The organism is Micromonospora sp. KLBMP9576 (assembly GCF_050941805.1).
Lineage (GTDB): Bacteria > Actinomycetota > Actinomycetes > Mycobacteriales > Micromonosporaceae > Micromonospora.
The window spans coordinates 4063213-4120883 of the sequence record NZ_CP194567.1 but is presented as its reverse complement, the minus strand read 5'-3'; the positions used below and the strand labels follow the sequence as shown (position 1 = coordinate 4120883).

Genomic DNA, 57671 nt, shown 5'->3' with positions numbered 1-57671 from the left:
GCTGGTCGCAGACCGGGACGAGCCGGTCGAGGAAGTAGGCGTGCAGGGTCTGGAAGGCGGCGTCGTTGGACTGTAGTGCTGCGGCGAGGCCGTGCTTGGTGACCAGGAAGTCGACGAACAGGTCGATCCACTGCGTCAGGGCGGCGTGCGGTGTGTCGCTGTCGGCCAGTAGGGCCGGTCCCGCGTCGGCGCATGCCTCGATCTGGTGGCGGTAGACGGCGACGATGAGGTCGGCTCGGGTGGGGAAGTGGCGGTAGATCGTGCCTACGCCGACCCCCGCCCTGACGGCGATGTCCCGCACGGGGACGTCGACGCCGGAGGTGATGAACGCCGCGGCAGCGGCGTCGAGCAGGGCCTTTTCGTTGCGCCGGGCGTCGGCCCGCTTGCGCGGGACCGGTTGCTCCGAGCCGCTGTCGATACCGGCCACGTCGCGTTACCTCCGTCACTCCGTTTGGCATTCGGAACGCTGTTCCGTATGGTGTTTATCGGAACAGCGTTCCGAATGCTCAGCATACTTACCGGCCGGGCTGTCACCAAACCGGGCACCGCCGGACGTCTGAAGGGGAAACAGTCATGCAGTACCGCACCTTGGGTCGCACCGGTGTGCAGGTCAGCACCCTCGCACTTGGCGCAATGAACTTCGGCAAGATCGGCAACACCACCCAGGAGGAGGTCACCGCCATCGTCGACGGCGCGCTCGAGGCGGGGATCAACCTCGTCGACACCGCCGACGCCTACAGCGGCGGCCAGTCCGAGGAGATGGTCGGCAGGGCCATCGCCGGCCGTCGGGACGACGTCGTCCTGGCCACCAAGGCGACCCTGCCGATGGGCGACGAGCGCAACCAGCGGGGTGGCTCGCGCCGCTGGCTGGTGACCGCACTCGAGAACAGCCTGCGCCGCCTCGGCGTCGACCACGTCGACCTCTACCAGATGCACCGGTGGGATCCGACGACCAGCGACGGTGAGACGCTGTCGGCGCTGACGGACCTGCAGCGCGCGGGCAAGATCCGCTACTTCGGCTCCTCGACGTTCCCGGCCTACCGCATCGTGCAGGCGCAGTGGGCCGCCCGCGAGGGACGTCTGAGCCGTTACGTGACCGAGCAGCCGAACTACTCGATTCTGCAGCGTGGCATTGAGACCCACGTGCTGCCCGCGACGCAGGAGTACGGCATGGGCGTGCTCGCCTGGAGCCCGCTGGCGTCGGGCTGGCTGTCCGGGGCGATCCGCGCCGGCCAGAGAATCAGCACGAACCGCTCGGGCTTCATGCGGCAGCGCTTCGACGTCAGCATCCCCGCCAACCGTGCCAAGCTCGACGCCGTCGAGCAACTCGCCACAGTCGCCGACGAGGCTGGCCTCAGCATCATTCAGCTCGCGCTCGGCTTCGTCACCGCACACCCGGGCGTGACCAGCGCGATCATCGGCCCCCGCACGATGGACCACCTCGGCTCGCAGCTCGCCGCCGTGGACACGGTGCTCTCGGCCGACGTGCTGGACGCGATCGACGCGATCGTGGCTCCCGGCGTCGATCTCGCCGCCCACGAGAAGAACGACACCCCGCCCGCTCTGCTCGAGCCGGCGCTGCGCCGCCGCTGACCACTCGGCACGGCAGTGACCACTCGGCCCGGCAGTGACCAGGCGGCAGACGGACGTGCGCCCGCGCGACCGCCTGCTGCCTGACACGCCGCACAGGAAACCCCGGCCAAGCAAGCGTTCGCCCAGCTCCGGGCTCATGGGCTGCCCCGATCCAGGGTCAGCAACACCGGTCCACCGAGATGGAAATGATCAGCTCCCGCCAGGACGCACCTGACGAGGATCCGACTCGTCCTCTCGACTTCGATGACTAGTTGGTGGGGCCTCCCTGAAGCGCAGGAGCAGCTGATCCGGCAGTGGCGCCGTGTCATCCGAGCACGCGCGCAGCAGGCTGGGTGCCATGGTCAAGCCACCTCCGCCGGTGTACGCCCCCGAGGTCGTCGCGGCGAGCATCGTCTACGCGGCCACCCATCCTCGCCGGGAGATCCCCGTCGGCGGGGCCGCCGTCGGGTTCCTCCTCGGTCAACGCCTGTCTCCCGCGCTCACCGACGCCCTGCTGTCCATCCGCCGCCTGGGCGTGGCCACCCTGCGCGCCGACCGGCCGGACAACGGCACCGACAACGTCGACACGCCGATCGACGAACCGGGGCAGGTCCACGGCAACCATCCCGGTCGGGTCCTGCGGCACAGCCTCCTCACCCGACTGATCGGTCGCCGCCCCCGCCCAGGGGAACTCCTCACCGCCGCCCTGTCCCGACGGCGGCGGGCCCGTGCCACCGAACACCCTGTGGCTCACCCGGCCACCACTCCCTGAGCCGTGGCCCGTCATGGCCCGGACCTCACGATCGGAGGCGGGCGCGCTGCGCCAGCCCGGCACACCTGCCGGGCTGGCGCCTCCTGTCTCAGTCGGGGAGCATGCGGCGTAGCACGCGGCTTCCTTCCACGGCCGGTGTTCTAGCTCTCTCATCGGCTGCCCACCGCGGCTTGGTGTGGCTCTCATCTGGCATACGTCCTGCCAGCCAACGAGGCGCGGAGAGGCCAAGAGGGGTCTGCCCAGCTCGAAGTAGCGCTGCCCTCCTCACCGGATTCAGCTCGGTTCTGAACGAGGAGGGTCGGCGGGCTACAGGTTGTTGATTCGGGCCAGTAGGTCCGCCTCGGTCAGGTTTTCCAGGACCGCGTCCTGCTTGCGGGCCAGGGCCGCCAGCAGCTTCTCCTTCTCCAGCTTCTTGGCCGCCGCCGCCTTCGCCGCCTGGTCCTCCGTGAGGCGGACGGCGATGAGGTGCTTGACGACCTCCAGCTTGGCCTCCAAGGTTGCCTTGGCCGGATTGGCCTCGGTGGCCACGAACGACTCGGTGTCGACGGCCTTGAGCTCGGCGTTGACCGCCTTGGCCACATCATCGAGGCTGAAGCCGGACCTGGCGGTGAGCGGAAGCTCCCACAGCTGTTCGGTGGTCAGCAGTCCCTTGGCCGACGGATAGCGGAACTTCTCCCGTGTGGCCTTTTCGAAAATGGTCACGGTAGCCTCTCTGGAATATCTGGGTAGGGAATCAGAACTGGATGCTGATGAGGCGGCGCCGGCCGCCGGTCGTGGTCACCTTGGCGACCACTGAGCTGCGGACCGTGGAGCTGAAGCCGACGCCGGAAAGCTGATCCGGAGACGGCTCGCACTTGGTGCGGTCGCCGAGAACCTCGAACACCTTGCGGTGCGGTTGCAGGTCGCTGCGGAGGAACTCGTTGTAGATCCCCCGCGTCGGCTGGTCGTTCACGCACCCCTTCAGGATGAAGAAGTAGTGCCGGTTGCCGACCTCGTTGTCGTCGAAGTAGTTCGGCGAGTACATGATGGTGGACACCGGTACGAACTGTTCGGTGGTGATGCCCCACAATTCCTTGCCCGCACTGCCCGGCTGCACGTCCTTACCCGGCCGGAAAGCGGTGATCACCCCGCCGGCAACCGTCATCCGGCCCACCTCGACGGTCTCCTTGTGGCCGACCGCGCGCTCGTGGCTGTAATGCTCGATCTTCCCGTTGCTCTCGGTCTCTATCACGAAGCCGACCTGGGTGCTGTCCCGCTTTCGGTACTGGTTCACCTCGATCCGGTACTCACCGTCGGGGACACGGTCGGTCCAGGTGACGTTCTCCACCGGCTCACGGGAGAGCGTCCCGCCGGCGTTCATGTCGACGTCCAGCTTGTTGCGCTTCTCCTGGTACCAGATGTGGTCACCGTTGGGTTCGTACACGTGCAGGTCCAGGTCGTCGTGGTTGAACCAGGACAGGCTCACCCGCAGCTTGCCGGTGACGTTGCCGCCGGCCCGCTTGACCTTCTCCCTGATCGAGTCGGTGACGTTGCCGCCGTACGACCAGCCGAAATCGTTGTCCCACTTGAACAACCGCGGAGCAGCCGGGCACCGGCCGGTGGTGAGGCTGACGAAGTGCGGCTCGTAGGTGTTGGCGACCCACAGGTCGATGGTGGCGGCGCCGGGCAGGATGTCCTTCATGAAGGAGACCACGGGAATCTCCTCCGCCTTGGCGTCGCGAAGGAGTGCACCTGACGACCGGGTGGTGGCCGCCTGCATGAGCAGCCCTTCGATGCCGTCCTTCATCCGTGCCTGGGTGTCGTTGTCGACCCACAGCACATTGGTGACCGACACGTCGGACAGCCTGGCGAACCGTCGCTGCAACGACTCCTCGATACCCAGCTCGGCAATGGTCCTCATGGCGGCCTTGACCATGCCCGGGGTGATCAACGCTGTGGGGCGCTGGTAATTCTGCGGCGCCACCTTCGCCTCGAACGACCGGACCGCCTGCTCCAGGTCGATGCCCGCGGAGAGATCCTGGACGAGGGTGCCGATCACGGTGTTGCGGAACCGGGCCGCCGGGTTCATGGCGTTGGCGAAGACGAAGGCACGTCGGTCGGTCGCCTGGGTCCACCGGTTCTGCAGCGAGCGGAACTCGGTCACCGCCCGGCGATGCTCCGCGCCACGGTAGAGGGCGTTGTCGTCGACGAGGTCGACGACGGTGTCCAGAGCGTGCCGGGCCAGCTCGGCCAGGCCACGCTGGAAGACCTGCACCGCGGCGTCGAAGTTGCCCTGTGCCGCGCCAACGTCCTCGATGTGATGCCGCTTCTCCACCCGGCCGTGCAGGTGGTGCCACACCTCGACCTGGTCGTCGCGCAGTGTTCGGGTGGTCTCCGTCCCGTACTGCGCCTGACTGGACCGGAAGACGGTGGACAACGGCAACGAAAGAACGAACTCGTCCAGAGCGGCGGCGACGACGGAGAAGACCGGGTCGGATGCCGACACCCCGGACCAGACGGTACGGACCCGCCCGTCGTGGATCTCGACGACGTTGCCGAAGTGCTTGATGAAACCGCGGCAGGTCGAGCAGTCGTACTCGGATCGCTCACGAAACCGCGGATTGGTGCCGGCCGGAAAGGAATCGAGAAAGGTGAGCCAGAGTGAGTCCCGGTCGAGACCGTCGCCGACGACGTACAGCTCGCCCTTTGACATCGCGGACAGACGTATAGTCACATCCGTCACGAACTGCTGGAAACCGCCCACTGCGTCATCCTCCTTGATCACCGGAGATCCTACGAAGTGCCTGCAATCGGAGAAACGCATTTCCGGGTGTCCGCACGGTCACGGACGGGCGCCGGTGGGCCGGCGGCCAGTCGACCGGAGCGCGTACGGCGGTGGGGCGCCGGGTCGGCGGTCAGCAGTTTCCGCCAGTTTGGCCGGTGCCGCCGTTGAATACATCTCGACTCACGCACTGCGATCACGCTTGCTGCCGCTGCGGCCCTTCGCGACATGGGTTCGTCCAGCGCGAGTGTGCGCGTGGAGAGTTCCCTACCTACACCTCGGCCGCTTCACGCCGTCAGACGAGGTGGCCGATCTGCGCGGCGTTCCCGGTGAACACCGGGCGGAGGGCGATACCCCTCGGGCCGGCTGCCGGAAGACGCGCCAGGGAGGAGTCAGCCGGCGTTGGCCGGGGTTGAGGACGAGGCCGCACCCGCCCGGACCGCGGTGATGCCGTCGGTGGCGATCGCCATGCCGTGGCGGGCCATGTATGTGTTGCCGTAGAACGGCGCCAGCCACAGCATCAGCCCGATGAGCACAAAGAACTGGATGGTGGTCACCATCGGGACCACATCTACCGGCAGGGTGTACGCGAAAATCACTTGAATAACCGCTTCGAGGACAAATCCTGCACCCAGATGACCGTCGTCGCACGCATCACGTGCCTGACCTCGGGTACCTCACGCCAATTGCGCTCCCAGGCGGCGATCGCCGCGTCGCTCGTCTGGAAGGTCAGGATGCCCTCCAGGGCGATCGTGCGGCCGCGTAGCGACCAGAGCAGCCAGAGGCCGATGATGCCGGTGTAGACGCCGCCCTTGGCGAGCAGCCACCGCGGGCTGCCGGTGATGAGCGACGCCAGCGCGCCGGCCACCAGCAGGCTGAGCGTGAACAGCGAGATCTTGTCGATCCTGCGCTGCCGGATCACCGTCCAGAGGGTCTTGACCAGGGCCGGCGCGCCGCCGACGAGCAGGGCAATCACCGGGTCGACGCCGACGGCACGGAGCAGGTAATAGAGGCCGACCGGCAGGACGAAGCCGGTGACCACACCCAGGATCATTTCGCGGCGTGAATGCGTCGGCCGGGCCGGCGGCTCGACCGCAGGAGGCGCCTGCGACCGCAGCGCGCCCTCGGTGCCCGTCCGCAGACGGGCACCGAGGGGCAGGTATCGCGACGGTGATGGATAGCCGCCTGCGATCAGTGCGCTACCGCCGGGCCGCGGCGGCCCGCTGGCGTGCCGATTCGTACAGCACGACAGTCGCGGCGGTCGCCGCGTTCAGGGAGCTGGCGGACCCGGACATGGGGATCCGCACGAGTTGGTCGCATGCCTCGCGCCACCCGGAGCTGAGGCCGGTGGTCTCGTTGCCGATCAACGTCAGGGTGGGTTGTGTGAAGTCGTACTCGGCGGCGTCCAGGATGCCGCGCTCGTCTGTCCCCATGATGCCGATGCCGATGCCGTCGGCGCGGACGTCGGCGACCCAGGATAGAACGGCCTGGTGGGAGGGCACCCGGACCACGGGCAAGGCGAACAGCGAGCCGGTGCTCGCCCGGACCGCCTTCGGGTCGTACACGTCGGCGGCGTGGCCGGTGACGATGACGCCGCCGGCGCCGAAGGCGTCCGCCGACCGAACGAGGGTCCCGATGTTGCCGGGGCTGGTGGGCCGATCGAACACGACGGTGAGCATGGTCGGACCGACCGGGATACGGCGCAGGTCGTCCTCCGGCAGCGCGACCACGGCCAGCAGCTCCGGAACCGTGTCTGCCTTACCCCCCAGTTCGTGCATCAGCTCAGGCGAGACGGCGAACTTCTCGGCCCGGACTGTGCCCAGGGCCTCGCGTGCCCAGCCGGACAGCTGAGCGCTCGTGTCGTAGAGCAGCTCCCGGATCTGCCAGCCGTGTTCGACGGCCATGGTGATCGGGCGCACGCCCTGCACCAGGAACTCACCGCGTCGCTGCCGCTTGGTCCGATTGTCGAGGAGAGCTTTCCACTGCTGGAACCGCGCATTGCGGCCACTCACTCGCAGAACCACTGCCAACCCCGCCTCCGTCGTACGTAGCCCGCCCATGCCCTGCCTGCCACACTTCACCAGCCGCCGGCTCCCGAGGTTTCCGCCAGGGCCTTCGGCCAGGCGCTCAGGAACCGACGTGGCTTGTCATCCCGGTGCCGCGGTCGGTGCCGTCTCCGCCCGGACCGGGGGCGTGCGGTCCGAGACCCTGACGGATCGCGATCTCTACGGGTGAGTATGCGCCGTCGGCCCGCTCCAGTTCGTACGGCGCGGCTGGCATCAGCGGCGGTTGGGCCATGAAGCGTGGCCGCGTTCCGTGGTGCGGTTGCGCCGCGTGCACCAGGAATGGGTGGCACAGGAAGACGTCGCCCGGAGATCCGGTGGCGAGGGCGAGCGGCCGGTGCTCGGACGCCGCCACCAGGTCGGGCGCAAGGGCCAGCCCGCTCGCTCCCTCCTCCCCGTACTTCTCCAGCACCTTCGGCACGTCGAGGTGTGAGCCGACCCGGATGCGGGTCGGGGCGTCCTTCTCGCCGACCTCACTGAACAGGAACAGCATCAGCAGTGCCCGGCCCCGGGAGCGCAGATTGGTGAAATACCAGCTCTCGCCCTCCGGCAGGTAGCTGCCCTCGATGTGCCAGCCCGCGTCGTCCGGCTCCTCTTCGTGCGGGAAGCGCAGCGGGAACGTGCCCAGCGAGTAGCGCGGCTCCCAGCGGCCCGCACCGACGAGCAGGTCGTACGCGTGATGGAGGAACGGGGAGTTGGGAGCGGCGGCGAACGGCCCCTGCGCCATGCCGGGCACCCAGTGCACGGGCTGCGTCCACGTCGCCGGATCGTCCGGGTCGCAGCCCGTCTCCCGCCACAGCAGCCGCGCGCAGTCGGCTGCCACGCGCGGCGCGACGGCGCCCTCCAGCTTCACGAAGCCGTCGCGAAGAAAGCGGGATACCAGGGTCGTGTCATCCATGCTTCCATCGTGCGGCGGCGCCAGCCTCGATCACCCGACATTTTCCGCGCCGCTTCTGTCGGGTGCTGCCCGGTGCGCTGCGACCAGGGTCGAGGTCGGCCGGCGGCTTGATGATCTCGACACTCCGTCTGACCGTCGAAGGGAGCGAACACGTGGACAACCGCATCGTCGACCATCCCGAGTTCCGGCTCGTGGGGCACGCGGCCCGCGTCCGACTGGTCCATCAAGGCATCAACCCGCACATCCAGCGGCACGTCACCGCACTGCCGACGGAGGAGCACCTGCGCCTGAAGGCCCTCGGCAACACTGAGCCGAGCGGCCTGCTCGCGGTCAGCGACGACCTTGACCCCGACTACGCCGAGGGCAGCGAGCTGACCTACCTTCACGGGGTCGCCGTGTCCCCGGGTACGCCGGTCCCCGCCGGCCTCGACATCATCGAAGTTCCGGCCGGCAGATGGGTGGTCATCCGGGCCACGGGTCCGCATCCGCAGACCCTGCAGCAGGCCTGGGCCACGGCCGCCGCCGCGTGGTTCCCGTCCAACCCGTGGCGTCTGCGGCCAGGTCCGGAGATCGTCGCGGCGCTTGAACGTACGACCGACTTCAGCACCGCGACGTGTGAACTCTGGCTGCCCGTGGAACCGGCGTAACGATCTGGCGAGCATCCAGACAGCATCAGGGCGACCTCAGCCCGAACGAGTACGAGGCCGCCTGGCACCGCCGCCAGACGGCACCGACCGAGCCACCTACGGCCACCCCTGCGTCAGCCGACAGCAGGTAGCCACCGCTCCATCGAAGCGGGGGCAACTCAGGTACAGCATCGACTGGCGCATGGGCTACGGCGAGTGGCACCTGATGGTCTGGCGGCACTGGTGGGAGTCCGTCCCATGGACGAGGCCGCAAGGATCGCCTACTTCCAAGCCGACGAACCACCCCACGAGTGGCTGGACTGGGCCGCGGACCAGGTCTGGCCGGATGAGTTCGTTGAGGCGGGCGTACGCCGCCTCGCCGGATACGGGATCGGTGCGCGTCCGCTGCTGTTTCTCGACGTGGACGGAACGATCCTGCCGTTCGCCGGCGCCGCTGCGCAGTTGGACGACGAAGCCAACCCGCTGCTGGCCGGGCTCAGCCCCGCACACGGCCGCCGCCTGGCCCTGTTGTCTTGCGACCTCGTCTGGGCCACGACCTGGATGGCCGACGCGAACGAGGTGCTCGCGCCACGGCTCGGCCTGCCTCAGCTCCCCGTCGTCGACTGGCCGGACGAAGACGACGACTACGGTCGGCTGCACTGGAAGACACGCCACCACGTCGAGTGGGCCGCGGGGCGCCGGTTCGTCTGGGTCGACGACGAGATCACCGACGCAGACCGGACATGGGTGGCGGACAACTACACCTCGCCCGCGCTCCTGCATCGTGTCGACCCACGCCGTGGCCTCACCGACGCGGACTACAGCGCCATCGCGGAATGGCTGATGAAGGATGGCTCTATGACCATCGGCAACGGCGGCTCGGTCAACTCGTCGGAGGTCCGGCAGACGAGGTGCGGGTCGTGCCCTCGATGGACCGCGTGTAGCGGGGCCGGGCTGTCACTCGGCGCCCACAGCGGTGATGAGCACCAGGATGGAAGCCACAATCTCGATGATGCCGACGTGCTTCGGTGCCATCCGGTATCGGGGAAGCAGGGCCGAGCGAATCAGCAAGAGCACAAAAACGGCCCCGGTCGGGATGCTGAGGAAGGCCGCGATACCAAGCGCGAGGACGTGGTAGATCACCGATGCCCACTGGTACGGGGCCTTTCCGCGCTCACGGATCATGGTCTTGACGTAGAGGACCGTTCCGGCGAAGTACAGCAGGACAGCGGTGAACGCTGACGTGACGTGGCTGACGCTGACGCCGGCGATGGTCGCCGCGACGAAGACCATGAGGCAGCTCTGGACGACGGAGGCCAGGTCGTTGAGCAACGCACGGTCTTGGCGCCGCCGCGCGTAGAGGACGTTGAGGGCCAGCAGTAGCGCGTAGGCGGGGGCGTAGACCAGGAGTGCTGGTCGGATGACCACGACGAGCAGACCAAGTGCGGCGGTGGTCGGCCCGTACAGCAGCAGTTGCGGCTTGAAGCGGGACAGCCGACGGGTCTTGATGGCCTGCAAGACGTAGTAGGACAGCAGGTAGCCGGCGATCCAAACACCGAGCAGTGGCAGGTGCGTCCAGCGGAATCCCGTGACCAGGACCGCCGCGGACCAGGGGACGAGGAGCATGGCCCAGGCGCCGTGCTGCGGTGGAACGAACTGTCGTACCGTCTTGCGGCGGGTCGGCGGCCTGCGGGCGTCGGCAGTGATGTTCTCGGTTCTCATCCGGCGGTTCACCTGACCTGGATGGTGCCGCGGGCGCCGCGTTCGGCGTCGACCATGACGTGGCTGACGAACGGGTAGTGGCCTGGTGCGGGCAGGACCGTCTCGACGAATCCGCCGGCTGCCGGCGTGAGATCGAGCACCTGCGCGGCCCCGGGATCGGTGGGGCGTAGGTGCCATCGGCCTTCCCGGTAGAGGGTGTCGAAGTGGGCGCCGACGATGTGGAACGCGCTGGTGCGGTTGGGGCCGGCATTGAGCACCCAGATGCGCACGCGCTGGCCGGGGCGGGCGGTGAGCGGGCGGTGGGCGTACTGGGCGACATAGCCGTTGAACGCGACGGCGTCGGGTCTTTCGGCCTGCATCTTGGCGAGGTCGCCGGGTTCGCCGTCGGGGCCGAGATACAGCTCGGACTGGACGAGGACGTATTCGCGGTCCACGGCGGGCAGGTCGGGTGGGTCGATGATGACGGCGCCGTACATGCCGTTGCCGATGTGGTGCAGCATGGGCATGGTCGAGCAGTGGTACATCCAGATGCCGGCCTTGGCGGCAGTGAATTTGTAGGTGAGCCGTTGTCCGGGGTCGATCGGTCGCATGGGTTCGTCGGGGGCGAGTGCGCCGGCGTGGAAGTCGACGCCGTGATCGATGCTGCCGTCGTTGATGAGGGTGATCTCGAAGGTGTCGCCGACGCGCCCGCGCAGCACCGGGCCGGGGGTTGTGCCGTTGAAGGTCCACATCTTCTGTCGTACGCCGGGGGCGACTTCGCGCTGTACCTCCTGCACCCGCAGGTCGAGGCGGTGCAGCCGGCCGGTGGGCCGTACCGGTGCGGTCGCGTCGTGGGCGACGAAGCCGGCCGCCGGTGTGGCCATCGCGTCGATGGTCGGGGCGGTCGTTACCGGCGCGGCCGGGTGATCGTGACCGGCGGCCCCGGCCTGACCCGCGGCTGCCGCCTGCCCGGCGGTGCCAGTGACGGTGATGGTCAGCCGCATGCCGGCCTGGCGGTGGCCGGGTAGTGAGCACCAGCCCTCGACGGTGCCGTCGATGACGTCGACGTCCAGGCGGGCGGTCTCGCCGCTCGCCAGGATGGGGGATTTCGGGCCGGTGGCCAGCACGAGGTCGTGGCGGCGCCGGTCCTTGTTGGTCAGCTCGATGGTCAGCCGGTCGCCGACGGGGACGGTGATGCTGCTCGGGTGGTAGCGCATGCCGTCGGCGGTGACCTTCACGGTGGTGGTGTGCCCGTTCCATGCGACGCCGGACGTCCCGGAGGCGATCGCGGGCTGGGAGGTGGTGATGCGTTGGGCTGCCGCCCCGAGCAGCACGGCGACCAGGACGAGCGCGAGGCCGGCCGCGATGCCGCCCAGCGGGCGGGCCGGGGCGGTGGTCGGCGGGGACGGGAGGGGTGGTGATGTCACGGTCGTCTCCGAGCGAGCAGGATGCGGACGGCGGGGATGAGGAACTGCACCAGTGCGGCGAGGATCAGCAGTGAGACGGTGATCCGCACGTACGGCGGCGCGGGTAGGACGAAGACGGCCAGCGCGGCGTTGGCCATGGCCACCCTTTGGGCCCAGTGCCGGTCCAGTCGCTCGGTGCGTTCCCGCACGACGGCCGGGCCGCCGCCCAGGGCCATCGGCAGAAGGTACGCCATCGCCCCGAGCAGGGTCTGCGCGACGAAGCCGACCAGCAGCGGGACCAGCACGACGCTGAAGCGGTCGGCCGCCGCGGTCGCGCCGGGAGTGGACAGCAACGTCCATGCGTCGACGCCGAGGGCGATGAGCAGCCAGCCGCCGGCGGCGGCGATGGACCAGCCGGGAAACGAGGCCGGTGTCTTGCGGCGGGCGGTCTGCACGGCCGGGCGGACGATGAGCACGACGGCGGCGGCGACCAGTGCCAGCCCGCCGGCGGCCAGCGGCGGCCACCAGGCCAGCACTGCGATGCCGAGCACCGCGAGCCCAGCAACCGCGACCGGCAGCGCGCGGCGAGCGGCGGCGGTGGCGCCGTCGGCCATCCGGGTGCGCAGGATCGTGGGCCACAGGGTGAGCAGCGTGCCGAGCACGGTCAGCGTCACCCAGCCGAGCAGGTTGACGTGGGCGTGGAACAGCAGCAGCCGCGGCCGGCTGTGGTCGTCGGCGACGAGCATCCAGGCGCCGACCGGGACACCGATCAACAACGCCACCGCCGCGGCGACGTAATAGTGCACGGTGATCGTGAACCGGGCCGGTAGCGCCGCTCTCAGCCGGGCCGCCAGCCATGCCAGGTGTGCGGCGATCGCGGCGAACACCAGCCCGGCTCCGACGACGCCCAACCACGGCCGGTCGGTCGTGCCGCCGGCGAGAACACCGACGACGCCCACGTTGAGCAGCCCGAGCCGGAGGGCCTCGCCGCGCCGGCCGACCGGCGGCGGCGCGCGCAGCACCGCGGCGGTGAAATGGGCGCTCCAGACGACGATGGCGTTGGTGACGGCGCCGAGCAGCAGCAGGTGGATGGCCAACCACCGCCAGGTCGGCAGGAACGGGTGGACCAGTGCGACGGCGACCAGCGCCGCCAGGTATGCCAGCGGCAGCATGCCGGCGCGGCGGTGCCAACGGGCTCGACCGGTGCGCCGGGCACCGCTGTCGGACGGCTGCACGCCGCTGCCGACGGTGGCCTTCATGACCCGGCCACCACGGCGGCCGGTCGACCCGGCCCGCCGGCCCGCCTCATTGCCGTCAGGGTCCGCTGCCACCGTGACACGGTGACAGCGCACGCGGCGAAGGCGAGCACCGCGACGACGTTGCCGATGCCGGCCCAGCGCCATACGTGCCGCAGGCCAGCCGCGTCGCCCAGGCCGATGCGTACCAGCAGCGACGCGTGCAGCAGGGCCAGTGGGGCGTACATCAGCCGGTGGTAGGGCAGTGGCCGGCGCAGAACGGCGGGCAGGATCACCGGGGCGTGCACGAAGATCATGGACATGGTGAAGCCGAGGAAGACCGCGTGCAGCGTGGCGTCATAGCGGGGACCGTCCATGGTGGGACCGGCGCCTGCCCACAGCAGGCCGGCCAGCGCCAGCCATCCGTAGCCGGCCAGCAGACCTGCGGCGATGTAGCGGGGTAGGCCTTTCGCTCGTACGGTGTGCCGGGCGACGTCGAAAACGGCCAGCCAGGCCGTGACCGCGAGCAGTCCGGCGCCGAACAGGTGCGCCCCGATCGCGGGCCACAGGGTGGTGGCGGTGGCGCCCACCAGAATGGCGGCCAGAGCGGCCAGGAACCACCGCTCGGCGTGCCGGTCGCGCAACGCGACGTGTGCGAGTTCGAGGCGTTCGCCGGCGATGGTGGCCACCACGAACGCCGCCATCCACGGCACGATCTCCGCGACCGAATACCCGGCGAGCCACAGCAGCGTCGCCGCGTACCAGCCGAACGCACCGCAGATCTGGGCGAGCAACGCGATGCTGGGCTGGCGATGCCACAAGGCCCGGTAGATGCCGAGCAGCACCACCGACGCCGCCATGAGCAGCGTCATGCTGGCCAGGTTTGCCCCGGTCGTCACCAGTACCAGTCCGCCGGCACCGGAACACGCTGGGGCCAGTAGCGCCCAACGGGCACCGAGCGCGACGGCGCGTTCCAGGGCGATCAGGGTGCCGACGAAGCCGAACACCATCAGCGGCCCGTGCACCTGCTCCACCGCCCCTGCTGGCGCCGGCACCGCGGCGCCCAGCAGCAGCAAGCCGGTGTATAGACCAACCAACAGCGCGAGGGCTGCGGCGGCCAGGGCGGGCACCCGCCACCGGACCGGTACCCCCGCCGAGCGGCTCACGACGGCCTTCGCGCCGCTGGGCGTACCGGTGCCGGCAGGCGCACGACGCACGCTGCCGGCGCTCCGAAGGGCTCCAGCACCACGGAGTCATCCGATATGCCGTCGCGCTCGAGGATTCCGCGCACAACGCCGAGATGGAGCCCGCACATGGCGTCAGGATTCTGGCCCACGAGTTCCAGGAACGGACAGGTGTGCAGGTGCACCTGCACAGCGCCCGTGGTGTCGGGCGGCTGGCGGCGAGGGCTGAAGCCGAGCCCGTCCAGCACGGTGATCACCGAATCGACCGGGTTGCCGCGATCGGTACCGGCCGTCGCGAGATGCCGGCCCCATCCCTGGCCCACCTGCGCCGCGGCTTCGCGGACGTCGCCACCGCCGCCGGACAGATGTTGCAGCAATGCGGCAGCCAGAGCCCGGTACGGCGCCGGCGCCGGGTCTGCCGCCGCTGCCCGGTACCGCCACGCGGGCCGGCCGGGCTGCCCGCCGCTGGCCCGTGCCTTCACCAGGAGCGCGGCTGCGGTGAGCCGGTCCAGGTGGGCGCGGGTGGTGGACAGGTGCTGCCCGGTCCGGGCCGCGACCTCGGCTGCCGTGACGCCGGTCCCGGCCGCCCGCACCAGCCGCAGGATCGTCACCCGGCTGCTCGAACCCAGCGCCCGGTGACGTGGCGTGTCGATCGTCTCGCCGCTGGGGCCCGTCCGCGGTGTTTCCATGGTGGTTGACGTTATAACGCCAATCGGCGTCAAAACCCCTGGGAGGGTTCCATGTCACAGTCCGGCTTGCGCGGGGCAGGTGGTGGGGGAACGGCTGCAGGAGGGCCCGGATGCCCGGCAGGTCCGCCTGCGACGGCAGCCCAGGGCCGTAAGTCCCGCACCAGCGTCCAGCACCCGGCGGCCGGCGGGATGGTGATTCAGCCGGTTCGGGACTTTGGTCCCGGTGGTGGGGGACCACGGCACCTGAACTTGGTAGGCACGCCGGGGGCAATCTTGCGGAGTGCCGAGCCACCGCCTGGCACCGATGGCTCGCCGGCCGTCGCCGAGCGACGCAGGAGAGCGCCGTGTCAGCACACCGCACACCCGACGCCCCAGGGGCCCCCGCGACGGACCAGGTTCCCGGCGCCGCGCCGCTCCTGGCGACTCGCCGCTTCCTGACCCGCGAGACGGTCGGTGACCACGGCCGCACCCTGCACCAGGTGGACGGCAACAGCTGGGAGTCGTTCTACCGGGATCGGTGGCGCTACGACCGGGTGGTCCGCTCGACCCACGGGGTGAACTGCACCGGGTCCTGTTCCTGGAACGTGTTCGTCAAGGACGGCCTGATCACCTGGGAGCACCAGGCGACCGACTACCCGACGACCGGTCCCGACTCACCGGACTACGAGCCGCGGGGCTGCCCGCGTGGTGCGTCCTTCTCCTGGTACGAGTACTCGCCGTCGCGGGTGCGGCACCCGTACGTGCGCGGTGTGCTGGCTGAGATGTTCCGGGAGGCGCGGCAGCGGCTGGACGACCCGGTGCTCGCGTGGGCCGAGATCGTCGAGACGCCGCTGAAGGCGCAGGCGTACAAGGCGCAGCGTGGCCGCGGCGGTTTCGTGCGGGCGAGCTGGGACGAGGCGATCGAGATGATGGCGGCCGCACACGTCTACACCACCAAGACGTACGGCCCGGACCGGGTCGTCGGGTTCTCGCCGATCCCGGCGATGTCGATGGCCTCGTTCGCGGCCGGCACCCGCTATCACGCGCTGCTCGGCGGCACTCTGCTGAGCTTCTACGACTGGTACGCCGACCTGCCGATCGCGTCCCCGCAGATCTGGGGCGACCAGACCGACGTGCCCGAGGCCGGCGACTGGTGGAACGCCACCTATCTGATGATGTGGGGCTCGAACATCCCGGTGACCCGCACCCCGGACGCGCACTTCCTGGCGGAGGCCCGCTACAAGGGCACGAAGGTCGTCGCGGTCAGCCCCGACTACGCCGACAACGTCAAGTTCGCCGACGACTGGCTGGCGCCGCACCCGGGCACCGACGGTGCGTTGGCGATGGCGATGGGCCATGTCGTGCTGGCCGAGTTCTTCCGCGACCGGCAGGTGCCCTACTTCGCGGAGTACGTCCGCAAGTTCACCGACCTGCCGTTCCTGGTCACGTTGCGCAACGCCGGCGACGCATGGGTGGCCGACCGGTTCCTCACCGCCGCGGACCTCGGCGAGAACGACGGCGAGCACAAGACGGTCCTGATCGACGAGCGGACCGGCGAGCCGGTGGTGCCGAACGGGTCGCTGGGTTTCCGCTACGGCGAACCCGGAAGCTGGAACCTCGACCTCGGTGACGTCGTCCCCGCGGTCGGCCTCGACACCGCCGGGGAGACTGTCGAGATCGACCTGGCCCGCTTCGACGTGGGTGAGACCGAGGGTGGCACCACGATCCGCCGCGGCGTGCCGATCCGCTGGATCGCCGGTCAGGCTGTCACCACCGTTTTCGACCTGCTGATGGCTCAGTACGGCGTGCGCCGCGGGGACCTGCCGGGCCAGTGGCCGACCGGCTACGACGACGCCGAGTCGCCGAACACCCCGGCCTGGCAGGAGCGCATCACCGGTGTGCCGGCCACCCTCGCAGCCCGCATCGGCCGGGAGTTCGCCCGCAACGCCGAACGTAGCCGGGGCCGCTCGATGATCGTGCTGGGTGCCGGCGCGAACCAGTGGTTCCACTCCGACATGACCTACCGGGCGTTCATCTCGCTGGTCACGCTGACCGGCTGCCAGGGCGTCAACGGCGGCGGCTGGGCGCACTACGTCGGACAGGAGAAGGCCCGCCCGCTCACCGGTCAGCAGCACATGTCGTTCGCGTTCGACTGGCAGCGGCCGATGCGGCATCAGGCGAGCACCCCGTTCTGGTACCTGCACACCGATCAGTGGCGCTACGAGCGGATCCCGGCCGACGAACTGTCGTCGCCGCTGGGCACCGGCCGGTTCGCCGGCATGGCCTTCGCCGACACGGTCGCCGCCGCGCAGCGGATGGGCTGGAGCCCGGGGCACCCCTTCTTCAATCGCAACCCCCTGGACCTGACCGACGAGGCTGCCGCGGCCGGCGTCCCGGTGGCCGAGCACATCGTGGCCTCACTCAAGGACGGGACGCTCAAGCCGGTCGCTGAGGACCCGGACGATCCGGCGAACTTCCCGCGCTGCCTGACCCTGTGGCGGGCGAACCTGCTCGGCTCCTCGGGCAAGGGCAACGAGTACTTCATGCGCCACCTGCTCGGCGTCGAAGGCACCGCCACCGCCGACGAGTGCGACCCGGACCACCGGCCGCGCGACGTGGCCTGGCGCGACGACGCGCCGATCGGCAAGCTCGACCTGCTCACCACGTTGGACTTCCGGATGACCAACACCGGCCTGCACTCCGATCTGGTTCTGCCGGCCGCGACCTGGTACGAGAAGGACGACATCTCCACCACCGACATGCACCCCTTCGTGCACGCCTTCAGCCCGGCGGTGGAGCCGCCCGGCGACGTGCACACCGACTACGACACGTTTCTCGAACTGGCCGACAAGGTCAGCGAGCTCGCCGCCGACCACCTCGGTGTCCGCCACGACGTGCTGGCCGCACCGCTGCAGCACGACACCCCGGACGAGCTGGCGACGCCCAGCGGCCGGGTACGGGACTGGAAGTTCGGCGAGTGTGAGCCGGTGCCGGGTCGCACCATGCCGAAGCTGGTGGAGATCGAGCGGGACTACACGCTCATCGGCAAGAAGATGCGCACGGTGGGCCCGCTGCTGGACAAGATCGGCACCACGACGAAGGCGATCACCGTCGACGTCAACGCGGAGATCGAGTACCTGCGCCACCAGAACGGTGTCATCGACGGCCGGCCATCGCTGGAGACCGCCGACCGGATGTGCGAGGCGATCCTCGCGCTGTCCGGCACCACCAACGGGCGGGTCGCCGCGGCAGGCTTCGCCGACCTCGAGAAGCGAACCGGGCAACAGTTCACGGACCTGATCGCCGGTCACGAGGACGACCGGATCACGTACTCGCAGACGCAGGACGCGCCGCAGCCGGTGTTCACCAGCCCGGAGTGGTCCGGCTCCGAGAAGGGCGGCCGCCGCTACTCGCCGTTCACGATCAACGTGGAGCGGCTCAAGCCGTGGCACACCATCACCGGGCGGCAGCACTTCTTCATCGAGCACGACTGGGTGGCCGAGTTGGGCGAGCAGCTGCCGGGCTTCCGGCCGCCGCTGAACATGGCCCGACACTTCGGCAAGCCGGGAGAGGCGGTCGACGGGGGAGTGACGGTACGGTTCCTGACCCCGCACGCGAAGTGGTCGATCCACTCGATGTACCACGACAACGAGCTGATGCTCGCACTGTCCCGGGGCGGACCGGTGATCTGGATTAGCGTCCAGGACGCCGCCAAGATCGGCGTCCGCGACAACGACTGGATCGAGGCGCACAACCGCAACGGCGTCGTCGTCGCCCGCGCCGTGGTCAGCCACCGCATGCCCGAGGGCACCGTCTTCCAGTACCACTCACCCGAGCGCACGGTGAACGTGCCGAAGGCGGAGCGGAGCAAGCGGCGCGGCGGCTACCACAACTCGATGACCCGGCTACTGATCAAGCCCACCCATCTGGCCGGTGGGCACGCCCAGCTCACGTACGCCTTCAACTACTACGGCCCGATCGGCAGCCAGCGCGACGAGATCACCGTGATCCGTCGTCGCACGCAGGAAGTGGAGTACTGATGCGGATCCGCGCGCAGGTCGCCATGGTCATGAACCTCGACAAGTGCATCGGTTGCCACACCTGCTCGGTGACGTGCAAGCAGACCTGGACCAACCGGGAAGGCACCGAGTACGTCTGGTTCAACAATGTCGAGACCAAACCCGGCATCGGCTACCCGAAACACTACGAGGACCAGGACCGCTGGCACGGCGGCTGGATCCTGGACGCCAAAGGCCGGCTCACGTTGCGCTCCGGCGGCCGGATCAAGCGGCTCAGCCGGATCTTCGCCAACCCGGACCTGCCGAGCATCGACGACTACTACGAGCCGGCCACCTTCGACAAGGACGTCCTGGTGAACGCCCCGGGCGGTCTGAAGGACACCCCGGTCCAGCGGCCCTACTCGGCGCTGACCGGTGAGCCGATGGCCGTGACCTGGGGTGCCAACTGGGAGGACTCGCTGGGCGGAGCGCACGAGCGCGCCGACGGCGATCCGAACCTGGGCAAGATGCCCGCCGCGGCCGCCGAGAAGGTCAAGTTCGAGTTCGAGAAGACCTTCATGTTCCACCTGCCGCGCATCTGCGAGCACTGCCTCAACCCCGCCTGCGTGTCGGCCTGCCCGTCCGGGGCCATGTACAAGCGCGAGGAGGACGGCATCGTCCTGGTCGACCAGGACAAGTGCCGCGGCTGGCGGATGTGCGTGTCGGCCTGCCCCTACAAGAAGGTCTACGTCAACCACGCCACCGGCAAGGCCGAGAAATGCACGTTCTGCTTTCCGCGCATCGAGGCCGGCCAACCGACCATCTGCTCCGAGACCTGCGTCGGTCGCCTGCGCTACCTGGGCATCGTCCTGTACGACGAGGACGCCGTCCTTGCCGCCGCCTCGGTCACCGACGAGCACGACCTGCTCGACGCCCAGCGCGCTGTCTTCCTCGACCCGCACGATCCGGTTGTCGAGCGGGCCGCCCGCGACGCCGGCCTGCCGGACGAGTGGATCGAGGCGGCCAAACTCTCCCCGATCCGCAAGCTGATCACCGAGTACCGGATCGCGCTGCCGCTGCACCCGGAATACCGCACGCTGCCCATGGTCTGGTACGTGCCGCCGCTGTCACCGGTCCTGGACGCGGTCGGCGCGGCCGGACGTGACGACTCCGACGCGGACGACGTCTTCCACACCATCCGTGAGCTGCGCATCCCGGTCGAATACCTGGCCGAATTGTTCACCGCGGGCGACGCCGACGCGGTCGCCGGGGTGCTGATGAAGCTCGCCGGCATGCGCTCCTACATGCGGACCCGCACCCTCGACGGCACCGTCGCCCAAGACCTGCTGGACAGCCTCGGCATGACCGCCGAGCAGGTCGAAGCCATGTACCGGCTGCTGGCGATCGCCAAGTACGAGGAGCGGTACGTCATCCCGGCCGCACACGCCAAGGACGCCGCCGCGCTGGAGGCACAGGCCGCCGGGCACGACGGATGCGCCCTGGACTCCGAAGGCGGACCCGGCATGACCGACGACTTCCACCTGACCGAGGGCGAACGCACCGGGCTCTTCCGCCGCACCGACGGCCGGCGAGGACTGGCCCTCAACCCGCTGCGCGGCCGCTCATGACCACCACTACGCCGGCCGACCGGGCCCGGATCTTCCAGTTGACGTCCCTGCTGCTCACCTACCCCGACAGCGAGCTGCTGAACGCGGGCGGGCAGTTGCGCGCAGCCGCCGCCGGCATCGAACACCCGACGGCGCGGGGTCAGATCACCGAGTTTCTGGACCGGCTGCTGGCCAGGACAGCGATCGAAGCCCAGCGCGAGTACGTGCAGACCTTCGACCTGCGTCGCCGCTCCGGCCTCTACCTCACCTACTACCTGCACGGCGACACCCGCAAGCGCGGGATGGCGCTGCTCGTGCTCAAACAGCGCTACCGCGCACACGGGCTGCGGCTCACTGACGGCGAACTGCCCGACCTGCTGCCGGTGGTCCTCGAGTTCGCCGCCACGGTCGGACCGGGCGCCGGAGAAGCGCCGTTGCGCCAACACCGTCAGGGTCTCGAACTGCTCCGCGCGGCCCTGACCGAATCGGGCACGCCCTACCGGTTGCTGCTCGACGCCGTCTGCTCGTCGCTGCCCGAACTCACCGACGACGACCGGGCCGCCATCACCGCCCTGGCCTTCGACGGGCCGCCGGTGGAGACCGTCGGCCTGGACAGCATCGGCGCAGGGCCCGACCTGCACGACACCCACCTCGCCCCGTACCCCGCCTGTTCCGCCGCGGAGGCCTCCCGATGAAAACCCTGCTCTGGGTCGCACTGCCCTACGCGTGCCTCGCCGTGTTCGTCGTCGGGCACGTCTGGCGCTGGCGGCACGACCAGTTCGGCTGGACCACCCACACCAGCCAACTGCTGGAGAACCGGTTGCTGCGCCTCGGCTCGCCGCTGTTCCACCTCGGCGCGCTCGGCGTCATCGGCGGCCACGTCATGGGCCTGCTCATCCCCGCGTCGTTCACCGGGTGGCTCGGTGTGTCCGAACACGTCTACCACCTGGTCGCGGTCACCGGCGGTACGGTCACCGGTGTCATGCTGGTCGCTGGCCTTGCGTTGCTGATCGCCCGCCGCCTCGTCAACGGCCGCATCCGACGCGTCACCACGACCATGGACAAGGTCCTGTACGCCTGCCTGACCGCCATGGTGGTGCTCGGCATGACGGCCACGGTAAGCAACCTGCTCGGCGGCGGATACGACTACCGCGAAACCATCGCCGTCTGGTTCCGCGGCGTCTTCTGGTTCCAGCCCCGCACCGAGCTGATGACCTCCGCCCCGCTGGTCTACCAGCTGCACGCCATCGGCGGCTTCCTCTTCCTCGCCCTGTGGCCGTTCACCAGGCTGGTGCACGTCTGGTCCGCGCCGTTGGCGTACCTCTGGCGGCCCTACGTCGTCTACCGCGCCCGCCGCAACCCCACGCCGGCACCGCAGCCCGCGCCGGCCGTGGTCCGCGACGCCGACCGGCCGCCGGCATCCTCGTCGTCCAGACGGTAGCGAACGGTTCCATCCGGGCGCAGCGACCGGCACCGCCGACTAGTGTGTAGGGGTTGATCACACCGGAGGCGACATGGACAACGGCTACCTGCCCGGCATCTACCAGCAGTTCCTCGACCGGTTCCCGGACGTGGCCGACGCCCAGGGCAACCTGGCCCGCACGATCCGGGAGAGCAACCCGTTCGACGACAAGACCGACCGGTTGATCAAACTCGCGATGGCCGTCGGCGCCGAGGCCGAGGGCGCGGTCCGCTCCAACGTCCGCAAGGCGTTGCAGCATGACGCCACCCTCGACGAAATCCGCGCGGTCGCCCTGGCCGCCATCACCACCTGTGGATTCCCCACCGCCATCGCCGCTCTGCGCTGGATCGAGGAAGTCGCCGAGGCCGCATGACAGCGCCCGGACAACCCATAGCTCCGTAAGGTCACTGAGACCCCGGCCACTCCAGTGGCACGTCCAGCGGCCGCGTGACATGGCCGCCCGCCGCGCCGGCCTGGCCGCCGCGGTATCCCCGACGGCTTCGACGGGATCGTCTCCGCCCTCAACCTGACGACCTTCGTGGTTTCAGCCACCCGGCACGGGATTCTGCGCCGATCGCCGCCCGGATCGGACTCCCCGGTCGTTCTTCTCTCCCCGGCCTGACCAGCGACGGGACAGTCCCGGACGAGGTCCCGTCCAGTCGGGCCGAAGGTCCCTACTGGCTGCCGTTTCACTACCGCATTCTGGTATCTAGCGTCCGTTGATGACCCGCCGGCGCAGATCATCGAACTGTGGAGACGACATGACCACCACACCCGTGCAGGGCACCAGGCGCGGCAGCACCGCCGGTGTGATGCTGGCCCTGGCGACGATCGGATTCGCCGTCAACTTCTGGGCGTGGGCGCTACTCAGCCCACTCGCGACCACGTTCACCACCACCCTGCACCTGAGTTCGTTCCAGCAGTCCCTGCTGGTGGCCGTGCCCGTCGTGGTCGGCTCGCTCGGACGCATCCCGATCGGCGCACTGACCGACCGGTTCGGCGGCCGGGTCATGTTTCCCCTGGTGTCGCTCTCCACCATCATCCCGGTGCTCTACCTGGGGCTGCTCGGCCACGACTCGCTCGCAGCGATCCTGGTCGGCGGCTTCTTCCTGGGCATCGGCGGCACCGCGTTCGCAGTCGGCGTGCCGTTCGTCAACGCCTGGTTCCCGCCTGCGCGCCGCGGTCTCGCCGTGGGCGTCTTCGGCATGGGCATGGGCGGCACCGCGATCAGCGCTCTGACCACGGTGAAGCTGGTCAACGCGCACAGCATGCAGACCCCGTTCCTGATCACCGCCGCCGTGCTGGCCGTCTACGCAGTCGTCGCCTGGCTGGTGCTGCGCGACGCACCCGACCGCGTCGTGCCGTCCACCCCCCTGACCGCCCGCCTGGCCGTCACCCTGAAGCTGCGCATCACCTGGCAGGCCGCAGCCCTGTATGCGGTCGCGTTCGGCGGCTACGTCGCCTTCTCGGTGTACCTGCCCACGTATCTGAAGAACGCGTACGCACTGACCCAGGCGGACGCCGCCAACCGGATGGCCGGCTTCGTTCTGCTCGCCGTGCTGATGCGCCCGATCGGTGGCTGGCTGTCCGACCGCTTCGCCCCCACCCGCGTGCTCGCCGCCACGCTCGGTGTCGTCGTGGTCGGCGCCCTCGTCCAAGCCTTCACGCCGGGCCTCGCACCACTCGGCACCATTGCTTTCCTGGGCATGGCGGCCGCGCTCGGCACCGGCAGCGGCGCAACCTTCGCCCTGGTCGCCCAACGGGCCCCGGCGAACCAGGTCGGCTCGGTCACCGGCGTGGTCGGCGCGGCCGGCGGACTGGGTGGCTTCGTCCCCCCGCTGGTCATGGGCAGCATCTACGGCAGCTACAACTCGTACGCGGTCGGTCTCGTCCTGCTCGCCGTGGTAGCCCTCGCCGCGCTGGCCCTGAGCGTGTTCTCGGTCGGCGGCCGCGAGCCCGCCGCCGCCTGAGCCGACCATGTGCGAATACTGCGGCTGCCAGGCCGTCACCGCGATCAACGAACTGACCCGTGAACACGACCTGGTCGTCAACATGATCGGCGAGGTACGGTCCGCCTACGCGGCGGACGACACCGACCGGATGGCCGCCCTCGCCCGCGGTATCGCCGCCGTGCTGGCTCCGCACACCGAAGTCGAGAAACACGGCCTCTTTCCCCTGCTGACCGACGAGTTCCCCGACCAGGTGGCCGCACTGGAAGCCGAGCACCGCCGCAATCGAGGCGGTGCTCGGCACCGCTGCCGCCGGGACGCCGACCGACCCGGCGTGGCCGGGACAGCTCATCGAGACGCTCGACCTGCTCCGCGAGCACATCCTCAAAGAGCAGGACGGGGTGTTCCCGGCCGCGCTGGCCAGCCTCAGCGGCACCGACTGGGACACGCTCGACGAGGTCCGGGCCAGGGTCGGAACCCGTGCCCTATACGGCTCGTCAGTCAAGGTACTCTTCGGACTCATTGATGATCACTCACCCTTTCCATCCATTGAAAGGTCAGCGCTTGACCGTGCTGTTTTCGCAGCGCAAGCGCACTGGGCTGTTCTTCGTGTGCGAGGTCGAGGGGAGGCGACGGGTCACGTCTCAGGAGTGGACCGACCGCGGCGTGCCTGCCTCGACCGATCGCCTCGCGGTGGACGGCTTGACGGCGGCGCGATCGCTGGTCGATGCGATCGAACCCAGCGGGACACCGCCCGGTAGAGGTGGCCGACACCGCGGATGACAGGGGTGACCGTCGGGGAACGGGAGCAGATGTCGGGTTGGGATCGTCGCCAGGCGGTGATGGCGGTGGCGAACATGGCCGAGTCGTTGCTGCGCGGCAGCGGGCAGGCCGGCGGTGAACCCGACGGCGAAGGTCAGCAGCTCGCATCTGTCGAGGCTGGCGATCGTGTATGTGCGGCAGTCGACGGTGGCGCAGGTGCGGTTCAACACCGAGTCGACCCAACGCCAGTACGGCCTGGTCGGCACCGCCGCCGAGTTCGGCTGGCTGGCCGAGCAGATCGTCGTCATCGACGCCGACCTGGGCGTGTCCGGCCGGTTCGGCGCCGAACGCGACGGCTACCGGCAGATCGTGGCCCGGATGTGCATGGGCGAGGTCGGCGCGGTGTTCGGCCTGGAGGTCTCCCGCTTCGGCCGCTCGAACGCCGACCTGACCCGGCTGATGGAGCTGGCCCGGTTGACCGACACGCTGCTGATCGACACCGACGGCGTGTACGACCTGGCCAACGTCAACGACCGCATCGTGCTCGGCCTCAAGGGGCAAATGTCGGAAATCGAACTCGATTTCCTGTTGGGGCGGTTGCATGGGGCGAAGCTGGCGGCGGCGCAGCGCGGTGAGCTGCGGCATCCGCTGCCGGTCGGGTTCGTCTACGACTACGACCACACGGTGGTCAAGGACCCCGACGAGCAGGTCCAACGGGCGGTCACCGACCTGTTCGCCGAGTTCGAGCGCACCGGGTCGGCGTTGGGGGGTAGTCCGCGCGTTCGCCGAGACCGGCCGGCTGTTCCCGCAGCGGGCGTGGGGCGGCGCCTGGGCGGGGCAGCTCAAGTGGGGCAAGCTGACCCATGCCCGGGTGCTGCAGGCGTTGAAGAATCCCACCTATGCCGGCGCGTACACGTTCGGCAAGACCCGCGAGGTGCGCCGGGTGCAGCCCGACGGCAGCGTCCGCTCCGCACGCCGCAAACGCGCCCGCGAGGAGTGGACGGTGGTGATCGAAGACCACCACGAGGGCTACCTGACCTGGGCCGACTACCTGGCCGTCGAGGCGAAACTGTCCGCCAACAACACCCAGAAGAACGCCCGGCCTGTGCGCGAAGGCACCGCGTTGTGCCAGGGCATCATCTTCTGCGGCGTGTGCGGGGGCCGGGTCGGCACCCGCTACGACCGAAGGTTACCTACAGCTGTCAGGTCAAGGACTCCGCCCGTACGCCGCAGTGCCGCAACTTCTCCGCGACGGCGGTGGACGACGCGGTCGCGGCGTTGTTCCTGGACACGATCACCCCCGAGCAGATCGGGGTGGCGGTGACCGCGGCCGAGGAGGTCGCCGAGCGGCACACCCGCAGCCACCGCGCCGCCGAACTGGCGGTGCAACGGGCCCGCTACGAGGCCGACCGCGCCGAGCGGGCTTTCAGCAATGTGGAGCCGGAAAACCGTTTGGTGGCAAGGACTTTGGAGTCGCGGTGGGAGACCAGACTCGCCGCGCTGACCGAGGCGCAGGCCGCGCTGGCCACCGCGCAGGCCGCCAAACCGGCCTTGCCTGCCACCACCTCGTTGCAGGCCCTCGCCCAGGACCTGCCACGGCTGTGGCACGCCGAGACCACCAGCCCGCGCGACCGCAAACGGCTGCTGCGCAGCCTGATCGCCGACGTCACCCTGCTGCCCGAGCCGGATGCGCACACCATGCGCATCGGGGTGCGCTGGCACACCGGCGCCACCGACGAACTGGCCGTCGCCCGCCCCGGCCCCGGCCGCACCCCCGACGCGGCGCTGGAGTTGATCCGCCGCCACGGCGCCACCCACGCCAGCGCCGAACTCGCCGACCTGCTCAACTCGGCTGGGCTGGCAACCGGCAAAGGCAAGCCGTTCACCGCGGGAGGCGTCGCCCGGGTCCGCGACGCCTACAGGATCTTCGGACCGCGCACCGTCGCCGTCCACGACGGCGAGGTCAGCGTCAAGCAGGCCGCCGCCGACCTGGGCATCCCCGCCGCCGCCGTCTACAACTGGCTGCGACTCGGCCAAGTACCCGCCCGACGCGGCCCCAGCGGACGCTGGTGCATCCCCTGGGATCCCGCCACGCAGGAGATCTACCGGCAGAAGGTCACCGGCTCCTTCCGGCTCAAGCCGGTCCCCACCGGCACAACCAACCACAGCCAGGACTGACTGTCCAGGCCAGCGCCGGTCGGGGGTGACCCCGACCGGCTGCATCAAAGCGCGCAGGAACTGCGGAGGTACTTCGTGGCCGGTTGGCCTTGGCCTATTTAATGGATCATGCGGAGTGAGGCGACGCCCGAGGCGCAGCCTTCAGCGCAAGGTGATCGCGTTCTTGGCCCGCTCGGCCGACTCGGGCGAGGGCGGGCCGCCCGGGTTTTCGGTCGCCAGCGCTTGGTTCAGCTCGACGAACGGGCGCATCCGGCGGTCGTATGCGGTAAATCCGGCTCGATGGTCGTCACCGGCCGCGGCCAGTTCGGCGGCCAGCACGTAGGCGCCGACCAAGGCCAGGCTGGTGCCCTGGCCGGAGAGCGGCGAGGGGCAGTAGCCGGCGTCGCCCAGCAGGGCAACCCGGCCGGTGTGCCAGGACGGCATCCGGGTCTGGGCCATCGCGTCGAAGTAGAGGTTGGGCGCCTGCCACATCGCGTCGAGCAGGCGCGGGGTCTCCCAGCCGACGTGGGCCAGGCGTTCCTGCAGCAGGCGTCGCGGGGCGTCCGGGTCGCGCCGGTCCCACACGATCGGCGGTGACTCGAAGCCCAGGGTGACCCGGATCTCGGTGTTGTCTCGAGCCGAGTAGATCGCATAGCCGACGCCGTCGGTCTTCAGCCAGACCTGCCACTCGTCGAGGTCGAGGAAGTTGGGTGCGGCGAACACCCCGAGGTACGCGCCGAGGTGATGGACATACCGCTCCTCTGGCCCGAAGGCGAGCCGCCGGACCGCCGAGCGCAGGCCGTCGGCGCCGATCACCAGGTCGAAGTCGCGCGGTTCGGCCCGTTCGAAGGTGACCCGCACCCGGTCGCCGGTCTGGTCGAGCCCGGTGATCGAGTCACCGAACACGTAGGTCCCCTTGGAGTGGGCGCTGAGCAGGCCGGCCAGGTCCTCGCGCAGCACCTCGATGTCGGGGCCGTCGAGGCGGCCGCTGCTCCACGCCTCCTCGGTCGAGCGCATCAACTCGACGCCGGCGCCGTCCACCATGGACATGCCGCGCATTCTGGTCCGCATCGCGCGCAGCTCTGGCAGCAGACCCATCCGGTCGATCACGTCGAGGGCCGTGCCGCGGACGTCGACCGCCTGGCCGCCCGGGCGGATGGCGGGGGCTCGTTCCACGACCGTCGGTTCGAAGCCGTGATGGTGCAGCCAGAAGGCGAGGGCGGGGCCGGCGATCCCGGCGCCCGAGATGAGTACGGTTCGCATGACCCGGAACGTACGGCGTACGCTGCCGTGCGGAAAGGATATGGCGCTTCCCTGCGATAAGACAGGACAGCTGTGTATCAATACAGGCAGGCACCCTACCAACGGATCGCCGACGCCCTGCAGCGGCAGATCGTGAGCGGTGAGCTGGCCCCTGGCGACCGACTGCCGTCGACACGCGCGCTGGCCGCCGAATGGCAGGTCGCGCCGGGCACCGCGGCCAAGGCGCTGGCCGAGCTGCAGCGCCTCGGCGTGGCCCGCGCCCAGGCCCGGGTAGGCACCGTGGTCATGCCGCCGAAGACCGCGCGTGCCAGGCAGCCGGCGAGCCGGCAGCTCAACCGCGAGCATCTCGTCCAGGCGGGCATGGCGATCGCCGACGCCGAAGGGCTGGACGGGCTGTCGATGCGCACGGTCGCGGCCCGGCTCGGCGTCGCGACCATGTCGCCCTACCGATACGTGAGCGGGCGCGACGAGCTGATCATGTTGATGGCCGACGCCGCATACGGCGAGGGCCGCTATCCAGCCCGGCCGCCAGCGGGGTGGCGGCCCCGGCTGGAGATCAGCGCGCGCCTGCTCTGGCGGCTCTACCGACGGCACCCCTGGCTGGCCCGTCTGGGCCCGCTGGGCCGGCCGTTGCTGCTGCCCAACCTACTGCGCCACGCCGACTGGATCGCGGCCGCGCTGCACGGCCACGGCCTGAGCGCTGAGCGGATTCTCGACCTGCACATCCTGCTCTACAACCACGGCCAGGGGCTGGCCGCGAACCTGGAACGAGAGGCCCGCGCGCAGGCCGACAGCGGGCTGACGGCCGAGAACTTCGAGCACACCCAGGCGGCCGAGCTGCAGGGCATCGTGGCAGACGAGCGCTACCCGCACTTCGCCGAGATGCTGGCCGGGCTGGACGGCGGCTACGACTTCGACCTAGATGCGCTGTTCGAGTTCGGGTTGCACGCCCTGCTCGACGGGTTCGCCCGGATGATCGACGGTTAACCTGAGCACCCACTGCCTGTCCGCCTCGGTCCCACTTGTCGACAGCAAACAACCCACGCAGTAGCCTCCAAGCCCGACAACTCTCGCCAGAAACAACTTGAAGACAGAACCGTCCGCAATCCGAACAACGTTCACAGGGAAGGCAGCATGAAGCGCCCGTCGGCACCCTGCTTCCCGCCGAGGACGACGCCGCATTCGTCGATCGGGGCCGTGCGGCACATCCGACGAAGGACCGCGGCACGGCGACGACCCGGTGATGAACTGGGCAACAACGTCGTGATCGACTATGGCCTCCGGAGTCGAGACGAGCGCTCCGCTCTGCGCCAGGCAGCAGCAGACCCGGGTGCGACGATGGAGATGCGCTACTTCGAACTCAGCCCAGCCGAGCAGCGGAGACGACTCGATCAGCGCCATGCCGAAGCGCCACACACGACCTGACCCGTGTCCGAGGAGGAACTCACCGAGTGGGCTGCCAACAGGAAGCGGCCTGAGCCGTCGGCGGAGGCTCAGCCTCGACGCTGAGCCTGTGCGTCCTGGCCGTCGAGCACCGCCGGTCCTGACCTCCGGGGGGACGGCTCACCCACCCACGCCCTGACGCGAGCGGCCCCGGAAGACCCGCCGGAGAGCCAGGTACGTGGCACCGCCGGCCAGCACCCAGGGCGCCGCCACGATGATCGGGTCGAGCAGGTGGTGCGGGCGGTCCACCCGCCTGCCGCGCAGGCGCGACGAGAGCCCACGGTGGGTGAACTCGCTCAGCACACCCGTCTCGGTGAGCAGGTTGTCGGGGTGACGGGTCAGGAACGAGCCGAGGGTGCTCTCCACCGTGTCCACCCGGTCCGCCGCGAGCAGGAGCAGCCAGTGCGCGGCGCGTCCCTCGCTGTACCGACGGTAGGAGTACCGGCGGATGACCCCGGACAGCCCCTTGGGCGGGCACGACGTGCCGAAGACGGGGGTGAGGAACCTGTGCTCGACCGACCTCTCCCGCGGCCATTTCTCGGGCTGCCGCTCGGGGAACTCCCAGTGCACGCCGTTGAGGTTCACATCGAAGCGCTCCTTCGGCACCGAGGGTCGGTCCTTCGGGTCCAGGTCGACGCCCCAACCGGGGATACGGGCGCGCAGTTCGTCGCTGGATTCGGCCAGTTTCGGCTTGTCCGGTGTGTAGGGCATGGTCGGGCTCCCGGTCCGGTCAGGCGGCGTTCGGAATGATCAGCGGCTTTATGCAGCCGTCGAGCTTGGCGGAGAAGATGTGGTAGGCCTCGTCGATGTGCTCCAGCGGGATCCGGTGGGTCACGATGTCGCTGGGCTTGAGGTACCCGTTGCGGATGTGCTCGAACAGGCGCGGCCACTGCCGCTTCACCGGGCACTGGTTCATCCGCAGGGTCAGTCCCTTGTTCAGCGCGTCGCCGAACTTGACTGCGCTGAACATCGGTCCGTACGCGCCCATCACCGAGATCGTGCCGCCCTTGCGTACCGAGTCGATCGCCCAGTTCAGGGCGACCGGCGAGCCGCCCTGAAGCTTCAGCTTCGCGGCGGTGACATGCTGCAGGAAGTTGCCGTCCGCCTCGGCTCCGACGGCGTCGATGGCCACATCGGCACCGAGGTGGTCGGTGATCTTCTTCAGGTGGACGACGATGTCCTCGTACTCCGCGAAGTTGTACGTCTCGGCGTGGGCGAACGACGCCGCCTTCTCCAGCCGGTAGTCGAGGTGGTCGATGACGATGACCCGGCCGGCGCCCATCAGCCAGGCCGACTTCGCGGCGTACAGGCCCACCGGCCCGGCACCGAAGACCACCACCACGTCGCCCTCGACGATCTCGCCGAGCTGAGCCCCGAAGTAGCCGGTGGCTAGTGCGTCGGTGAGCAGGACGGCGTCGTCGTCGTCCATCCACTCGGGGATCGGACTCGGGCCGACGTCGGCGAACGGCACCCGGACGTATTCGGCCTGACCGCCGTCGTAGCCGCCGCAGGTGTGCGAGTAGCCGTAGATGCCGCCCACGGCGGTGGCGTTGGGGTTGACGTTGTGGCAGTTGCTGAAGAGCCCGCGGGCGCAGAAGAAGCACGATCCGCAGTACACGTTGAAGGGGACCATCACCCGGTCACCGGGCTTGACGTTACGCACCGACGGACCCACCTCGTCGACCACACCGACGAACTCGTGACCGAAGGTCATGCCGACCCGGGTGTCCGGCATCATCCCGTGGTAAAGGTGCAGGTCCGAGCCGCAGATGGCCGCGCGGGTCACACGTACGATCGCGTCGTTGGGGTGTTCGACGGGTGGGCGGTCCTTCTCCTCCACCCGCAAGCGGTAGGGGCCGCGGTAGACCATTGCTCGCATTGGCTGCCTCCTGTGCCAGCGGGCCGGATGTCTGGCTTCGGGTTCGTTCGGAGCACTGCGAGTGGTACCCGTGCATTTTGGTGACAAACCGTCGCCGCTACCGGCCGGTCCGCCGTCGGCTCGGCGAGTGGCTGGGCGTCGTGCAGGGGCGCACGGGCCGACCGGCCCCGGGCTGAACGCCAGTTTGACGCCCGGACGAAAGACCCGCTGATGAGGCATGCAATGACGGCGGCGGCGCACACCGAGTGGTTTCCTACAGCAGTCAGACCGCGAGTATGAGCAGACAGACGCGGACGGGAGCTTCCCGAGGCGGCGCGCCGGCATGCCGGGCGCTCGTCCGGGTACCTGCCGACGGTGACCTTCTCGATCGCCGCGCGGTGTCCGCGTACCGGTCAGCTCGGGGTGGGAGCTCTGACGGCCAGACCCGCGGTCGGCAAGCTCGTCGCACACGTGCACTCCGGCGGTGGGGCGGTGGCGACCCAGGCAACCCCCAACCCGTTCCTGGCCTACGACGGCCTGCCGCTGCTCGGCGAGGGCCGTTCTCCACAAGACGTCCTGGCCGAGCTGCTTGCCCGGGACCCGGGCCGCGAGGTGCGGCAGGTCGGCATGGTCGACCGCCAGGGTCGGTCGCACGCGTTCACCGGTTCCCTGACGAAGGACTGGGCGGGGCACCGCATCGGCCCGGGTTACGCGGTGCAGGGAAACCGTCTGGTGGGCCCGGAGACCCTCACGGAAATCGTCCGGGTGTTCGGGGGCAGCCGGGAACTCGACCTGGCGGAGCGGCTCGTGTTGGCCATCGAGGCCGGCGAGGAGACCGGCGGTGACCGGGACGGGGCACGCTCGGCGACCGTCACGGTGATCGGCGACCAGCCCTACCCGCTCTGGGACGTACGGGTTGACGACGCCGAGCATCCGGCACTTGAACTGCGCCGGCTGCACGGCGTCTTCCAGGAGGAGGTGCTGCCCACCATCCAGTGGTTGCCCACCCGTGACGACCCGATGGGCGAGGCCGCCCGACAGGCCCTCGAAACACAGGGGGGACACCGGACGCTGTCGGACGTCGTCAATCAGGGAGCGACGACGGTGGCTGACGACGCCCTGTGAGCAGACGGTCGAGCGTCATGCGTCGCAGACGCCCGGTCGGCCGGCAGTGCGGTGGCGCATCCGGCCGTCGCCGAACTCGACATGATCGCCAACGGGATCCGCCGCGGCCCGGGGGACCGCCACGTTCACCGAACTCGCCCACGCAGTCTGACCAGCGCCCGCTGACACGGCTCGGCGTGCCCGCCGATCCGCCAACGCGACAGACCATCTGGCGGTCACGGCGAGTTCGCCGGCTTGGCCTTCTGCGGGTAGATCGTCTCGTGCCGGGCCAGCATGGCGACGAACTCGCCGATCTTCCGCTCGCGGGTCTCGGCCCGTTTGACGGCGTTGATGCGGTGGATGAGGGCGAACCGGTTGGTCTTGGTGAGGATGTCGAACATGGCCTGGGCGGCGGGGTCGGCGGCGATGGCGGCGAGCAGGTCGGCGGGCATCTCGGCTTCCGAGGGCGGGGCGTAGGCGGCCGCCCACCGGCCGTCCGCCTTCGCGGCTTCCACCGCGGCGCGACCGGAGGGCCGCATCCGCCCCTGGGCCTCCAGCCGGGCCACGTGGGCGACGTTGCGTTGCGACCAGGAACTGCGGGGCCGGCGAGGGGTGAACCGGATCCAGGAGCTTTCCTGGTCCCGTTTCCGGGCCTGCCCGTCGATCCAGCCGAAGCAGAGGGCTTCGTCGACCGCCTGTTGCCAGGTCAGGGTGGTGACCGTGCCGCCCTTCCTGGTCAGGGCGAGCCAGACGCCGGGCGACGTGGCGTGGTGGTCCGACAGCCAGGCGCGCAGCGCGTCGGCGTCCGCGACGATCAACTCGTCCAGTTCGGCGCTCGTCATGACGGCAGGCTATCGCTGCGCCGTCGCCGCACGCAGCCTCCGCCTGTGGGTCGGCCCGCCTCGCGGACAGCCCGGCAGAGCGTCGGGGCGGCACCTCGATGCCCACGTCGGTGGCGACGTCGGGCCGGCAGACAGGATCCTTCGCAGGAGGGGGCGTCCGTCGGCCCGGTCGCCCGCGTCGCCGACAGGTGCGATCGGTGTGGGGCCGGGTGTCCTCGTCGTGTCGGGCGGTGGGCGGCTGCTGCTACAACCTCCGGTATGAGTGCGGAACCGGACGTCACGAAGGCCCGGGGCGGCCCGTCGATACCCGGGCGGCCCCTCCTGGGGCAGCTCGGCGCGGTCTGGTTGCTCGGGTCGGCGCTGCTGACCACCGCCGTCCCCGCGCTGGCCCCGCTGCTCTTCGTCGGTTGGGGCGCGGTGCTGGTCGGTTCGCTGGTCGTCCTCGTCCTCGGCGTCGGGCTGCTGTGGCTGATTGCCCGGTCCACGGCGTCCGTCACGGTCCTCGGCGCCCGTCCCGGCCTGTGGGCGCTGCTGGTCCTCGTCGGTGGGCTGGCCCTGGCCCGGCTCGGCTGGCGCTGGACCGACGAGGTGGGGCTCGGCGTCAGCTCCGACGCGACGCTCACCCTGCTCCTGGGCGGCGTGCCGTACGTCCTCGTCGCCGGGCTGCTGCTGCGCGGTTGGCGGCCGCGGGTCGCCGCGGGGCTTGCCCTGGTCGGCCTCCTGGGCTTCGGCCTGGTCGCGCTCGCCGGTTCCGGCCCCGACGAGGTCACCGAGCGGCTGCGGTACGCGGCCCAGGACCGCCGGTTCGCGTACGTGCTCGAGGTCCCCGGATACCGCCCCGTCGACCCCGCGTACGGGGGCGGACTGGGCGCCGGGGAGTTCGTGCCCGCCGACCCGGCCGCGGTGCCGCCGGCACGCCACGTCAACGTGATCGCGGGCCCGGTCGTCGGCGAAGCGCGGGGGGAGTGCGGCCAGCCGCACCTCGACGCCGCTCCGGCGGCAGAGAGCTGCGCCACCGAAGCGGGCGGGGCGGTCTATCTTCGCGGGGTCGTCGAGCACGGATACCAGGTGACCCGCGGCGACCACGGCGTCGTCGTCCTCGGCTCGCTGGCCGTCGACCGGGACCTGCTGCGCCGCGCCACCCGCACGCTACGCCCGGCGACCGCCGTCGACCTGCCCACCGAGGAACGGCCGGCCGACCTGTTCGTGGTCGACCTGCCGGGTTACCGGGCCCAGCCACTCGGCATCCCCCGGGGCGTGGGCTACGCTCCCGCCGACCACACCGGCGGTGCCGCCAGCGTGCGCGTGGCGCTGCACGTCACGTTCGCCGGGCAGGACCCGTGCTTCCAGGCCGCCTGCACGTCCGAGGGCGCCGGGCTCACCTACGTCCGGCGCGAGGACAGCCACACGTACGTGCTCCGCCGGGGTGATGTGGACGTCGGTGTCACCGGCGGTGTCGCCGTCGGTCGGTCGCTGCTGCGGGATGCGGCGCTGGCGGCCCGTCCGGCGAGCGAGGACGAACTGCTGCGAGCCCTGCCCCCGCCGCCCGACCGGGATCTGCTGGACCGGCTGCGGGCCTGGCTGCGGACCCGCACCTGACGGCTGTGCCGATCGCCTCGCCCGTTGCCGTCGCCCCGTCCCGTGCCCGCCAGCGGTCAGCGTCACGACCGCCTGGCGGTACGTCCGGGAAGCCGTCGACCTGCTCGTCGCGCACGTCGGGGACCCGCACGCGGCAATGCGGCGCATCGCCCGGCTCGGCGTGGGTCTCGAACCCGAGGGAGACACTGACCGGGTGGCGTCGATCTTTTCAGTCCCGGTAGCCGTTCCGGTGGATGCCGTCCTGCCGGGGCGCGCCGTACGAGCCTGGGAACCCGTCGCCGACCGGCACGGTGCGCAGCACCGCGGTCGGAGCGTCGGCCATGCCCCCACCGGCCGGCGCCGACAGTTGGGTCGTCGGGGGAACACCCGCCGCTGCCACCGCGTCCGGTGCGTTCCGCCGCCGCACCACGACCAGTGCGAGCGCGCCCAGGCCCGCTGCGACCAGCAAGCCCCCCAGGAGGAGGAACAGCGACGAACTGCCTCCCTCGTCGCTGACGGCCTTGAGGGTGGGCGGCGCAGCCGCGGGGGTGTCGTCGCCCGCCGCGGCGACAGGGCTGGGCTCCGCCACGGGCGACGGCGACTTCCTGGCGGGCGCTGCCACCGCGGCGAGGGTCAGCCGCACGGTCACGGCGTCACCGGCGCCGCCCCGTACGGTCGTGCGAGCGGGGCGGTAGCCGTCCACGGCCGCGCGGACCGTGATGGGGCCCTCGGCGATCGTCCTGCCGGCGCTCGACGTGATCGAGAACTGGCCGCTACGGCTGCTGGTCGTCCGGTACTCGTGCCCGGCGCTGTCCCGGATGGTCAGGTCCACGCCGCCGATCGCCTTTCCGTCGGCGTCGCGGACCCGGCCGGAGACCCCGCTCACCCCGGCCGCCGGCTTGTTCCCGCCGGACGGCGCCGCACCCGGGCCGTGGACATAGACCATCTTGTGGGCAAAGCTGTTCTGCCCGCCGAGCCGCACGCCGACCGAGATGTTGAGGCCGGTGGTCTCACCCGGGCGAGCCTCGGGGGCGACGAGCGTCGTGTCGAAGGTCTGGCTCCGGCCGGGTCCGAGGTTCGGCTCCACCCGGCATCCGGTGGCGCATCGCAGGCCGCCACCGATCACCACGATGGCCGTCTCGGCCCGGCTTCCGTTGTTGGTGACGCGGAACCGCAGGCGTACCGTCTCGTCGGGTTTCACGTTCTCCGCCGACACGCTCAGGATGCGCACGGTCTCCGGGGCGGCCGTCGCGGGTGCCGCCGACATCGCGAGCGTCGCCCCGGTCAGCGTGATCAATGCGGCCGCCCGGGCCCATCGGACACTTGAGCGCGTCGTCACTTCCCACCACCTTCTCCGACAGCAGGCGACACCGGTCGATGGCGCCGCGGGCCACTATGCCGTGTCCGGAACGGGTTGCGCGACCCACCTCCGACGTCCGGCCGCAGGACCCGACCGTGCCAGGTACGGGGTTGGCGGCAGGACAGCTCCACTGCGGACCGGTGCTGTCGTCCCTACGACTCCCGTACGCGGTTACGGCGGTGGTGGACGATCAGCGCGACCCCGCAGAGCACGACCACCAGGCCGAACGCCGAGCTGATCCACTGGTTGTCCCCCGTGGTCGACAGCACCACGTTGGCCGCCCCGCTGACGAAGAGCACCAGCCACAGCAGCGGGCGTAGCAGGCCGCCCGGCTTCTTCGGCGCGGCGACCGGGGCCTCGGTGATGCGGTACGGATCGGTCATGACTGCCTCCTTCGGCGAACGTTCCTCGATGCCGTCAACGCTAGGCGGGCGGCGCGGCGGGGACGATCCCGCCAGCTCGACGGCCCTGGTACAGCAGGCTGTACCTTCCGCCGGGCTTTGCTGGACGGGGCCGGCGGTGGCCTATGTTGGCGGGGGAGGTGGGTCGATGGCGTACGTGCGGGGCCGGGTTCGCGCCGCGGTCGACGCCCTGGAGCACCTCGTCGGAGGGCTGGGCACCGCCACGCTGGCGCTGGGCGCGCTGCTCTGGGCGGCGATCGTGGCGGTGACCTGCCTGGGCGGGGTGGGGCTGCTGGCGGCGCCCGGTGCGTTGCGGGCGGTGCGCTCGGTGGCCGACCGCGAGCGCGCCCGGCTGTCCCGCTGGGGCGGGCCGGTCCCGACGCCGGGGCCGGTGCCGGCCGGGCTGCGGACGGCGGCGCGCGATCCCTTCGTGCGCCGGGAGCTCGGCTGGGTCGCGTTGTACTCGCTCATCGGCCCGGTGACCGGGCTGGTCGGCCTCGCGCTGCCGATCTACGCCGTGCAGGACGCCACCTTCCCGCTGTGGTACCGGCTGATCCCCGCCGACGCCGGCGCGCCGGGGATCGTCTGGTGGCGCATCGACGGATTGTCCGAGGCACTCGCGGTCGGGTTGCTCGGGGTGGGCTGGCTGGCCGCCGCGATCTGGTTCAGCCCGGCCCTGGCCCGTCTCCAGGCATGGCCGGGCCGGTGGCTGCTGCCTCCGCCGCCGGGCGTCGACCTGTCGCTGCGGGTGGCCGAGCTGACCGCCACCCGCGCTGCGGCCCTGGACGCCCACGCGGTCGAACTGCGCCGGATCGAGCGGTCGCTGCACGACGGCACCCAGAACCGGTTGGTCGCGGTCAACGTGTTGCTGGGCGCCGCGCGCAGGGCCGTGCGTCGCAATCCGGACCGCGCCGACGAGATCCTCGGGCAGGCGCAGGACGCCGCCGAACAGGCACTCGGCGAGCTGCGTACGGTGGTGCGCGGGATCCTGCCGCCTGTGCTGGACGACCGGGGTCTCGCCGGTGCGCTGGCGGGCCTGGCCGGCAGCTGCGCGGTGCCCTGCCGACTCGAGGTGGACGTGGCCGTGCGGTGCGCGGCCTCGGTCGAGGCCACCGCGTACTTCGTGGTGGCCGAGGCGCTGACCAACGTCGTTCGGCACAGCGGTGCGAGCCGGGTGGACGTGGCCGTGCGCCGCGAGCGCGCCCGGTTGCTGGTGAGCATCGAGGACGACGGGCGCGGCGACGCGGACGAGGCACGTGGCTCCGGGCTCACCGGCATCCGCCGACGGGTCGAGGCGTACGACGGCCGGATGACACTGACGAGCCCACCGGGAGGGCCGACGAGAATGGACGTGGAGCTGCCGTGCGGATCGTGATCGCCGAGGACGACCCGCTGCTGCGTGAGGGGTTGGCGCTGCTGCTGCGGGCGGAGGATCTGGACGTGGTCGCCACGGCCGGCACTCCGGGCGAGTTCCTGGCCGCCGTCGACGAACACGCGCCGGACGTCGCGATCGTGGACGTACGGATGCCGCCGACCCACACCGACGAGGGCATCGTGGCCGCGGTGGAGGCCCGCCGGCGCCGTCCCGGCCTCGCGGTGCTGGTCCTGTCGGCGTACGTGGAGCAGGCGTTCGCCACCGACCTGTTCTCCGTCGGCGCCGTCGGGCTCGGCTACCTGTTGAAGGAGCGGGTGGGCCGGGTCGAGGAGTTCCTCGCCGTGCTGCACCGCGTCGCAAACGGCGGCAGCGTGATCGACCCGGAGGTGGTGGCGCAGTTGCTCGCCGGCAACCGCCGGACGGACACGGCGCTGAGCGAGCTTACGCCGCGTGAGCGTGAGGTGCTGGGGCTGATGGCCGAAGGGCTGGGTAACAGCGCGATCGCCGAGCGGCTGTTCGTCACCGACGGCGCGGTGCACAAGCACATCCGCAGCATCTTCTCGAAGCTTCAGCTTCCGCCGGACGACCACGCCGACCGCCGGGTCACCGCGGTGCTGCGCTACCTGAACGGCGATCGGCGGTAGCGCCTGCTGTACCCGGACCTGGCAGCCCGCGGGATGGTCGCCGTTCTCCCACGTCAATAGCGTTTCTGGTGCGCGCAGTTCTTGGGCGAAGACACGGAGAGAGGCCACCAGAATGCCGGATCATCCGGGACAGACCATCGAACCGGCGGTACGCGTCGAACGACTCACCCGCGTCTACGGCGCCGGCCGTAACCAGGTGACCGCGCTCGCGGGCATCGACGTCGGCTTCGACCGGGGCACCTTCACGGCGGTGATGGGACCCTCGGGATCCGGCAAGAGCACGCTGTTGCAGACCGCGGCCGGGCTCGACCGGCCCACCTCCGGCCGGGTGGTCATCGGAGGCACCGAGCTGTCGGGGCTGTCCGAGACGCGCCTGACCGAGCTGCGCCGTACGCGGATCGGGTTCGTCTTCCAGGCGTTCAACCTGATCGGCGCGCTCACCGTCGAGGAGAACATCGTGCTGCCCCTGCGCCTGGCCGGCGTCCGTCCGGACCGGGCCTGGCTGACCCGGGTGGTGGAGCGGGTCGGCCTAACCGACCGACTGCACCACCGTCCGGCGGCGCTCTCCGGCGGCCAACAGCAGCGGGTGGCGATCGCCCGGGCGTTGGCCACCCGCCCTGAGGTGATCTTCTCGGACGAGCCCACCGGAGCCCTCGACTCGCGGACGGCGGGGGAGGTGCTGACGCTGCTTCGCGCGGTCGTGGACGAACACGGGCTGACCGTGGTGATGGTGACCCACGATCCGATCGCCGCGTCGTACGCGGACCGGGTGCTCGTGTTGGCCGACGGTGCGATCGTCGCCGATCTTCCGCAGCTCGGCGCCGCAGGTATCGCCGAGCACCTGGCGTCGCTGGATCGGCGGGTCCTCCGATGACCGGGCTCGCCGCCCGCCTGCTGCGGCACCGCGCCGGTCCCGCCAGCGCGACCCTGCTAGCCCTGATCGTCGGCGTGCTGATCCTGGTGGCGATGGGCACCCTCGTCGAGTCCGGGCTGCGTTTCCGCGCGGAGCCACGGCTCTGGGCGACGGCCGACGTGGTCGTCGCCAACCGCACGATCAGCCACACGTTCCGGGAGTTCGACGGCGGCACCACCACGAGCACTGTCACGCTGCCCGAGGGCGGCACGGTGGACGCGGCCCTGGTGGGCCGGATCCGTCAGGTGCCGGGCGTCGCGGCCGTCACCGGCGACGACGGGGTGCTGATCGGTTCACCCGCCGCGGTGGGGCACGGTTGGGACACCTACGCCTTCACCGGTCGTCCCATCGCCGCCGGCGCCGCGCCACGGACCGACGACGAGGTGCTGGTCGACACCCGGCTCGGCGTGGCACCCGGCGACCGCGTCGACCTGGTCGTCGGCGGGGTCGGGCGGTCGTACCGGGTGAGCGGAACCGCCGAGACCGGTTCGGCGGCGGTGTTCTTCACCGACGCGCAGGCCGCCCGGTTGTCCGCCCACCCGGGCCGGGTGGCCGCGATCGGCGTGCGGATGGCGCCCGGCGCCGACCTCGGCGTGGTACGCGAGATCGCGTCGGCGGCCGGCGCCGCGACGTACGCCGGGAAGGACCTCGGGACCGTCGAGCAGTCGGAGAACCAGGCCGCCCGGAGGTTGCTGGTCGAGGCCGGGTCGGCCTTCGGGGGCTACGTCGTCCTGCTGATCGTCTTCGTGGTGGCCGGCACCATCGGGCTGTCCGTGCGGCACCGTCGACGTGACCTGGCCCTGCTGCGCGCGGTCGCCGCCACGCCGGGGCAGGTGCGCCGCATGCTGGTCGCCGAGGCCGCGCTGCTCGCCCTGGTCGGCGCAGCGGTGGGCGGCCCGGCCGGGGTGCTGGCGGCCCGTTGGGTGCACGGCGAGCTGGTCGGGCGGGGGTTCGTGCCGGCCAGCTTCCCGATGGCCGGCGGCCTGTTCGCGGTGCCGGCCGCGGTCGGTACGGCGGTCCTCGTGGCGGTGCTCGCCGCGCTGGTCGCCGCGCGTCGGGTCACCGGGATCAAGCCGATCGAGGCGCTCGGCGAGATCGCTGTCGAGCCCCGGCGTAGCGGCCGGGTGCGGCTGATCGCCGGCGTGCTGACGCTGGCGGCGGCCGGCACCTCGGGGGCGTTCACGCTCGGTGCCGGCGGGTCGACCGGGGCGCTGGCCGGCGCGGTCGGCATGCTGTACCTGTTCGTCATCGCGGTGGCGCTGCTCGCCCCGAGGATCAACGCGTACGCGGCCCGCCTGCTCACACCGTTGTTGCCGCGGGTCTGGCGGGCCAGCGGCTACCTGGCCGCGGCCAATCTGCGGGCCAACGCGCAGGGCATGGCGACCGTCCTGACCGCCCTCGTGCTGTCCGTGGGGTTCGGCGGCTCGGTCTGGTTCCTGCAAACCAACCTGGAACGGCAGACCGCCGCGCAGAGCAGCGCGGGAACCCTCGCCGAGCGGGTGCTCGTCGCCCCGGGTGGGCTGCCGGCGGATGCGGCGGGGGAGATCCGCGAGTTGGCCGGGGTGCGGGCGGCCACCGGTGTGCGCCGTACGCAGGTCGTGGTGCGGGCGCTCGGCGGAATCGAGCCGGTCAGCGCGCAGTCTGTCGACCCGGCGGGCGTCACGTCCACCATGGACCTCGCCGTGCGCGAGGGCAACCTGGCCGACCTGCGCGCGGGCACGGTCGCCCTGTCCGCGACACAGGCGTCCTCGTCCGGCTGGGAGGTCGGCGAGCGGGCGGAACTCTGGCTGGGCGACGGCACCCCGGTCACGTTGGACGTCATCGCGATCTACGACCGTAACCTCGGCTTCGGCGACGTCACACTGGCTGCCGAGACGGTCGCCGGGCACACGGCGGGGGATACCGACGACGAGGTCCTGGTCCGCGCCGGCCCGGAGGCCGACACCGCGTTGGCCACGTGGGTGGCTGGGCGACCGGGCACCGAGGTTCTCGACGCCGCCACCCGCACGCGCCTGATGAGCACCGACCTGGCCCTCGGCGCCTGGCTGAACCGGCTGCTGATCGGCGTGATGGTCGGGTACGCGGCGCTGGCGGCGGCCACCACGATGGTGCTGGCGGCGCTGGCCCGCCGCCGCGAGATGGCGTTGCTGCAACTGGTCGGGGTCACCCGCCGTCAGATCCGGGGAATGGTCCAGGCCGAACAGGCCGGGCTGCTCGGCACCGCGGTGCTGATCGGCGCGACGATCGCGGCGCTGACCCTGAGCGCGGTCGTCAACGGATTGACCGGCAACCCGATCCCGTACGTCCCGCCGCTCGGTGGGGTGGCGGTGCTCGGCGGCACGACACTGCTGGCGTTGGCAACCACGGTGTGGCCCGTCCGGCGGCTGCTCGGCGCCCCTCCGATCGACAACATCGGTGTGAAGGAGTAGGCGTCGTCGGTGGGGTTCTCGGCTCATCCGCCGTCCGGGATTTCGCCCTCGGCGTGCAGGCGGAGCCGAACTCCTTTCGCAGATCGACGAGCCGCGGCTGTCCCCGGGACCGCGGCGGTGTCCCCCGATTGCGGACCTTTATCTCTCCCGCCTGGCGAGCTGATGATCCGCCCATGGCAACCGATGAGGCTGAGGCCGGGAGTTACCTCTTCCAGCCTCTGCGGTACGAGAACCCGTTCTGGGGCGAGGCCATGCCGCTGATCGTCGATCTCACCAACGCGACGCTCTCCGTGTGGGAGGACGCGACCGACAACGTCGATCTGGCGGTGGTCAAGGCGGTCACCGGCGTGGGCGGTGCGGTGGCGCTCTGGCGGGCGTATCAGCGGGATGCCGACGACGGCGTCGCGCCCGTGCGCCGGGTGTACGTCGTCGAGGCCGGGGACCCCGACGTGGTTCCTGACCTGGCGGCGGCGGTGGCTGCCGCCGGTGCGGACGACGCGGTGGTCGAGTGCTTCCCGACCGGAGGGGCCGGTTCGCCGCTCGCCGCGGCGGCACTCTGCAACTCGGCGCTGCTGTGGGCCGCGAGCGCCGGCGAACCCGTCAGGATCGCGCAGCTTTTCGACCACGATGATCCGGAGACCGGACCGGCGTGGACGGACGACCACCCGTTGCTCGGCGGTGCCGAGGCGGAGGCGGTGCTGGCGTATCTCGACAGCGGCACCGAGATCGTGTCCACGACCGACGTGATGGTCGATTTCCGGGATCCGGCCCGGGGCATGGTCGTGCCGATGAGCTTCAGCACCGATGGCAGGTGGGTCTGGATCGACGCGGTCGCCTACTACCTGCGAAGCCATGGCCTTGCGCCGGAGCCGGAGTTCCTCGACCACATCCGCCAGGCGCGCGTCGTCCCGGCGCCGGTGCCGCTGGTTGACGCCCACCGCGTTCTCGCCGCCCTGGTGATTCCGCAGGCCGAGGAGCCCCCCTTCGAAGCGTCCGGTGTCGGATGAAGAGGGGATTTGCCGGTGACCCCGGTGAGGCGGGCAGGCGTCGTTCGTGAGCGACAGGGCAGGGGAGATGTGACGTGGGAGTGCTGCAGGATTGCGACGAGCTCCTCAGCCCGGTGGGACCCGGCATGGTCCTCTACCGCACCAACGCCAGCGGCGAACGCGTAGACGAGCGGGTGAATCAGCTCGCCGAGCAGGTCACGGTGCCGCCCCGCGACGTTGCGATGCTCGTTTCCGAGCCGGCCACCAACGCCGAAGGCCTTCCCGGGTACCTGCACGGGCTGGTGACCCAGGGCGTGCAACTGGTGGTGATGCCGTTTGACCCGGTGACCTTCACGTTTCTCGACCTGGACGGTTCGGCGCGGGTACAGGACCGATTGGGCGTCGTCGTCGGCGTGCCGGAGAGCGCCGTCGGCGGTCCCGTGCCGGAGGACCTCGCCGACCGTCTGGCGCCGGTCGATGCGACGGGCCGGATCGAGAGGACCGGGCGGCCGCCGGCGGCTTATCGCCTGCTGCCCGCGGGTCTGGTGACGGACCGCCGGCAGCTCGCCGGGTTGGCCACCGAGCCGCCCTCGGTGGCCAGGCTCATCCGCCATCTCCCGCCCGGTGGAAGCCGGACGGCCGGTGACGGTGCGCGGACGGGCGACCTCTCCGCGCTGGCCGGCGTCTACTACGCGATCTTCGGCGATCTGCCCGGACTCTCCCTCGCGGGCCTGCTCGCCTCCGCGGGCCCGCTCTCCCGGCCGGGCCTGCACGCCGCCCTCGGGGCAGCGCCGAAGCCGATGTCGTTCAGGACGGTGCTGGGGGAGTTCGAGTCCGGCCTGGCGGCCGCCGCCCTGGTCCACCCGCCGCACGGCGCTCCGGTGGCCGATTCGTTCTGGCTGGTCAGGGACGGCGCGGGGGCGCTGTGGTGGGCGACCGGCAACCAGCGGCTCGAACCGGTGGTTCTCGACGGGGCCGTCGACCGGAGGACGGCGGTGCTGGAACACCCGCACAACGAGATCGTGCTGATCGGGCCGGACGGGGTGCCGTACGAGCCCGAGCTGGCCGTTCGGGAGACGTGGGCACCGCGCGCGGAGGTAACGGACCGGACCGGTGAGCTGATCCTGCTCGGCCCGGAGGGTCGTTCTCCCGCGTTGGGCGAACTCATGGCCGGACTCGAGCAGCACAACAGGCCGACGATCGTGGTCAGCGTGCGACGTGGCGCCGCGCTCGAGGGAAGGTCCAGGTTGGATCCGCTGATCGCCGAGAGTCTGCGATTCGCCCTGGCGAAGCACCCCGAGATCGCGGTGGTGGCCGCCACCGAACGCAACGACGAGCTCGAGTTTCTCGTTGCCGACCAGTACGGACGGTCGTCGGTGCAGCCAGCGACGGTCGGTCTCGGCCGTGGATGGGACGTGCAGGGTGGCCGGTCGGTGCATCGTGAGCTGTACCGCACCCTCACCGGGGGCGCGCTGACGCGAGCCGCGGCATTCGCCGATCCGCCGGGACCCGGTCCATCGGAACTGGTCGGCGGGCTCCTCAAGCAACTGACGTGGAAGGACGTGGCGGCCTTTCTCGACGAGTTCAGAACCGGGTTGCGTAGGCCCGAGGTCGTCCGGGAACTGGCTGATCTGCAAGCAGCCGACCGGGCAAACGGTGAACGGCTCGACCGGTTCGGGAAGGGCCGGATCAAGGACGATCCCTTCTACCAGCGCGACCGGATCCTGGGTGGCATCAAAGGTGTGATCGAGCAGGAGCAGCGGGCGGCGGCCGATCCGACGCTGGCCGGCAAAGCCCCACTGGAACCGCAGCACCCGTGGCCGACCGAGCCGATCCGGCGGCATACCCAGACCGCCGACTCCGGTTTGTTCATCGGCTACCTCACCGGACGCCCGCTGGACGCCACCCGGCTCGGCAGGGAGGTCGGCCGCCGCGAGACGACCCTGCTGTGGGCGCGGGAGCTGGTCGAAACCGGCAGCAGCGGCGACCTGACGAAGGCCAGCATGACCAGGGTGGCCGCGGTGATGGGTGCCAAGGGTGAGCTCGAGGGTGAACGGGCGGCGCGTCGCCCGGGTGAACCCGAGACCTACCGCGCGTACGGCGGCATCGCCGAGATCATCGCCGACGTCACCGACCGTGGGGAAACGGTGGACGACATGAGAGACCGGATCAGGGCTGCCGACTGCCTCACCGGGCAGGATCGTGTCGCCTGGCACTACATCCTGCGAGACGTCGTCAAGCGGGCCTACGCGGCGCACTGGCCGACGTTCGAGAAACTGCAGCGGCACCTCCTGACGTGCTTCGACAGGAGCTCTGCGTAATGGCCCCCCCGCCGCTCTGCCGCTACACGGTGGTCCCGTCCGGCATGTACATCGGGCTGGAGGACGAGTCGGTGCCTCCCCATGCCCTCCAGGCCGTACGCATCGACCCCATCGTGCAGGTCCACCTGAACCGCGAAGCGGTGGGCGCGGAACGGGTGATCGACTTGCTGGGCAGTCAACCTCCGGCAACCGTCGCCCGGATGACCGTGGTGCTTTCGCCGGACGAGACCCGGATCATCGACCGGAATACGGCCCTGGCCTTCGTCAGGGCCAACCGCCTGTACCTCGATCTGCCTGGCCGTCCGGACCTGCTCAGCGACGACGAGGACCAGTTCCTACCCATCGACGACATACGTGACGTTAGCGATCCGGGTTCCGCGACCGGCGTCCGAGTGATACCGGTGAACCACCTGGTGCACGACCTGCTCCCCGGTGCAAAAGAGGCGGATGCCTATCCGCCCATGCGGGGTCAACTGCGGCTGAGGCAGCAAACCGTCGAGATCGGCCTGCCGCTCGGCGGCGCTGCGGCGTCGTCAACGTCCCACGACGCCGCAGCGCCGCCCGCGCTTGCGGCACCGGTGACCGTCCGCAGCTACGCCGACTTGGTGTCACGCCTCGACGGTCTCGCTCCCGACCAGCGCGCGAGCGTCACTGTCACCACCTCCGACGCCAGGAGCACGGTCGTCGCGACGATGCGCAAGAGCGGCCTGGTGGTGCCGATGCAGCTGCCTCAGCGCAGCGAGTCGATCGAGGTGTCGCTGCCCGCCCGGCCCGTCGCCGCCGGGAGTCACCTCGGCACGGACCAGGCCCTGCCGGCAGCGCCACCGACCACCACACCCGCAGGCGCCCGGCAGTCGATCGCGGCGAGCTGGCTGCAGGCCAGGGCGACGGCTAGCCAGCCCTCACCGGACCTGCCGGTCGGGTTTGCCCCCCGCACCGGCGAGCCGACGAGTCGGCTGGGCTGGGGTGAGCGCGGCCTGGTGAAGAAACTAGGCGATCTGCCGCTGGCGGCCGGGGCCGACCTGGTGGCGGCCGAGGTGGTCAGGCACCGTCCTCGACTGGCCTCCGAGGTGGCGCGCGATCGGACCAACGAGGAGATCCGCGACCAGCTCCGCAACCGTTACGACGCCCTGGGGGCGGACGAGTTCGGGCGTAGGCTGACCGGGCTCGGCCTGCACGTGTGGATCACCGGTTCAAGCGGCCCGGGCTCGCGGATGACGGTGCGGTTCGAGCTGGACCTCTCCTCCGGTGCGGATGACCGTCGGCCCCAGCCGGTCCCCGCCGTCGAGGTGGAAAGATCGCCGGCCGGAGAGTTCACCGGAACGTCGATCGACCCCGCCCTGCAGATGGTGGCGCTGACCGGAGAGACGACGTCCAGGGCAGGGGCGGCTGCGTTCCCGGTGAGCGGCGCGCGGGCCCTGCACGGCGTCGCTCCCTGGCTGTCGTGGGTGCAGCTCGGCGTTACGGGGGGTCTCACCCTGGAGAGCCAGGAGTCGCACCGCTCGACTCAGGCGTACACCGGGCAGCGCAGCCTGATCCTGGCCGGCCCGATGCGCTACTTCCGCGTCCGGGGCGAGTGGGTGTACAGCTATTTCAGGGCCGGGGCCTCCCAGCCGTGGGTGTCAAACAGGATCCCCGCAAAGGCCACGGCGGTCCTGGCGTTCCCGGCCGAGCATCTGGAGCTGTCCGGCGCGGTACGCCCGTCTCCCTTCCAGGTCAGCCTGCCACTGAATCCCAACGCTGATCAGCATCGGTGGATCAGGCGGGTGATCAGTATGTCGGCACCGGAGTCCATCGCCGGCCTGCCGGCGCTGGCCGAGAAGCTCGTCAAGCAGCTCGATCTGTCCGACGACGAGGTGCGCCACGACATCGAGGACTGGATCGGCAGCGAGACCCGGATGTTGGAGGCGTACCTCAACGTCGTCGGTCCGGGCGAATGGACCCGCGAGTTCCGCGCCGGCACGCGGGATGTCGCGTTCGTGATCTCGGCGATTCCGCGCGGTGTGCGGTGGGTGGACGAGCGACCGGACCGGGAGGTCAAGGACGACTTCCGGCTCCGGCAGCAGGAGGGTTCGGGCAGGGGGTCGGGCACATCGGTGAACGCGACGCCGTACGGGCGGCCGGCGGTGTATCAGGACATTCTGCGGAAGGTGGGAATCGATGCCAAGACCAACCTTTCCGGCCGATTCAGCGCGGGGGAGACGCTCTCGGCCAGCTCCGCCAAGGGCATCACCACCTGGCATATCACCACGGAGACCGGGCCGATGGCGGTCTACGAGGTCGATGTGACGCTGAAAGCCGAGGTCATCTCCGCCGACGCCAGCGAGTCCGGCACCTCCGTGAGCGTCGACGGCCGGATGGTCGTGCAGGTGGCCCGGCCCGACGCGAGCAGGTTCCAGGAACTGCTGCGGCTGATCAACCTTGGGGCTGCCCGGGTGGCCCTGTCGGGTTCGGACCGGCAGCTGCAGGCCGAGGGCCTGCGGAAGAGCGACCTCCGGCACGCGCCGGCCGAGATCCAGCACCGCGTTTCGCTCGACGGGGGCTTGATCACCGGGCTGCCCGGCCTTGAAGAGGTCATCCCGCAGATGCTCGACCTCGTGCGATCTGTCGAGGCGAACACGCCCAGGGCTACCCGGCGTACCGCCCTTGAGCTGCATCAACTTGGGCGGAAGTTGTCCGCCGTGTACGACCCCTACGGGCTGCGCGCCAACCAGGTCCTGCTGTACGGGCACTCGAGCGGCGACGCGGCCAACGCGGGCGGCGGCAACGAGTACGCCTACGGTCTGCCGTTCGTCGACGTCCGGAAGACCGAGGGCAGGGTGGAGCGCCTCCGGTTCGACCTTTTCCTGCGCCGCGGACAGAGCGCGCAGCCGCCGTCCCACCATCAACCGCGCGAAGGCTTCATGGTGAAGTTTTCCGGGCCCACCGCCGAATTCCAACAGTCGGACAGGCATCAGAGCGGCCGTGCGTTCGACAGTTCGCTCCGCCTTGTCGCCGACGCATCCGAGCACACGCCCGGCGGGCACCTCGCCGTCGGATGGCAGGCCGGCCACAACCGCAGCCAGTCCAGCGCAGAGCAGGTGCAGGCCGGCCAGAACTCGATGATGGTGCGGGCGGTCTCGCACCAGGGCAAGATGTATCCATTCGGCGTGGACATCGAGGCCGTCATCCGGGTGAGCCTCGAAATATCCACTACGACAGCCGGCAGGACGCGCAATACGGAGGTCCCACCCCAGGAACGGGTGCTTGAGGGCCAGGCGAGGATCACGGTTCCCGAGGCGTTCACCCTGCGCGAACCCCCTAAGGCGGGGGACGCAGCGAAGATCCAGGTGACGACGGTCTCCGTGCCTGGCCCGGTCTCCGTGCCTGGCCCGGTCTCCGTGCCTGGCCCGGCAACGCGCGGTCAGGCCGCGATCGAGCTGGACCGGCTGGACAGCGGTGTCATCTCGCTGGGCCCCGACGATCTGATCGGGTACGCGCTCGGGGGAGCGGCGGTGGCCCGCGTGTTGCGCGACACGCCACCGGCCAGGATCGGTCCGGACGGCCTCGCGGCCCTGATCCGGCTGATGGCGAACCCGGACTGGCTCGCGCTGGTCGTCCGCGGCGAGGCGGCGCCTGATCCCGGCAGCGGTGTGACCCTGACCGCCAAGCTGTTCAACCTGCGGGAGGCCGGCCCACGAGGGATCGCGGGACGCGGATGGGGCGTCTGGGAGCGAGGGGTGCAGCGCGGCGTCAGCGAACAGAGCGGCCACGTCCGCGCCTCCGAACGTCCGCCGTTCTATGGCGCACCGAACGTGGTGGAGGGGGGCACGGCTCCCGGCTCGGACGGTCGCCAGGAAATCGCGTTCCTTCCCCTGAACACGCGGACTGTCGGTCACGACTCCCAGACGCGCGGCAGAGCGAGCCTGCACGAGCAGTCGATAGGCAGGTGGGAGGAAGTCGATGCCACATACAACCGGTGGCTGGTCGACCTCGTGTGGACGATGAAGGTCGACAGCGGACCGCCGGTGGAGATACGCGTCGATCGGGTGCCGGTGCTCCGCCGGCAAGGCGTGACGGCGCCCGCGTTGCCGGCCGGTGTACCTCGGGTCCTGGCAACGTCGCGCATCCCGGTGTTGTCGTCCACCCGGTCGTTGGTGCCATTCCCCGGGGGATCCCAGGCCAACCCGTTACGCACGCTGATCGAGTCCCAGCTCACCCACAACAACCTGGCCGGCCTGGTCGACGGACCCAGGTGGCGCGACTGGTTCGGCTCCCCCTCGGAGCTGAAGGAGCTCGGCAAACTCGTCGACCTGGTCCAGTTGCAGACGATGATGCCGACCATGCTCGGCCCCGGCGTCACCCTCCTGTCCGAGAACGGCGCGATGATCATACTGCGGGCGGAGCGCGGTGCCCGTTACGCCCATGCCGGCAGGGAGTCCGACAGCACGATCATCCGTTTCCGCGCGACGACGGTCACCGAAGAGTCGATGACGGCCGGTCTGACCCAGCACGGAAGGCTCGCGACCCCGTTCCTCGTGCAGGCGCTGCCCGGCGAAAGCGCGGTCAGCTCCTTGCGAGTGCACGGCGAAGGCCAGAGCCGGTCGAGCGGCTCCGACGCGATGACTGTCACGCAGCGGGACATGCACCGCGACTTCCTCCAGATCCACGACAGACACACCCACGAGTACATCGGCGACGTCGAGATCATCGTCACTCTCGTCGAGCCGAAGGGGATGGTCAGCAACCTGCCGCGGGTGGTGCGGGGCCTGGCCACGTCCGTGCTTTCCGCACAGCCTTCGAACGTGAAGGAGATCGGCAGGGTCTCGCTTCGGGAACGGGTCGGCATCCCGGAGACCGTGCTGCCGGCTCAGCAAACGGCGACCAAGGTCGCTGCGCCACTCACGGCGACACTGTTGGGGCCGCGGAATCCGGGGGATCGGCGGCGCGCCGGGATCGCCGTGAACTGGTTCGATATCGAGGCGCGTGACATCCGGGAAGGCCGGGTGCTCGTGCTCGATTTCGATCCGGGCTCCGTACGGGCGTTGTATGACGGGATCATGAAGGCCCTGGGCTCGTCGCCGGTCCGCCCGTGGCTACTCGACGGGCTTCCGAGGGTCACTCTTCATCAGCTCATCGAGCAGCTCCCGGCGCCGGTCACTGTCCTGGGCGCGTTGGGAGGGGGCGGCTACGCGGTAGAGACGGGCCGGTCAGAGGGATTGCTCGCCGGCGTCCCCGGCACGATGACGCTCCACTTCGACTTCTTCGACGCCGCAGCCGAGAAGTTCGTCGAGATCACCCTGCGGACCGAACGCGGCGGCAAACCCGGGGCGGCGAGCGGGCAGAACAGCCAGAAGCTCACGCGGGCGAAGGTCGATCTGGTGCCCAGCGTCGCCGCACCCTCGCTGGGAGGCCAGGCGGCCGGCCCTACACGTGACGTGCTGCCGGTCGACCTCAACATCGAGGGACGCTGGCAAGAGTCGCGGGAAAGCGTGGCGGCCGACACATACCTGTACGGCACCTTCCGGGAACGCAGAAGCCCGTACCTGCTGTCGAAGGCAGGCGTACTGGTGACGTTCCGGGTGGACACCGGCGGTAAGGAGGTCGAACAGCGCTTTCGTCTCGACAGGGCCGCGCTGCTGCTGGTCGACCCGGAGACGGCGGTGGCCAGGGCCGGCGCGTTCCACCCGGCGGGCCGGCGGGTCGAAGCCGTGCTCGACGAGGGCATCCGCACCTCCGCCGGGTTGTATCTCGCCGCCACCGGGGACACGGCCGAGACCTACCAGGCAGCCCACGCGCAGCAGGCGATCGGACAGTCGGTGATGGTGTCCGGCCGGTACGATCCGTCAGCCGACCAACTCAGCGGTCGGGACGTGGCCGCCGTGTCCCGTCTGCTGCTCCCGTTGCTCGGCGAACGCAACGTGGTCGTCCTGCCGGTGGGCGGGGTTGGCGACATCCGCGCGCTCTACCCCGGGGGCGCGACGGACCTGACGCACCAACGCTCGTTCGCCGCCCGGCTGGCCGAACGACTCACGCACGACGCGCGGGGAAAACGCGTTCGGGTCATTGCCCCGGCGCACCTCGACGATGTCCTGCAGACCTCCGCCGTGCCGGACGGGCGGAAGCCGTCCACCCAACTGGTCGCGGTGCGCTTCGCCGCGACCGGCGACGGCGGAGCGCTGGGAAAGGTGGACGCGCTCGGGAATTTCGGGGAGCACCTCGCGGACGGGACCTTCCGGCCACTGTCGCACGACCTGACCGCGATCCTGTCCGGAGCCGCTGACGGGCAGCAGCAAGGGCTGCCGGCGGCCCCCCGGGAGCAGGCGCTTCCGATCCGGGGTGCCCGTCCGCCGCAGGACGGATATCGCTGGTCTGCCGAGCGGCCGGTCCCGCCCGCCAACGGATCGACACCGGCCGCGAGCTGGATGACCGGCGCGTCCGTCATCGGCGGACAGACGTCCGACCGCATCCCGCAGCCGGCCGATTCCAGAATTTCCGGCGTGTCGCCGGTGTACGTCCGAAGCGGAACGCGGGGTGAGTTGGTCTTCGGCGCACTCGGGTTGGTGGCGGAAAGGATCGGGAGCTTCGAGAACGTGTTGCACGTGCTCACCGTCGACGGCGACGGCCTCGCCGTGCGGCCCGACGCCGACTACGCCGGCTCGCTGTTGCAGTTGATCGGGGACCGCTATCGCATCAGAGTGGAAGCCCACGACGGGATGGGCGCGGCTGGGGTCCAGCGCGGAGACGCCGCCGGTGATGGCGCCTCCCAGGTGGTCGGTGAGCAGCGGTCCGTGACGGGAAAGGAGCCGATCCGGTCCCCGAAGGGGAAAGAGGCGATTGGCCCGTCGCTCGCCCTCGAGCCGGCTGCATCGGTACTCTCCGACGGGGAGCCGCAGTGGCTGCGGGACTCGCTCGCCCGGCTCCCGAGACCGGACCAGGAGATCCCGAACCTGCTCAGTGACGCGTCGGTGTCCGGTGTCACGGCGGTGCAACCGCCGGACAGCCTCAAAGCCGTCGCGCGCCGGCATCGGGACCAGTACTTCGTGTGGCTCAGCACGGCGCGTGACAGCCCGGTGAACCCGGCGGTGTTCGACTGGCTGAACGAGCGGTTGGAGCAGTTCGCCCAGGCCCGCAGGACACCCATCGTGGTGACGCGCGGCCGAACTACCGCCGGTGGCGTCACCGGGCCGGCCGAGGGGATGCGCGCATCCGGGAAGCACAGCCTGCTCGCGCTGCTGGGCACGTACGGTGCCGCAGTCATACACGAGGTGCCCCAGGGACACGGCGCGTCCAGCGGGTTGAACATAGACAACAGTTGGCGGGTGAGCGGTTCCACGGGCACCGCGGCGGCGGGCACGGAGGCGGGGGTCATCCGGCCGAGGATCGACTCATTTCTGGTGGCTGCCGCCCGTGACATGACCCGGCCGACCACAGCCGTCCACCCGGTTTCCGAGGTGTTCGGCGCGCTCGTGTGGGGCGCGCAGAGCGTGCGCGAGCAGCTCGCGATGTTGAAGTCGCACCGGGACGATCTGCAGAACCCGACGAGCCTGGAACAGGCTGCCCGGATGGCCGAGCGGGTCCCGACCAGCATGAACGTTGCGCTGGTGAAGCCCCTGCTGCGGTTCGGCCCGGACCAGGAGGTCGTGGTCGAGTTCACGCAAGCCTCGCGGATTGCGCAGCCGGGCACGCTGCTGCGGGCGGTCGGTCGGCTCGGTGACACCGCCATGGGCCCCCAGGACACCGGCGTCGCCATGGGCGACTTCGTGGACCTGGTCAAGGCGGTCCGGCTGGGCGCGGCGGAGGCAGATCGCGGCGACTTCGACTTCGCCGTGTCATTGCTCGACGCCATAGACAAGGTCAAGGCCGGCGCGTTCGACGAAGCGGATGCGTTCGTCCGGGAGAACAAGCCGCGGCTGGACGGGGGCCAGAAGGCCATCTGGATCGAGGCGCTCGACGATCTCCGTGCGGATATGACCAGTGACGATCAGCGAGACAACCTGGACAAGGTGCTGAAGGCGGTCGCCGCGTGCTGATCGGGCGTCCCGCGGCCGGCGCGGCAGCGGGGCGCCCGGCGAGCGGCGAATCAGGCCGGCGGGGGGCCGTCGGCAAGCTCTCGCCGCAGGGTGGGCAGCACCTCGGCACCGAGGATGTCCAGTTGTTCCAGCACGGTGGCCACCGGCAGCCCGGCGTGATCGATCAGGAAGAGCTGACGATGGTAGTCCCCGACGTACTCCCGGTAGCCGAGGACCGCGTCGATGATCTGCTGCGGGCTGCCCACCGTCATCGGTGTGGTGCTCATGTGCTCCTCCAGCGAGGGGCCGTGGCCGTAGAGGGGCGCGTTGTCGAAGTACGGCCGGAACTCCCGCACCGCATCCTGTGACCGTGGCCGGACGAAGACATGTCCGCCGAGCCCGACGACCGCCTGCTCGGCGGTGCCGTGACCGTGCGCGGCGTATCGCTCGCGAAAGGTCCGGACGAGCCGGGCCGTGTGCTGCCAGGGCCACATGATGTGGTTGGCGAAGAAGCCGTCACCATGGGCGGCGGCCAGTTCCGCGGTCTCCTCGCTGGCAACCGACGCGTGCCAGACGAATGGCGGTCGGCCCGCGAGCGGTCGCGGCACCGCCGTGAAACCCCGCAACGGCGTACGGAACTCGCCGGACCAGTCGACGGTGTCCTCGTCCCACAGTTGGCGCAGCAGCCGGTAGTTCTCCGCGGCCAGCCGGTGACTGTCGTCGGCGTCGCGGCCGAACCACGAATACACCGAACCGGAGATGCCCCGCCCGAGCATGAGGTCCAACCGGCCGTCGCACAGATGCTGCACGGTCGCGTAATCCTCGGCGACGCGGACCGGGTCGTTGGTGGTGACCAGCGCCGTCGCCGTGGAGAGCAGCAACCGGCTTGTTCGCGCGGCCAGATAGCCCAGCAGCACGGCCGGCGCGGACACGGCGTACGACGGGGTGTGGTGTTCGCCGACGGCGAAGACGTCGAACCCGGCCGCCTCGGCGTGCTCGGCGATCCGTGCCGTGTTGTATAGCCGCTCGTGTTCCGTCGGCACCCGGCCCGTCACCGGGTCGGGGGTGCGGTCGCCGAGACTGTAGACACCGATCTGCATACCCCCCAGACGAACGGGGCCAGCGACCGGTTCAGATCGCGGCCCGGCTCATCGGCCGGGAGTAGCCGTCGTACCCACGTCGCGGGGCAGGTATGCCGTGACGACGATCCGGGTGCCGCGGGTGACGGCGAAGTGCGAAAGATCGGCGATGCCGACGGGCAGCTCACCGTCGACCTCCTGCACGCCGGCCCGGCCGGTCCAGTTGACCAGCGGTCGCTGCCGGCCGTCGAAGGTGTAACCGTAGAGCCGGTAGCCGACGCCCTTGTCCAGGCCACTCAGGGTGGCCCGCACGGTGACCCTGTCGCGGTCTTCGGTGAGCAGTACCGAAAGGGTCGCGCCGGAGTCCTGGTCTGTCGCGGAGGCGACGGCGGTGCGGACGGTGGCCGTCTGCACTGCCGGGGCCGGCGGGTCGAGCAGGGCCTTCGCCGAGAACCCGGCCACCGTGAGGGTGAGCAGAAGCAGAGCGCTCAGGCCCGCGACGGTGACGGCACGCCGGAAGCCGAGGCGCTTGCGTGGAGACTCGGCGCGTTGGTTGTTGTCAGGACGTTGGATGTCCGGCGGGCGGTCGAAGCTGGGTCGGGAGGGGCGCGCGGCAGGTCGTTCGGCGGCCGGCTTCGGCGACGGCGTGGCCTGTTCGCGGACGGGCGCGGGCTCCCGGACCGGTGCCACCGGTGGGGGAGCGACCCGCTGCTGCGCCGGCTCTCTGCGCCCCGTCCGGCCTCCAGCGGCGGCGGATTCCTCCCGGATGCCCGCGCCCGTGCCACCGCGTCGCAACCGGAACCGGCGCCGGTCGGTCTCCGGGGCCTCATCGCGAGGCGTGCCGGCCGGCTCCTGCGGCGGCTCCTGCGGCGCGAACCGGGCCGGAAAGGCCGGCGGCGCCGCCGCTCCCAGCGCCCCGTACAGGTTGAGCAGGCGCTCCCGATCGTCGCTGAGCAGGGCCAGCGCGCCGAGCGTCTCGCACACCTCGGTCGCCGCCGCCCGGCACTGCGGGCACGACTGGAGATGGCGGGCGACCTGCTCCCCGCTATGCCGGTCGAGCGCGTCGAGATGGTAGAGGGCCAGCAGGTCCACCACATGGGCGTCCGTACCGGAGACGTCTTCCACCCGCATCAGACCCCCGGCTCACCGGCTCTCGGCCGTCATCGCTTGACACGCGCACCGCGGAGGCATCTTCACCTCGGCGGCATGAAACCCGGGGCGATGCCGTTGAAGACATCCTGCAGGTCGGACATTCGGCGTTCCCCGATCTCACGCAGCTGTACCGTAACGTCGCGCAGCGCCGCCAGCACAGCGTCCTCGACCTCTTCCCGGCCCGCCTCGTACACCTCCGGGTCGATGCGAACCGACCGGTACTCGCCGATCGCGTTGACCCGAACCCGGACCGCACCGCCCGCCGCCGACCCGACCAGCTCGGCGTCGGCCATCCGGTCGCGGATGGCGTTCATCTCCGCCCGCATGCTCGTCGCCCGGTCCAACGCCTCTCGCATACCCGGATCGGTCACCGCACCCTCATCTCCCTCGACCTGCCTCGACCCACGTCAGCCTGCCACCGGGCGGCCGAGGCGCTGTAGTCCTCCATGTGGGGACGACAACCATGTCCCCGCGCGCTCAGCAGTCCATGATCAGGTAACCGAGCCGGGTGAGCGTCTCCGTCGCGGACGGGTCGTCCCGCGCCCGCTCCAGCACCCGTTCCATCAGCATCGTCTTGATGTCACCGGGTATCTCCTTGAGCCAGGCAGGCACCCGGCTCGTGCCGACCGGCTCGCCCAGGACGACCCGGTGCACCAGATCCAGCGCCCGCGCGGCGGCCACGTCCAGCGAGGTCGGCGCGTCCAGTCGGTCGACCAGGCGCGGCAGGACGGCCAGCACGCCGCGGTCGGCCGTACGCACGAGGTCGATCAGCAGGCGGTTGCGTACCTCCGCGTCCGGCTCGGCGAGGAACCGCCGCGCCAGTTCGGTGGAGCCGGCATCGACGAGCGGAAGGGCCTCGGCAGGACCGGAGTCGGTGGGCGGAAGGGCCCCGACGCCGACCGGCCGCGCATCGTCGGTCGCAGCTGCCGCGCCCGTAGCCCGTGCCAGCAGTCGCAGCCGCTCGGTGCGACCGGCGCCGGGACTGTGCACTCCGGCGAGCCATTCCCCGGGCTGCCCGAAGAACTGGTCGAACCGGATGAGCCACTCCTGGATGAACTCCTCCGCCAACGCCTGCCGTGCCGGATCCGCCGGGCCAGCGGCCCCCGGGAGGTCGGCGAAGGTTCGCCGCGCCCGGCGTGCCTCCCGTGCCAGTTGTGCGTCCTGGAACAGCCGCAGTGGCACGGTCTCCGCCAGGGCCTCAGTCAGCGTCGCGAGTCCGTCGGCTCCGGCCGCGACCGCCGCCGGAGCGAATCGGAGCCGTCGCATGCTCGCCACCGCCCGGTGTAACGCATGGTCCAGCAGCTCGGTGCTCTCGTCCGTCAACCTCTGGCGTGTCGCCTCGTCGACATCGCGGTCGACCCGGGTCAGGGCCGCCAGTACCGTCGCCTCCGCTCGGCCGCGGACAACCTCGATCCGCTCCCGAACCTCGGTCGGCGCGCCCGTCCAGTCGACGGCCCTGGGCACAGTGGGCGTCTCCGTCGGCGCCGTGCCGTTATGGAGGTAGTGGGCGTAACGGGTCCGCAACGCCTGGATCTCCGCGGCCCACTGACTCCCGCGCACCTCGTCCGGGCCGCCGGAGAGCTGACTGCTCAGGTGCAGCAGGCCGATCTCGTCCTCGATCCGTGCGGCCAGCTCGGCCCGGACAGCCAGGGTGGTCTCGGGCGCGAATCCGGCCGCGTGGGCCGCCAGCCAGGCGTCGGCCGTTCCAGCGCGGGCGGCCTGCCAGATCTTGGCTCGGTCGGCGGGGTCAACGGAACCCAGCAGCCCGTCGATCCCGAAGGTCGCCTGACGCACGGCCTGATCGACGGTCTCCCGGACCTGAAGGGCGAACGCCAGTACGTTCTGGACCACCCGCCGGTCGTCGTACGGGCCCGGCACCGCGTCCAACAACCCCCACAGGGCCCGCAGCGCGTCGGCGTCGACGGTCTGGGCCATCGGCAGCACCGCATCGAGCAGCCGCCCGGGCCTCACCTCACGCAGCACCGCCCGGCCAGTCGGCGAGTCGGACAACGTGCGCAGGTCGGGGTTCGCCAGCCAGGCTTCGACGGTCTTCTTGATCCGGCCTTGCCGCTGTTCGAGCAGCCGCTCGACGTCCTCTCGCCTGTACCGGA

The 57671-nt window shown here is 70.6% G+C and carries 45 protein-coding genes and 3 pseudogenes (2 of these 48 only partly in view); 26 read left to right on the top strand and 22 right to left on the bottom strand.

Translation table 11 applies throughout. The features are described 5' to 3' along the window. Nucleotides 1-418: the 5' portion of a TetR/AcrR family transcriptional regulator gene (locus tag ACQ452_RS18000; protein WP_433394199.1), read on the bottom strand. 161 nt of this gene lie to the left of the window's left edge; 418 of the gene's 579 nt are visible here — the first part of the coding sequence; its start codon is at nt 416-418; the stop codon falls past the left edge of the window. A gap of 155 nt (nt 419-573) precedes the next feature. Here ACQ452_RS18000 and ACQ452_RS17995 point away from each other — a divergent pair, with 155 nt between their 5' ends. Beyond that, nucleotides 574-1593: an aldo/keto reductase gene (locus ACQ452_RS17995; protein ID WP_433386115.1), complete on the top strand. Its 1020-nt coding sequence runs from the start codon at nt 574-576 to the stop codon at nt 1591-1593. A 337-nt stretch (nt 1594-1930) separates the two neighbouring features. Next, nucleotides 1931-2344 (top strand): hypothetical protein, encoded by a 414-nt coding sequence (locus tag ACQ452_RS17990; RefSeq protein ID WP_433386114.1) that lies wholly within the window; start codon nt 1931-1933, stop codon nt 2342-2344. A 306-nt stretch (nt 2345-2650) separates the two neighbouring features. Here ACQ452_RS17990 and ACQ452_RS17985 read toward each other — a convergent pair whose 3' ends face one another. The 6 genes from ACQ452_RS17985 to ACQ452_RS17960 form a co-directional block, all read right to left on the bottom strand. Further along, nucleotides 2651-3046, bottom strand: a complete 396-nt coding sequence (locus ACQ452_RS17985; protein WP_433386112.1) for a hypothetical protein — start codon at nt 3044-3046, stop codon at nt 2651-2653. A gap of 31 nt (nt 3047-3077) precedes the next feature. Next, nucleotides 3078-5087 (bottom strand): hypothetical protein, encoded by a 2010-nt coding sequence (locus ACQ452_RS17980; RefSeq protein ID WP_433394198.1) that lies wholly within the window; start codon nt 5085-5087, stop codon nt 3078-3080. Nucleotides 5088-5497: 410 nt separating this feature from the next. Further along, nucleotides 5498-5665 (bottom strand): hypothetical protein, encoded by a 168-nt coding sequence (locus ACQ452_RS17975; protein WP_433386110.1) that lies wholly within the window; start codon nt 5663-5665, stop codon nt 5498-5500. Nucleotides 5666-5700: 35 nt separating this feature from the next. Next, nucleotides 5701-6147, bottom strand: a complete 447-nt coding sequence (locus ACQ452_RS17970; protein ID WP_433386108.1) for a VC0807 family protein — start codon at nt 6145-6147, stop codon at nt 5701-5703. 157 nt (nt 6148-6304) lie between these two features. Then, the gene (locus tag ACQ452_RS17965; RefSeq protein WP_433386106.1) at nt 6305-7135 is read right to left on the bottom strand and encodes a TrmH family RNA methyltransferase; all 831 of its coding nucleotides are present in this window, start codon (nt 7133-7135) and stop codon (nt 6305-6307) included. Between the two features lie 97 nt (nt 7136-7232). Then, nucleotides 7233-8066 (bottom strand): phytanoyl-CoA dioxygenase family protein, encoded by an 834-nt coding sequence (locus ACQ452_RS17960; protein WP_433386103.1) that lies wholly within the window; start codon nt 8064-8066, stop codon nt 7233-7235. Between the two features lie 152 nt (nt 8067-8218). Here ACQ452_RS17960 and ACQ452_RS17955 point away from each other — a divergent pair, with 152 nt between their 5' ends. Both ACQ452_RS17955 and ACQ452_RS17950 read left to right on the top strand, forming a co-directional pair. Further along, nucleotides 8219-8713 (top strand): GyrI-like domain-containing protein, encoded by a 495-nt coding sequence (locus ACQ452_RS17955; RefSeq protein WP_433386099.1) that lies wholly within the window; start codon nt 8219-8221, stop codon nt 8711-8713. A 384-nt stretch (nt 8714-9097) separates the two neighbouring features. Further along, a pseudogene (locus tag ACQ452_RS17950) lies at nt 9098-9541 on the top strand (HAD domain-containing protein); the annotation flags it as partial. A gap of 108 nt (nt 9542-9649) precedes the next feature. Here the strand turns inward: ACQ452_RS17950 and ACQ452_RS17945 are convergent. Genes ACQ452_RS17945 through ACQ452_RS17925 form a run of 5 tightly spaced genes read right to left on the bottom strand, consistent with a single transcriptional unit; the run spans nt 9650 to nt 14907 of the window. Continuing rightward, the gene (locus ACQ452_RS17945; RefSeq protein WP_433386096.1) at nt 9650-10414 is read right to left on the bottom strand and encodes a YwiC-like family protein; all 765 of its coding nucleotides are present in this window, start codon (nt 10412-10414) and stop codon (nt 9650-9652) included. A gap of 8 nt (nt 10415-10422) precedes the next feature. Beyond that, the gene (locus tag ACQ452_RS17940; protein WP_433386093.1) at nt 10423-11820 is read right to left on the bottom strand and encodes a multicopper oxidase domain-containing protein; all 1398 of its coding nucleotides are present in this window, start codon (nt 11818-11820) and stop codon (nt 10423-10425) included. Continuing rightward, the gene (locus ACQ452_RS17935; protein ID WP_433386090.1) at nt 11817-13058 is read right to left on the bottom strand and encodes a hypothetical protein; all 1242 of its coding nucleotides are present in this window, start codon (nt 13056-13058) and stop codon (nt 11817-11819) included. Before ACQ452_RS17935 ends, ACQ452_RS17940 begins: the two co-directional genes overlap by 4 nt. Further along, nucleotides 13055-14251: a hypothetical protein gene (locus ACQ452_RS17930; RefSeq protein ID WP_433386087.1), complete on the bottom strand. Its 1197-nt coding sequence runs from the start codon at nt 14249-14251 to the stop codon at nt 13055-13057. Before ACQ452_RS17930 ends, ACQ452_RS17935 begins: the two co-directional genes overlap by 4 nt. Beyond that, entirely contained in the window at nt 14197-14907 is a 711-nt protein-coding gene (locus tag ACQ452_RS17925; RefSeq protein ID WP_433386084.1) for a helix-turn-helix transcriptional regulator, read from the bottom strand. The genes ACQ452_RS17930 and ACQ452_RS17925 overlap by 55 nt, the downstream gene beginning before the upstream one ends. A gap of 344 nt (nt 14908-15251) precedes the next feature. Between ACQ452_RS17925 and ACQ452_RS17920 the strand changes: the two genes are divergently transcribed. From ACQ452_RS17920 to ACQ452_RS17875, 10 genes and pseudogenes are all read left to right on the top strand, one after another. Further along, nucleotides 15252-18926, top strand: a complete 3675-nt coding sequence (locus tag ACQ452_RS17920) for a nitrate reductase subunit alpha (RefSeq protein WP_433386081.1) — start codon at nt 15252-15254, stop codon at nt 18924-18926. After that, the gene (narH, locus tag ACQ452_RS17915; protein WP_433386078.1) at nt 18926-20512 is read left to right on the top strand and encodes a nitrate reductase subunit beta; all 1587 of its coding nucleotides are present in this window, start codon (nt 18926-18928) and stop codon (nt 20510-20512) included. Before ACQ452_RS17920 ends, narH begins: the two co-directional genes overlap by 1 nt. Then, on the top strand, nt 20509-21186 hold the full coding sequence (narJ, locus tag ACQ452_RS17910) for a nitrate reductase molybdenum cofactor assembly chaperone (RefSeq protein ID WP_433386075.1): 678 nt from the start codon (nt 20509-20511) through the stop codon (nt 21184-21186). The genes narH and narJ overlap by 4 nt, the downstream gene beginning before the upstream one ends. Further along, nucleotides 21183-21932, top strand: a complete 750-nt coding sequence (gene narI / locus ACQ452_RS17905; protein ID WP_433386072.1) for a respiratory nitrate reductase subunit gamma — start codon at nt 21183-21185, stop codon at nt 21930-21932. The genes narJ and narI overlap by 4 nt, the downstream gene beginning before the upstream one ends. Before the next feature lie 73 nt (nt 21933-22005). Then, nucleotides 22006-22326 carry a carboxymuconolactone decarboxylase family protein gene (locus tag ACQ452_RS17900; RefSeq protein WP_433386069.1) on the top strand — a complete coding sequence of 107 codons (321 nt, stop codon included), beginning with the start codon at nt 22006-22008 and terminating at the stop codon, nt 22324-22326. A gap of 388 nt (nt 22327-22714) precedes the next feature. Then, nucleotides 22715-23923, top strand: coding sequence for an MFS transporter (locus ACQ452_RS17895; protein ID WP_433386066.1), 1209 nt, complete (start codon nt 22715-22717; stop codon nt 23921-23923). Between the two features lie 7 nt (nt 23924-23930). Then, nucleotides 23931-24428 carry a hemerythrin domain-containing protein gene (locus ACQ452_RS17890; protein ID WP_433386063.1) on the top strand — a complete coding sequence of 166 codons (498 nt, stop codon included), beginning with the start codon at nt 23931-23933 and terminating at the stop codon, nt 24426-24428. After that, entirely contained in the window at nt 24428-24685 is a 258-nt protein-coding gene (locus ACQ452_RS17885) for a DUF5372 family protein (RefSeq protein ID WP_433386060.1), read from the top strand. Before ACQ452_RS17890 ends, ACQ452_RS17885 begins: the two co-directional genes overlap by 1 nt. A 114-nt stretch (nt 24686-24799) precedes the next feature. After that, nucleotides 24800-25240 (top strand): annotated as a pseudogene (locus tag ACQ452_RS17880) (recombinase family protein); the annotation flags it as partial. 25 nt (nt 25241-25265) lie between these two features. Then, a complete protein-coding gene (locus tag ACQ452_RS17875; protein WP_433394197.1) occupies nt 25266-25988 on the top strand; it encodes a recombinase family protein in 723 nt (240 codons plus the stop codon). A 995-nt stretch (nt 25989-26983) separates the two neighbouring features. Here the strand turns inward: ACQ452_RS17875 and ACQ452_RS17870 are convergent. Continuing rightward, on the bottom strand, nt 26984-28084 hold the full coding sequence (locus tag ACQ452_RS17870) for an FAD-dependent monooxygenase (RefSeq protein WP_433386057.1): 1101 nt from the start codon (nt 28082-28084) through the stop codon (nt 26984-26986). Between the two features lie 72 nt (nt 28085-28156). On the opposite strand from ACQ452_RS17870, the gene ACQ452_RS17865 reads away from it, so the two are divergent. Together ACQ452_RS17865 and ACQ452_RS17860 are read left to right on the top strand one after the other, a co-directional pair. After that, on the top strand, nt 28157-29071 hold the full coding sequence (locus ACQ452_RS17865; protein WP_433386054.1) for a TetR/AcrR family transcriptional regulator C-terminal domain-containing protein: 915 nt from the start codon (nt 28157-28159) through the stop codon (nt 29069-29071). 147 nt (nt 29072-29218) lie between these two features. After that, nucleotides 29219-29509 (top strand): AAA family ATPase, encoded by a 291-nt coding sequence (locus ACQ452_RS17860; protein ID WP_433386052.1) that lies wholly within the window; start codon nt 29219-29221, stop codon nt 29507-29509. Nucleotides 29510-29647: 138 nt separating this feature from the next. Here the strand turns inward: ACQ452_RS17860 and ACQ452_RS17855 are convergent, their stop codons facing one another. Then, a complete protein-coding gene (locus ACQ452_RS17855; protein WP_433386049.1) occupies nt 29648-30238 on the bottom strand; it encodes a hypothetical protein in 591 nt (196 codons plus the stop codon). Between the two features lie 19 nt (nt 30239-30257). After that, nucleotides 30258-31406, bottom strand: a complete 1149-nt coding sequence (locus tag ACQ452_RS17850; protein ID WP_433386046.1) for a zinc-dependent alcohol dehydrogenase — start codon at nt 31404-31406, stop codon at nt 30258-30260. Nucleotides 31407-31760: 354 nt separating this feature from the next. Here ACQ452_RS17850 and ACQ452_RS17845 point away from each other — a divergent pair, with 354 nt between their 5' ends. Further along, the gene (locus ACQ452_RS17845) at nt 31761-32510 is read left to right on the top strand and encodes a DUF1028 domain-containing protein (protein ID WP_433386043.1); all 750 of its coding nucleotides are present in this window, start codon (nt 31761-31763) and stop codon (nt 32508-32510) included. 215 nt (nt 32511-32725) lie between these two features. On the opposite strand, the gene ACQ452_RS17840 is transcribed toward ACQ452_RS17845, so the two are convergent. Beyond that, nucleotides 32726-33331: a YdeI/OmpD-associated family protein gene (locus ACQ452_RS17840; RefSeq protein ID WP_433386040.1), complete on the bottom strand. Its 606-nt coding sequence runs from the start codon at nt 33329-33331 to the stop codon at nt 32726-32728. 258 nt (nt 33332-33589) lie between these two features. Between ACQ452_RS17840 and ACQ452_RS17835 the strand changes: the two genes are divergently transcribed. Next, nucleotides 33590-34930 (top strand): hypothetical protein, encoded by a 1341-nt coding sequence (locus ACQ452_RS17835; RefSeq protein ID WP_433386037.1) that lies wholly within the window; start codon nt 33590-33592, stop codon nt 34928-34930. 55 nt (nt 34931-34985) lie between these two features. Continuing rightward, nucleotides 34986-35087 (top strand): annotated as a pseudogene (locus tag ACQ452_RS17830) (IS5/IS1182 family transposase); the annotation flags it as partial. A gap of 51 nt (nt 35088-35138) precedes the next feature. On the opposite strand, the gene ACQ452_RS17825 reads toward ACQ452_RS17830, so the two are convergent. Both ACQ452_RS17825 and ACQ452_RS17820 read right to left on the bottom strand, forming a co-directional pair. Next, entirely contained in the window at nt 35139-36248 is a 1110-nt protein-coding gene (locus ACQ452_RS17825) for a carboxypeptidase regulatory-like domain-containing protein (protein ID WP_433386034.1), read from the bottom strand. 173 nt (nt 36249-36421) lie between these two features. Beyond that, nucleotides 36422-36652, bottom strand: coding sequence for a hypothetical protein (locus tag ACQ452_RS17820; protein ID WP_433386031.1), 231 nt, complete (start codon nt 36650-36652; stop codon nt 36422-36424). 166 nt (nt 36653-36818) lie between these two features. Between ACQ452_RS17820 and ACQ452_RS17815 the strand changes: the two genes are divergently transcribed. The 7 genes from ACQ452_RS17815 (at nt 36819) to ACQ452_RS17785 (ending at nt 53350) form a co-directional block, all read left to right on the top strand. Then, complete coding sequence (locus ACQ452_RS17815) at nt 36819-38045, top strand: sensor histidine kinase (protein WP_433386028.1); 1227 nt, start codon at nt 36819-36821, stop codon at nt 38043-38045. Further along, on the top strand, nt 38033-38689 hold the full coding sequence (locus ACQ452_RS17810; protein WP_433386025.1) for a response regulator: 657 nt from the start codon (nt 38033-38035) through the stop codon (nt 38687-38689). The genes ACQ452_RS17815 and ACQ452_RS17810 overlap by 13 nt, the downstream gene beginning before the upstream one ends. 112 nt (nt 38690-38801) lie before the next feature. Beyond that, a complete protein-coding gene (locus ACQ452_RS17805; protein WP_433386022.1) occupies nt 38802-39563 on the top strand; it encodes an ABC transporter ATP-binding protein in 762 nt (253 codons plus the stop codon). Then, nucleotides 39560-42031, top strand: coding sequence for an FtsX-like permease family protein (locus ACQ452_RS17800; protein WP_433386019.1), 2472 nt, complete (start codon nt 39560-39562; stop codon nt 42029-42031). Before ACQ452_RS17805 ends, ACQ452_RS17800 begins: the two co-directional genes overlap by 4 nt. Nucleotides 42032-42204: 173 nt before the next feature. Then, nucleotides 42205-43038 (top strand): hypothetical protein, encoded by an 834-nt coding sequence (locus ACQ452_RS17795; protein ID WP_433386016.1) that lies wholly within the window; start codon nt 42205-42207, stop codon nt 43036-43038. A gap of 200 nt (nt 43039-43238) precedes the next feature. Continuing rightward, nucleotides 43239-45338, top strand: a complete 2100-nt coding sequence (locus ACQ452_RS17790; RefSeq protein WP_433386013.1) for a hypothetical protein — start codon at nt 43239-43241, stop codon at nt 45336-45338. A 44-nt stretch (nt 45339-45382) separates the two neighbouring features. Further along, nucleotides 45383-53350: a hypothetical protein gene (locus tag ACQ452_RS17785; RefSeq protein ID WP_433386010.1), complete on the top strand. Its 7968-nt coding sequence runs from the start codon at nt 45383-45385 to the stop codon at nt 53348-53350. 50 nt (nt 53351-53400) lie between these two features. On the opposite strand, the gene ACQ452_RS17780 is transcribed toward ACQ452_RS17785, so the two are convergent. The 4 genes from ACQ452_RS17780 to ACQ452_RS17765 all read right to left on the bottom strand — a co-directional run. Continuing rightward, entirely contained in the window at nt 53401-54429 is a 1029-nt protein-coding gene (locus tag ACQ452_RS17780) for a CE1758 family FMN-dependent luciferase-like monooxygenase (RefSeq protein ID WP_433386007.1), read from the bottom strand. A gap of 48 nt (nt 54430-54477) precedes the next feature. Then, nucleotides 54478-55539 (bottom strand): hypothetical protein, encoded by a 1062-nt coding sequence (locus ACQ452_RS17775; protein WP_433386004.1) that lies wholly within the window; start codon nt 55537-55539, stop codon nt 54478-54480. Nucleotides 55540-55601: 62 nt separating this feature from the next. Continuing rightward, a complete protein-coding gene (locus ACQ452_RS17770) occupies nt 55602-55931 on the bottom strand; it encodes a YbaB/EbfC family nucleoid-associated protein (RefSeq protein ID WP_433386001.1) in 330 nt (109 codons plus the stop codon). Nucleotides 55932-56037: 106 nt separating this feature from the next. Then, nucleotides 56038-57671, bottom strand: partial view of a hypothetical protein gene (locus tag ACQ452_RS17765; RefSeq protein WP_433385998.1) — the 3' end only. It continues 12598 nt past the right edge of the window; the window shows 1634 of its 14232 coding nt (coding positions 12599-14232); the start codon falls outside the window, past its right edge — the gene reads right to left on this strand; it ends in the stop codon at nt 56038-56040.

What these genes read in the sequence shown, in the direction of transcription:
- ACQ452_RS17975 (WP_433386110.1), bottom strand. Translation starts at nt 5,665, where the DNA reads ATGGTGACCACCATCCAGTTCTTTGTGCTCATCGGGCTGATGCTGTGG.
- ACQ452_RS17925 (WP_433386084.1), bottom strand. Translation starts at nt 14,907, where the DNA reads ATGGAAACACCGCGGACGGGCCCCAGCGGCGAGACGATCGACACGCCA.
- ACQ452_RS17995 (WP_433386115.1), top strand. Translation starts at nt 574, where the DNA reads ATGCAGTACCGCACCTTGGGTCGCACCGGTGTGCAGGTCAGCACCCTC.
- ACQ452_RS17800 (WP_433386019.1), top strand. Translation starts at nt 39,560, where the DNA reads ATGACCGGGCTCGCCGCCCGCCTGCTGCGGCACCGCGCCGGTCCCGCC.
- ACQ452_RS17775 (WP_433386004.1), bottom strand. Translation starts at nt 55,539, where the DNA reads ATGCGGGTGGAAGACGTCTCCGGTACGGACGCCCATGTGGTGGACCTG.
- ACQ452_RS17875 (WP_433394197.1), top strand. Translation starts at nt 25,266, where the DNA reads ATGGGGCGAAGCTGGCGGCGGCGCAGCGCGGTGAGCTGCGGCATCCGC.
- ACQ452_RS17840 (WP_433386040.1), bottom strand. Translation starts at nt 33,331, where the DNA reads ATGACGAGCGCCGAACTGGACGAGTTGATCGTCGCGGACGCCGACGCG.
- ACQ452_RS17870 (WP_433386057.1), bottom strand. Translation starts at nt 28,084, where the DNA reads ATGCGAACCGTACTCATCTCGGGCGCCGGGATCGCCGGCCCCGCCCTC.
- narH (WP_433386078.1), top strand. Translation starts at nt 18,926, where the DNA reads ATGCGGATCCGCGCGCAGGTCGCCATGGTCATGAACCTCGACAAGTGC.
- ACQ452_RS17850 (WP_433386046.1), bottom strand. Translation starts at nt 31,406, where the DNA reads ATGCGAGCAATGGTCTACCGCGGCCCCTACCGCTTGCGGGTGGAGGAG.
- ACQ452_RS17815 (WP_433386028.1), top strand. Translation starts at nt 36,819, where the DNA reads ATGGCGTACGTGCGGGGCCGGGTTCGCGCCGCGGTCGACGCCCTGGAG.
- ACQ452_RS17960 (WP_433386103.1), bottom strand. Translation starts at nt 8,066, where the DNA reads ATGGATGACACGACCCTGGTATCCCGCTTTCTTCGCGACGGCTTCGTG.
- ACQ452_RS17935 (WP_433386090.1), bottom strand. Translation starts at nt 13,058, where the DNA reads ATGAAGGCCACCGTCGGCAGCGGCGTGCAGCCGTCCGACAGCGGTGCC.
- narJ (WP_433386075.1), top strand. Translation starts at nt 20,509, where the DNA reads ATGACCACCACTACGCCGGCCGACCGGGCCCGGATCTTCCAGTTGACG.
- ACQ452_RS17890 (WP_433386063.1), top strand. Translation starts at nt 23,931, where the DNA reads ATGTGCGAATACTGCGGCTGCCAGGCCGTCACCGCGATCAACGAACTG.
- ACQ452_RS17785 (WP_433386010.1), top strand. Translation starts at nt 45,383, where the DNA reads ATGTACATCGGGCTGGAGGACGAGTCGGTGCCTCCCCATGCCCTCCAG.
- ACQ452_RS17895 (WP_433386066.1), top strand. Translation starts at nt 22,715, where the DNA reads ATGACCACCACACCCGTGCAGGGCACCAGGCGCGGCAGCACCGCCGGT.
- ACQ452_RS17855 (WP_433386049.1), bottom strand. Translation starts at nt 30,238, where the DNA reads ATGCCCTACACACCGGACAAGCCGAAACTGGCCGAATCCAGCGACGAA.
- ACQ452_RS17990 (WP_433386114.1), top strand. Translation starts at nt 1,931, where the DNA reads ATGGTCAAGCCACCTCCGCCGGTGTACGCCCCCGAGGTCGTCGCGGCG.
- narI (WP_433386072.1), top strand. Translation starts at nt 21,183, where the DNA reads ATGAAAACCCTGCTCTGGGTCGCACTGCCCTACGCGTGCCTCGCCGTG.
- ACQ452_RS17795 (WP_433386016.1), top strand. Translation starts at nt 42,205, where the DNA reads ATGGCAACCGATGAGGCTGAGGCCGGGAGTTACCTCTTCCAGCCTCTG.
- ACQ452_RS17885 (WP_433386060.1), top strand. Translation starts at nt 24,428, where the DNA reads ATGATCACTCACCCTTTCCATCCATTGAAAGGTCAGCGCTTGACCGTG.
- ACQ452_RS17945 (WP_433386096.1), bottom strand. Translation starts at nt 10,414, where the DNA reads ATGAGAACCGAGAACATCACTGCCGACGCCCGCAGGCCGCCGACCCGC.
- ACQ452_RS17805 (WP_433386022.1), top strand. Translation starts at nt 38,802, where the DNA reads ATGCCGGATCATCCGGGACAGACCATCGAACCGGCGGTACGCGTCGAA.
- ACQ452_RS17860 (WP_433386052.1), top strand. Translation starts at nt 29,219, where the DNA reads ATGAAGCGCCCGTCGGCACCCTGCTTCCCGCCGAGGACGACGCCGCAT.
- ACQ452_RS17835 (WP_433386037.1), top strand. Translation starts at nt 33,590, where the DNA reads ATGAGTGCGGAACCGGACGTCACGAAGGCCCGGGGCGGCCCGTCGATA.
- ACQ452_RS17820 (WP_433386031.1), bottom strand. Translation starts at nt 36,652, where the DNA reads ATGACCGATCCGTACCGCATCACCGAGGCCCCGGTCGCCGCGCCGAAG.
- ACQ452_RS17780 (WP_433386007.1), bottom strand. Translation starts at nt 54,429, where the DNA reads ATGCAGATCGGTGTCTACAGTCTCGGCGACCGCACCCCCGACCCGGTG.
- ACQ452_RS17900 (WP_433386069.1), top strand. Translation starts at nt 22,006, where the DNA reads ATGGACAACGGCTACCTGCCCGGCATCTACCAGCAGTTCCTCGACCGG.